The organism is Streptomyces sp. NPDC021080 (assembly GCF_044333225.1).
In the GTDB taxonomy this organism is placed as follows: domain Bacteria; phylum Actinomycetota; class Actinomycetes; order Streptomycetales; family Streptomycetaceae; genus Streptomyces.
Window position 1 is genome coordinate 1 of the sequence record NZ_JBIRQM010000022.1, and the last position, 56798, is coordinate 56798.

The following is a 56798-nucleotide window of genomic DNA, read 5'->3' on the forward strand; positions in this document are numbered from 1 at the left end:
TGTTCAGCCCCGGCGGGGGAAGGTTCGGCTCCTCGGGCGCGCTGTCGGCTGCGGGTGTGCGGTGGCTTGAGTGCGGGCGTGGTGTTCAGCCCCGGCGGGGGAAGGTTCGGCTCCTCGGGCGCGCTGTCGGCTGCGGGTGTGCGGTGGCTTGAGTGCGGGCGTGGTGTTCAGCCCCGGTGGGGGAAGGTTCGGCTCCTCCGGCGTTCGAGGAGCGGTGGCCGGGGTCAGCCGGTGGGGTCCTCGTCGAGCACCGGGAAGCGGCGCGGTGCGACGAACAGCAGGGCCAGGAAGGCGAGGGCGGCCGCGCCGGCGGCGCCCAGATAGACGGCGTGGACCGCGTCGGCGACCGCGCCGCGCAGCTCCCCGGCCGGAGCGCCCGAGTCCAGTGCGCGGGTCACCGCGTCGAGGTCCCCGGCGCCGCCGAGCCGTGCGGCCAGTACTCCGTTGGCGACGGCGCCGAACAGGGCGGCCCCGAGGGTCTGTCCGGTCTGCCGGCAGAAGAGGACGGAGGCGGTGGCCGTTCCGCGTTCGGCCCATTCGACGGTGGACTGCACGCCGATGAGCAGAGGGAGCTGGAACAGCCCGAGCGCGCCGCCCAGCAGCAGCATCAGCAGGGCGGGCTGCCACGGCTCGCCCGGCGTGGGCAGGAAGGGGAAGGCGAGCAGGAGCAGGCTCGCGATGCCGATGCCGAGCATGGCCGTGTTCCGGAAGCCGATGCGGCGGTAGACGTGCTGGCTGAGTGCCGCGGACACCGGCCAGCTCAGCGTCCAGACGGAGAGCACGAATCCGGCGGCGACCGGGGCGAGGCCGAGGACGGCCTGCGCGTAGGTGGGCAGGAAGACCGTGGGCGCGACCATGAGCAGGCCGAGGGCCCCGAGTGCCAGGTTCACCGCGGCGATCGTCCGGCGGCGCCACACCCAGCCCGGGATGATCGGTTCGGCGGCCCGTCGTTCCACGGTCACGACGACCGCGAGCAGGCACGCCCCCGTACCGAACAGGGTGACCGAGGGGGCCGAGAGCCAGTCCCAGGCGACACCGCCCTGCACCAGCGCGGTCAGCAGGACGCCGCCGCAGGCGAACACCGCGAGGGCGCCCGCCCAGTCGATCCGGGGCCGTCGGTCCGGGGCGGCCCGCTGCGGTTCGCGCAGATGACGGGCGATCAGCCACAGGGCGAGGGCGCCGACCGGCAGGTTGACCAGGAAGATCCACCGCCAGTCGGCGTACGCCGCGAGGGCTCCGCCCAGGGCGGGACCCGCCACGGCCGAGGTCGCCCACACGGTGGACAGCTTGGCCTGGATCCTGGGGCGTTCCCTGAGCGGGTACAGATCGGCGGCCAGGGTCTGCACGGTGCCCTGGAGGGCTCCGCCGCCCAGGCCCTGGACGACGCGGAAGGCGATGAGCGCGGCCATGTTCCAGGCGGTGGCGCACAGCAGCGAGCCGAGGAGGAAGAGCGCGGCGCCCGTCACGAGGACCGGTTTGCGGCCGAAGGTGTCGGAGAGCTTGCCGTAGACGGGGAGCGTGACCGTGACGGCCAGCAGGTAGCCCGAGAACAGCCAGGAGAAGACCGAGAATCCGCCGAGGTCGCCGACGATCTGCGGAACGGCGGTGGACACGACGGTGGAGTCGAGCGCGGCGAGCGCCATCGCCAGCATGAGCGCGGCGACGACGGCGCGCCGCCGCCTGGTCTCGGCCCGGCCGGCCCGGACGGCGTGCTCGCGTACGACCGGTGTCCCGGTGTCCCCCTCGCCCACGAAATTCCTTCCCCCTGCATCTATCCGCCGGTGCCAGCTTCCCACTTGAGCCTCACGCAGGGGGAGGGCGCAGGCTGTGTGGGCCCGGGGGTGGACTCGACCCCGAGGACCGCTCCACCGGAGGGTGGAGAACCCCTAGGGGGATCTCCGCACCAGGGGTCGGGGAGGGTTCGTCCCGTCGGAGGAGGAGACGGGCCGAAGGCGTTCTTAACCTGGTCTTACGTCGTCGGGAACGCGTTCGGGTCGTACGGACCGCACCCACGGGGGTGGGGTTTTCCCCCGCAGAAGACGGGGCCGTGCACCAGCGCGTACGACCCCCTCCCGACAGCAGACTTGGCGACGTGGCCGCCGCACCGCGTCGAAACGGCGTGGACCTCCGCGGCCCGTCGCACCCGCTCGCAGACTTTCGCAGCCCGGCAGGTCCCCCTGTCGGCCGACTTAGGAGACATACCGTGACATCGGCTGTAAGCATTCCCAGGCACGAGGGCACTGGAGGGCGTACGGCCGTCGCCGCGCGGGCGCGACAGGTCGTCAAGGCGTACGGGTCCGGGGAGACCCGCGTCGTCGCCCTCGACCAGGTCGACGTGGACATCGAGCGGGGCCGGTTCACCGCGATCATGGGCCCCTCGGGGTCCGGCAAGTCGACCCTGATGCACTGCCTCGCCGGGCTCGACACCGTCACCTCCGGGCAGATCTTCCTCGACGAGACCGAGATCACCGGTCTCAAGGACAAGAAGCTGACGCAGCTGCGCCGGGACCGGATCGGCTTCATCTTCCAGGCCTTCAACCTGCTGCCGACGCTGAACGCCCTGGAGAACATCACGCTCCCGATGGACATCGCGGGCCGCAAGCCCGACCGGGCCTGGCTGAACCAGGTCGTGGAGACCGTGGGACTCAAGGACCGGCTCAAGCACCGTCCGACCCAGCTCTCCGGCGGCCAGCAGCAGCGCGTCGCGGTGGCGCGGGCGCTGGCGGCCCGCCCCGAGATCATCTTCGGCGACGAGCCGACCGGAAACCTCGACTCCCGGGCCGGCGCCGAGGTGCTGGGCTTCCTGCGGCGCTCGGTGGACGACCTGGGCCAGACCATCGTGATGGTCACGCACGACCCGGTCGCCGCCTCGTACGCGGACCGGGTGCTGTACCTCGCGGACGGCAGGATCGTCGACGAGATGCACCAGCCGACGGCCGATCAGGTCCTGGACCGCATGAAGGACTTCGACTCCCGCGGGCGGACGTCATGACCGTCCTCAAGACCTCGATGCGCAACTTCTTCGCGCACAAGGGACGCATGGCCCTGTCGGCCGTCGCCGTCCTGCTGTCGGTGGCCTTCGTCTGCGGGACGCTGGTGTTCAGCGACACGATGAACACGACGTTCGACAAGCTGTTCGCGGCCACCTCCTCCGATGTGACCGTGAGCGCCAAGAGCGCCTCGGACACCGGCGAGACGACGTCCGGCAACGGCAAGCCGCCGGTCATGCCCGCCTCGGTGCTCGCCCAGGTGCGGTCGGCGCCGGGCGTGAAGTCGGCGGAGGGCGCGGTCTTCTCCAGCGCCGTGACCGTCGTCGACGCCGACAAGGACAACCTGTCGCCCTCCAGCGGCGCGCCCACCATCGTCGGCAGCTGGAACGCCAACGAGGCCCGCACGATGAAGGTCACCTCCGGCGCGGCGCCCAAGGGCTCCAGCCAGGTGATGGTCGACAAGGACACCGCCGACAAGCACCACCTGAAGCTCGGCGACGAGATCGGCGTGATCAACGCGGTCGGCACGCACACCGCGAAGATCTCCGGCATCGCCACCTTCACCGTCACCAACCCCGGCGCGGCCATCTTCTACCTGGACACGCCGACCGCCCAGAAGACGCTCGTCGGGCGGACCGGCGTCTACACCAACGTGAACGTCACCGCCGCCGCCGGAGTCAGCGACGCCCGGCTCAAGCAGGACGTGAAGGCCGCGACCGGCGGCCACTACAAGGTGCAGACCGCCAAGGAGACCGCCGACGCCAACCGCAAGGACGTGGGCAGCTTCCTGGACGTCATGAAGTACGCGATGCTCGGCTTCGCCGGGATCGCCTTCCTGGTCGGCATCTTCCTGATCATCAACACCTTCTCGATGCTCGTCGCCCAGCGCACCCGCGAGATCGGTCTGATGCGGGCCATCGGCTCCAGCCGCAAGCAGGTCAACCGCTCGGTCCTGGTCGAGGCACTGCTCCTCGGCGTGACCGGCTCGGTCCTCGGCGTCGGCGCGGGCATCGGCATCGCCGTCGGCCTGATGAAGCTCATGAGCATGACCGGCATGAACCTGTCCACCGACGACCTGACGGTGGCCTGGACGACCCCGGTGGTCGGCATGGTGCTGGGCATCGTCGTCACGGTCCTGGCGGCCTACCTGCCCGCCCGCCGCGCCGGCAAGGTCTCGCCGATGGCCGCCCTGCGCGACGCCGGCGCCCCCGCCGACGCGAAGGCGGGAGTCGTACGGGCCGTGCTCGGCCTGGTCCTCACCGGCGCCGGCGGCCTCGGCCTCTACCTCGCCGCCGAGGCGAGCAAGGCGAGCGTGGGCTCGATGTGGCTCGGGCTCGGCGTGGTGCTCAGCCTGCTCGGGTTCGTCGTGATCGGCCCGCTGCTCGCGAGCGGCGTGGTGCGTGTCCTCGGCGCGGTCCTGCTGCGGGCGTTCGGCCCGGTGGGACGCATGGCCGAGCGCAACGCCCTGCGCAACCCGCGCCGTACGGGCGCCACGGGCGCCGCCCTCATGATCGGCCTCGCGCTGGTCGCCTGCCTGTCGGTCGTCGGCTCCTCCATGGTCGCCTCCGCGTCCGACGAGCTCGACAAGAGCGTCGGCACCGACTTCATCATCCAGAACGACGGCGGTCAGCCGATCACCCCGCAGGCCGCGCAGGCCGTGAAGAAGACCCCGGGGCTGGCCCGGGTCACCGAGTACAAGGTCACCTCGGCCGACTACACGACCCCCGACGGCAAGACGCTCAAGGACACGGACATCACCGCGGCCGACCCGTCGTACGCCACCGACCTGCGGACCAAGACGGTCGCCGGCGAGCTGAAGGACGCCTACCGTCCCGACTCGATGTCCGTCCACGAGAAGTTCGCGAAGGCGCACGGCATCCACCTCGGGTCGAAGATCAAGGTCGCCTTCAAGGACGGCGCCACCGCCGAGTTGACGGTCCGGGCCATCACCAGCAGCGACGTCGTCATCGACGCGGGCTCGAAGTACATCTCCACCGCCACGCTCGCCAAGTACGTGCCGGCCGACAAGATGCCCCTCGACGCGATGGTCTTCGCCTCGGCGAAGGACGGACAGCAGGCGGCCGCCTACAAGTCGCTGAAGTCCGCCCTGCACGACTACCCGGAGTACAAGGTCCGCGACCAGACCGACTACAAGCAGGCCATGAAGGACCAGATCGGCCAGCTCCTGAACCTGATCTACGGCCTGCTGGCCCTCGCGATCATCGTCGCGGTCCTGGGCGTGGTGAACACCCTCGCCCTGTCGGTGGTCGAGCGCACCAGGGAGATCGGTCTGATGCGGGCCATCGGCCTCTCGCGCCGTCAGCTCCGCCGCATGATCCGGATGGAGTCGGTGGTCATCGCCCTCTTCGGCGCGCTGCTCGGCCTTGGCCTGGGCATGGGCTGGGGCGCCACCGCCCAGCAGCTCCTCGCCCTGCAGGGCCTGAAGGTCCTGGAGATCCCCTGGCCGACCATCACCGTGGTCTTCGTCGGATCGGCCTTCGTGGGTCTGTTCGCCGCCCTGATCCCGGCGTTCCGGGCGGGCCGGATGAACGTACTGAACGCGATCGCCACCGACTAGCCGTCCGTCGGGCGGCCGAAGGGGCCACCGTGGACGGGGGTCGCGGTGGCCCCGCAGGGCCCGGTCCGAGGAGACACGCTCTCCTCGGACCGGGCCCGCGGTGCGTCCGGGTCCGATCCGGGGCGCGCGGTGTCCTGGGGCCGGCCCGAGGAAGCGGCGTGTTCCGGGGACGGTTCGAGGAGGCGGCGTGTCCCGGGGGCGGGTTCGGCGGTACGGGTTCGGCGGTGCGGGGGCCGGGGTCGGTCCGGGGAAGGGTGTGCCCCGGGGGCGGGTCCGGCGGCGCGCGGCGTCCTGGGGCCGGACCGGCGGCGCGGCGGGTCCGGGGGTCGGTCCGAGGTGCCCGGTGGTTCACCCCGCGGGGCGGGGCCCTCGGTGGACGGTCACGCGCGGGCGGGTCCGGAGTCGTAGGCTGGATGCCCCCGGCCCGTCCCACGTGTCGGGCGTCTCGCGTTGCCCACTCCCCGGGATGGAAGCCCTTCATGAGCCTGCACGGTCTGCTCGACGCCGTCGTCAAGGACGCCGCCCTCACGGAGGCGGCGAAGGCCGCCGCCGACGGCAACCGGATGCACGTCGACCTGGTCGGCCCACCGGCGGCACGCCCCTTCGCCGTCGCCGCGCTCGCCCGGGAGACCGGCCGCACGGTGCTCGCGGTCACGGCCACCGGCCGCGAGGCCGAGGACCTGGCCGCCGCCCTGCGCTCCCTGCTCCCGCCGGACGGCGTGGCGGAGTACCCCTCGTGGGAGACGCTGCCGCACGAGCGGCTCTCGCCCCGCTCCGACACCGTCGGCCGGCGCCTCGCCGTCCTGCGGCGCCTGTCCCACCCGCGCCCCGACGACCCCGAGACCGGCCCGGTCTCCGTCGTCGTCGCTCCCATCCGCTCGGTTCTCCAGCCGCAGGTCAAGGGCCTCGGCGACCTGGAACCCGTCGTCCTGCGCACCGGTGTGAGCGCCGACCTGGGCGAGACCGTCGAGGCGCTCGCGGCAGCCGCGTACTCCCGGGTCGAACTCGTCGAGAAGCGCGGCGAGTTCGCGGTTCGCGGCGGCATCCTGGACGTCTTCCCGCCCACCGAGGAGCACCCGCTGCGGGTGGAGTTCTGGGGTGACGACGTCGAGGAGATCCGCTACTTCAAGATCGCCGACCAGCGGTCGCTGGAGGTCGCCGAGCACGGCCTGTGGGCGCCGCCCTGCCGCGAACTGCTGCTCACCGAGGACGTGCGGGCCCGGGCCGAGGCCCTCGCCGAGGCCCACCCGGAGCTCGGCGAACTCCTCGGCAAGATCGCCGAGGGCATCGCCGTGGAGGGCATGGAATCGCTCGCCCCGGTCCTCGTCGACGACATGGAACTGCTCCTCGACGTCCTGCCCGAGGGCGCGATGACGATCGTGTGCGACCCCGAGCGGGTACGGACCCGGGCCGCCGACCTGGTCGCGACCTCGCAGGAGTTCCTGCAGGCCTCCTGGGCGGCGACGGCCGGGGGCGGCGAGGCACCCATCGACGTCGGCGCGGCCTCCCTGTGGTCCATCGCGGACGTACGGGACCGGGCGCGCGAGCTGGACATGATGTGGTGGTCGGTGTCGCCGTTCGCCGCCGACGGAGACCTCACGGACGCCTTCGCCGGCGGGGTGGGGGACACCCTCAAGCTCGGCATGCACGCCCCCGAGACCTACCGCGGCGACACCGCCCGCGCGCTCGCCGACACCAAGGGCTGGCTGGCCGACGGCTGGCACACGGTCTACGTCACCGAGGCGCACGGCCCCGCCGCCCGCACCGTCGAGGTCCTCGGTGGCGAGGGCATCGCCGCCCGCCTGGACACCGACCTCACCGACATCGGCCCCTCCGTCGTGCACGTGGCGTGCGGCTCCATCGACTACGGCTTCGTCGACCCGGCGCTGCGCCTCGCCGTCCTGACGGAGACCGACCTCTCCGGCCAGAAGGCGGCCGGCAAGGACGGCGCCCGCATGCCGGCCCGCCGCCGCAAGACGATCGACCCGCTGACGCTGGAGACCGGCGACTACATCGTGCACGAACAGCACGGTGTCGGCCGCTACATCGAGATGGTGCAGCGCACGGTCCAGTCCGCGACCCGCGAGTACCTGGTCGTCGAGTACGCCCCCGCCAAGCGCGGCCAGCCCGGCGACCGCCTCTACATCCCCACCGACCAGCTGGAGCAGATCACCAAGTACGTCGGCGGCGAGGCCCCCACCCTGCACCGCCTCGGCGGCGCCGACTGGACCAAGACCAAGGCGCGCGCCAAGAAGGCGGTCAAGGAGATCGCCGCCGACCTCATCAAGCTGTACTCGGCGCGCATGGCGGCCCCCGGCCACGCCTTCGGCGCCGACACGCCCTGGCAGCGTGAGCTGGAGGACGCCTTCCCCTACGCGGAGACCCCCGACCAGCTCACGACGATCGCCGAGGTCAAGGAGGACATGGAGAAGACGGTCCCGATGGACCGGCTGATCTGCGGCGACGTCGGCTACGGCAAGACGGAGATCGCGGTCCGCGCCGCGTTCAAGGCGGTGCAGGACGGCAAGCAGGTCGCGGTCCTCGTCCCCACGACCCTGCTCGTGCAGCAGCACTTCGGCACGTTCTCCGAGCGCTACTCGCAGTTCCCGGTGAACGTCCGCGCCCTGTCCCGCTTCCAGACGGAGACCGAGGCCAAGGCGGTCCTGGAGGGGCTGCGCGAGGGCTCGGTGGACCTCGTCATCGGCACCCACCGCCTGTTCTCCGCGGAGACGAAGTTCAAGGACCTGGGTCTGGTCATCGTCGACGAGGAGCAGCGCTTCGGCGTCGAGCACAAGGAGCAGCTCAAGAAGCTGCGCGCCAACGTCGACGTCCTGACGATGTCCGCCACCCCCATCCCCCGTACGCTCGAAATGGCGGTGACGGGCATCCGGGAGATGTCCACGATCACCACCCCGCCGGAGGAGCGGCACCCGGTGCTGACCTTCGTCGGCCCGTACGAGGAGAAGCAGATCGGCGCCGCGATCCGCCGTGAACTGCTGCGCGAGGGTCAGGTCTTCTACATCCACAACCGGGTCGAGTCCATCGACCGGGCGGCGGCCCGCCTCCGCGAGATCGTCCCCGAGGCGCGGATCGCCACCGCCCACGGCCAGATGGGGGAGCAGGCGCTGGAGCAGGTGGTCGTCGACTTCTGGGAGAAGAGGTTCGACGTGCTGGTCTCCACGACGATCGTCGAGTCGGGCATCGACATCTCGAACGCCAACACGCTGATCGTGGAGCGCGGCGACAACTTCGGCCTGTCGCAGCTGCACCAGCTGCGCGGCCGGGTCGGCCGCGGCCGGGAACGCGGCTACGCCTACTTCCTGTACCCGCCGGAGAAGCCGCTGACGGAGACGGCCCACGAGCGGCTCGCGACGATCGCCCAGCACACCGAGATGGGCGCGGGCATGTACGTGGCGATGAAGGACCTGGAGATCCGCGGCGCGGGCAATCTCCTCGGCGGCGAGCAGTCGGGCCACATCGCCGGAGTCGGCTTCGACCTGTACGTCCGCATGGTGGGCGAGGCGGTCGCGGACTACCGCGCCTCGCTGGAGGGCGGTGCGGAGGAGGAGCCGCCGCTGGAGGTCAAGATCGAGCTTCCGGTCGACGCGCACGTCCCGCACGAGTACGCGCCGGGCGAGCGGCTGCGCCTGCAGGCGTACCGGTCCATCGCCTCCGCGAACACGGAGGAGGACGTCAAGGCGGTACGCGAGGAACTCGTCGACCGCTACGGCAAGTTGCCGGAGCCGGTCGAGAACCTGCTCCTGGTGGCGGGGCTGCGGATGCTCGCGCGGGCCTGCGGGGTCGGCGAGATCGTCCTCCAGGGCAACAACGTCCGCTTCGCTCCGGTGGAGTTGAGGGAGTCCCAGGAGCTGCGCCTCAAGCGCCTGTATCCGGGGACCGTCATCAAGCCGACCTCCCACCAGGTCCTCGTCCCGCGCCCGAAGACCGCGAAGGTCGGCGGAAGGCCGCTGGTCGGGCGGGAACTGCTGGGCTGGACCGGGGAGTTCCTGGCTTCGGTGCTGGGGTCCTAGGGCAGGGCAGGGCGCAGCGGGGCATCGGATCGCCGGAATGTGCGGAGGCGGTCCGGTGCCCGTGTGCGGTCCGGGCGCGGTTCGCGAACCGGTCAGGGTCGCTGGGGGTGGAACAGCATGCCCGTCAGGGCGTCGAAGACCTCGTCGGGGTCCTGCCCGCCCATCTGGCCGTCCAGGTTGTGGCTGATCAGGAGTGTCGCGAAGCCGTGGGCGAGGGACCAGGCCGCGATGCCGGCGAGGCGGGTGTCGGGGCCGCCGCCCTCCGCGGGGATCGCCGACACGGCGGCCCGCAGCCGCCCGCCGGCGAGCGTCCGGGCCGTCGTGAGCTCCAGGTCGTCCGCGCGGAGCAGTTCCGGGGCGAACATGACCTGGAAGTGGGCGGGATGCTCCCGCGCGAAGCGCACGTAGCGAACGCCCGCGTCGCGCAGGTCCTCGGCGTCGTCGAGCGCGGCCGCCAGGAGCCCGAAGCCCTCGGCCGCGATGGCCGTGAGCAGGCCGATACGGTCCTTGAAATGGTGGGCCGGGGCGGCGTGGGAGACACCCGCGCGGCGGGCCAGGTCGCGCAGGCTCACCGCGGCGGGCCCCTCGGCGGCGATGACGTCGAGAGCGGTGCCGAGGATCACGCGGGGCAGATCCCCGTGGTGATACGGGCGCGCGGGGCCGCCGGTCCTCGCGGGAGCCGGGCCGCCGGACTTCCCGGTATCCATGACAGCAGCGTACGCCGTATCTAGGCACTGCCAAGTTCTGGGCGCCGGGGCGACAGGCACAGGGGCTTCCGGCGGAACGGGGACGGGGACGCGGGACGAGACCGGCCCCACCCGGCGGGTGTGCCGTGGTGGGGCTCGGCGGGGGCGGTTCTCGAATCGCTCCGGCTACGACTGTGGGGGCCGGTCGCGGTTGCGGTCCATGCCCATCGCGCCTTCGGCCTTCTGCTGCGCGTCGTCGACCTTGTCCGCGTATTTGTCGCCGGTCTTCTTGTTGACCTGCTTCTCGGCGGCGTCGGACATGGCGCCTGCTTTGTCCTGGGCGGCCCGATTGTGCTTGAACCTGTCGAAGATGCCCATCCAGAGCTCCTTCCCGAGGTGACTCACGATCGACGATACGCCCGGCGTGCGCCTCTTGCCCATCGATGCCCGGTATGGCCGGGGAGTGCGGGCCGTTACCTTGGGCAGACGGGAATCACGTCCGATCGGGACGGACCGGGGAGGCGAAGAGGAGGACGTCGTGGCACGTCTGAGGGGTGGGGCGGCCGCCGTCATGGTGGCACTGGTCGTCATCGGTGCCGGGGCCAGCGGCTGCAAGAAGGACGCCCTGGGGTCGGCGGGAACCCAGGAGCCGACGGCCGGCGGTGGTGGCGCCGCTCTCACCGCCGTGGACTCGCTGACCGTGAAGGGGCGCGCGCCCAAGACCGGGTACAGCAGGGAGCGGTTCGGCACGGCCTGGGCCGACACCGACGCGAACCGGTGCGACACCCGTGACGACATCCTCAAGCGGGACCTGAAGGACGTGAAGTTCAGCGACGGCAGGTGCCGGGTGTCCGGCGGGGTGCTCCGGCCCGATCCGTACGGCGGCAAGGACGTCACGTTCGTCCGCGGGCGCAGTCTGGTCGACATCGACCACCTCGTCGCGCTCTCGGACGCCTGGCAGACGGGTGCCAAGTACTGGGACGCGAGCAAGCGGATAGCGCTGGCCAACGACCCGCTCAACCTGCGGGCCGTCGGCGCGAGCGCCAACCGCAGCAAGGGCGACGGCGACACCGCGACCTGGCTCCCGCCGAACAAGGCGTACCGCTGCACGTACGTCGCCGCGCAGGTCGCCGTGAAGAAGAAGTACGGGCTGTGGGTCACCGGCGCCGAGAAGGCGGCCATGAAGAAGGTGCTGGGCGGATGCCCGGGGCAGACGCTCCCCTCGGGCGGGAACCCGACCGAGGCTCCGGCGAGGTTCCACGCGAAGTGACCGTTGCCGGTCGCGGAGACGCCGGTGGTCCGCCCCGGTGTTCTTGAGGCGGAACCGGAAGGGGGCGAGCCGCGAGCTCGCCCCCTTCGGTGTCGTCAGGCCGACGGGTTGACGATCACCTCGGCCGAGTTGTTCCTGCTGTTCGGGTCGAAGGGGAAGGACGTGCCGCCGTAGCGGGGCCGGGCGATGACGTGGCCCGTCGCGTCGGGGACGACCCGGTCGATGTGCAGACGGAACGGGAAGCGAACCTTCAGGCCCGGCTCGATCCACATCGGCAGGCCACAGATGTAGTGGCCGATGGCCGGGTCGTCGCCCGAGGTCCAGGCGCTGAAGCAGGCGTCGGGTACATCCGTGGCGGTGGTGCCCTCGGGGAGGTAGAAGTCGATCACCGCGATCGGCTCGCCGGAGCTGTAGGCGGCCCAGGCCGGACCGTGGTTGACGAAGCGGAAGGCGGTGGTGACGGTGTCTCCGGCCGCGCCGCTCGCCTCGGCGCCGCGCACCGCGAAGTCGGCGGTGTTGTCGGCGTCGATACGCCAGGAGCGGCTGTTGTCCGATTCATCGAGGTCGGTGGCGCCCCCGTCGGGCTCGATCGCGTAGTCGAACCGGTCGTACAGCGCGTGGTGCGTGACGGCGAGCCGCAGCGGCTTCGGCAGCCTCACGGTGGCGCCGGGGGCCACGGCGGTGTCGAAGGAGCACGTCACATAGGTCACGGGCAGGTACGGGCCGCTGTCGTCCGGCCCGGTGTAGGTGCACTGCGGGTAGCGGGTGACGACGTCGAGGCCGTACGTCGCCCACATCTGCACGCTGAAACCGTGGGCGGTCTCGTTGCCGGTGTTGGTGACGGAGAACGGCACGGTCAGGCGGCTGCCGGGCGCGACGCCGGTGACGTCTCGCGGGGCGCCGAGGCCGAGGTCCGGGCCGGAGCCGACGGTGACGAGCGTCTTGAAGGAGTTCGCGGCGGAGACGAGCGTGCCGTCGGGTCCGCCGGTGGCCTCGGCGGAGTACTCGATCGCACCCTGTGCTCCCACGGCGGCGCCGGCAGTGGCGCGCACCTTCAGCTGCACCTGTGCCGTGTACTCGGTCGGTACGTCCCCGGTGTCGCACACGGCGACGGTGCCCGTGCCGTTCGGCGTGCAGTTGTCGGGCCAGACCACTTCGGCGACCCCGGTGAGCCCGGAGACGTCGACGGTCAGCCGCCCGTCGGTCACGGTGAAGTTGTCGTTGCTGTGGTAGAGGCCGAGCGCCAGCGACCGGTACGGCGCCGCACCGCCGTCCGGAGCGACGACGACCGTCTGCTCGTACGGCACCTGGATCCACAGCTGATCGCTCTGCGCCGGGTCGTCGGCGAAGGCGACCCCCCTCCCGAGACCGGCGACCACCAGCGCCCCCACGGCTCCGGCACATGCTCCGTGACGCAGTAATCGACCGACGGAGACAGAACTCATGGCATCCCCCAGACGGGACAGAGTTCCCGGCAAGTAGGCATCGCCGGTTGAGAGTTGGACGACCCGCCGGGGCGGAAGGTTGTAGGGGGTGGGGTGCGCCGGGGTCCGCGCCGGGCACCTGGGAGGCTTGCGCCCGGCTGGCAAGCACACTTTTTTGGAGGTCTTGGATGACGGTCAAGGGGCTCGAGGTGCAGTTCGAATCCGAGCACGGTCGTACGGTCGAAGTTCTCCGCAGCGCGGACGACGTGGATTCGTTCATCGATTCTTTGCTGAACGGGCCGTATGACCAGAACTGTGCCGTGGTCTATTCGCTCGATCGCCCCACGCTGCCGTCGGGATACCGAGATCACGAGCTGGCGGTCGGGACCGGCAAGGTCGCCCGGATGGGCGCACTGGCCTTCACGGAAGATGACGGCTTCGCGTCGAAAGGCTCGATTGACCGCGGAATACTCGAATACATGCTGCTCGGCCACGTGAGGGAGTTCGTGCCCGGCTCGGAAATCCCCGTCGAACTCGTCCGTCGGGCGGTGAAGGAATTCCTTGAAAACGGCGGACGGCTTCCGGCGTGCATCGAATGGAAAGACGGGGAGTTCTAGGTCTCCGGGCCTGGATCGACAGAGAAGGCGGCGTACGGTGACTTCGCGGGAAGTGCTTTCGGTGGCGATTCGTACCGGGGTTGCCCCAGGGCTGCGGAAGCTCGGGTTCGTCGGCTCTGGGCAGGTGTTCGAGCTTTCCGATCCGGATACGTGGCTCCTGTTGGGCATTCAAAAATCGCGCTGGTCGAGTGCGGCTCAGTTGCGTTTCACGGTCAATATCGCCGCCGTTTCCAAGGAGAAGTGGCAAGACATTTTGAGTTCGGGCGCGAAGTATCCGTCTCGGCCAAGTCCCAACATGGTCTATGGGAAGGGGGCCTGGTGGGGCAGGATCGGTCAGCTGATGCCCGGCGGGCAGGATTTCTGGTGGACCGTCACGAGTGACAGCGATCCGGATGAGATCGGGCGCGAGGTTCTGTCGGCGTGCGAGGAGTATGCGGTACCCGCGCTCCTGGAGCGGCGACGACTGAAGACGGACTGATGCGGCGCGATTCGTGGAGCTCGACCCGGAGCGCGTTCCGCCGTGGTCGGAGCTCGAGGCCGATGGCGGTCTGCATGTCGAAGAGACGTCCGCGGACTTCTTCGAACGGCGTTGGAAGGACGGGCTCAAGGGCTTCATCGGGGGCGGACCGTCTCGGTGATCCGGCCCTTCACACGGCTCCGAGTACCCTCCGGCCATGAGCGATGCCTTGGTGATTCCGGAGTACTACGAGGACGTCGAGCTGGTCGCCGGTGAGCGGCTCGCGGGCGATCCGGCCTTCTGGCTCGCCCACGTCCTGCTGACCATGGGGGACCAGGGAGAGCAGCCGGAGCGCTACGGCGTGGAGTCCTCGGCGTACGACGCCATGGAGGACCGCCTCGGGGACACCGGGCAGCCGTGGCCGGTCCTGCGCGTCCCCTTCGACGGCGGACACACGGCCTACGTCGTGTACGCCAACTCCGAGGACATGAGCGACATCGAGTTCTTCGTCCGCCATCCCGCGTGGGGGCGGCTCGGCTTCCTCGGGGACTGCGGCGGCGACCACGCGGGTCCCGGGCTGTCCTGGAACGAGCTCACCACCCTCGCCGACGCGAGCACACCGGACGACGGCGAGGGTCTGGCCGACCCCTCCCAGCGGCTGCTGCTCCTGCTTCCGATGCTCGGTGACGCCGACATGCCCGAGGAGGCGACCGACGTGGTGGCTCGGGCACTGGTCCACTGCGGGATGCGTGCCGACACGGCCCACGAGCTGGCCTCCGCCCTGCTGCCCGATCCCGCTCACGAGCCCCGGTGGACCGTCACCGACGACAGCCCGATCGCCGTGTGCTCGTCGCCCCACAGCGCCCGCCGAGTACCGATCGCCCTGGGTATCGGTGCCGAGCAGGCTCAGTGCCTGGCCGACGCCCTCGGGGCGGCAGGTCTCCTGACAGTCTGAGGAGATGCGCTCCGTCGTCCTCGGCAGCGTCAGCCCATCGCGAGCAACAACCGGGACAGCGTGCGGAGTTCGTCGTCCGCGTGGTTCTGGCCCGAGACGGGGGAGTCGGCCATGAGGCGCTTCGGGGAAGAGGCGTAGGAACGCAGGGTGGGGTGGAGGTCCTTCGGGGACCGGCCCGTCGTGGCGAGTGTCCTGAGGGCGCTCAGGCCGACCGGGGTGGGGCCCACCAGGGCCGCGAGGACGGGGACCGCGCGGTCCGGGGACCCGGTGATCCAGAGGTGTGCCTTGGCGGCGGCCTCGCGGGTCCAGTCGCCGCCGGCCTCCAGCAGGGGCTCGATGCGCGGGAGCAGCGGGGCGGCGGCGGGGCCCATCGGCTCCAGTCCGCTCAGGTACCAGCTGCTCCGACCCCCGGACGACAGCAGCGCCTCGTAGGTGCGCAGTGCCGTGTCGGGGTCACCTGTCACCCGGTAGTGGGCCACGGCCGCCGACGCCCTCAGCGAGGCGTCGCTGTTCCGCGTGGCTTCGAGCAGGAGGTCGGTGATCTCCGGTGTGCCCGTGCCGTCGGCGCCGAGTTGGCGGGCGGCGACGATGGCCGCGCGGCGGGTCCTGAGACAGTCGACCAGTTCCGGCTGGGCCGCGCGGGCCGCCGTGCCGAACGGGGCCAGGGCCTGGACCAGGGCGATGCCGTCGTTGCCGGTGGCGCCCGCGGCCAGCTCGCGGCGGATCGCCGGTATCAGCCGGTCGGCCGCCTCCGGGAAGCACCGCGCCGCCGCCGCGAGCAGCCGGGCGGAGGGGCGGTCGAGCACCAACTCCAGGGCACGGGGGTCGTGCGCGTGCACCAGGGCGAGGAGTGCCGGTCCGGCCGTCTCGTCGTCGGCTTCGGCGTACCGGTGGAGTTCTTCCCGCAGGGCGGCGTCCGGGTCGGGCACGCGCTCGATCCAGTAGCCGATCGTACGGAGCAGGGAGGTGGGTCTGGCGTGGTGAGGCAGCGCGGCCAGCGACAGGTCCAGGACCTCGTGTCCGCGGTCGCGCCACGTCTCGGCGATCCTTTCGGCCAGCCAGGAACCGCGCGAGCCGATGTCCCCGGCCTCGATCCAGCGGGCGGCCACGGTGAGGGCGGCACCAGGGTCCCGGGTGAGGAGGCCGGTCAGCCGCTGCTCCTCGGTGACGTTGTCCGACCACGGGTAGTCGTCGTCCCCGGGGTCGGGTTCGGCGCCGTCCTCGGCGAAGACCTCCACGAGTTCGGGTGCGTACGGCGGACCCGACCGTTCGGCGACCAGCTGGGCCGCGGCGAGCCGCACCTCGGGCAGCGGGCTGTCCAGGGGTTCCAGCGCCCGGCCGAACCGGTTCAGGACGACCACCGCGTCCGCCCGTACCACCGGGACGGGATCGTCGGCGTAGAGCGCTTCGACCTGCTTCACAGCCAGGGCCCGCAGGTCGGGCGACAGCCGGTCGGCCACCGCCGCGACCGTCCGCAGCGCCGCCCGGCGCACCCCGCGCTCGGGGTCCCCGAGGCACGGCAGCAACTCGGGGAGCACCGCGCAGAGTTCCGCGCAGACCGCGGCGACATCACTGCGGGGCCAGTGCGGCGATTCGGCGAACGCGGGGTCGTGGTCGGCGAGGACGGCGAGCAGCATCAGCAGTTCGTCGCGCTTGCGCGGCGCGTGCAGCACGGCGTGGGCGAGGAAGGGGACCGCCGGTGCCGAGGCCTCGTAGATCGTGCCCTGGTGGTAGATGGTGCCGTAGAGCTCGTGGATCGCCTCGCTCGCGGCTTCCTCGTCGTCCTCGTAGAGCGCGCCGATCAGCTCGGGTACGTCCTCGGCGGGGCCGTAGGCATGGTCCAGGTCGGACCAGCGGACGTCGTCCAGCTCGGCCGGAGGTCTCATGCGCGCGCTCCTCGACTGATCGGATGCGCCGACCATATCGACCGCCTCCGACACCGGGCGCGACGCTACCGGCGGGGCCTTCGCAGGGCGGTTATCAGGGCGCCCAGTTGGCGTGGCCCGGTGGCGAGGACGGTCTCCGGTTCGTCGCTCTCGCGGAGGAGGATCGTTCCGGTGGGGGTGGTGGCCACGTAGACGCAGTCCGAACCATCCGGGCTGAACGTGGACTTCTGCCAGGTGTATGGGGTTATGGCGGGCACCGCTCACAGGCTCCGGATGATGTTGTTGACGAGGTCGCGCGTGGGCGCGGGCTTGAGCGCGACGGTTTCCATGCGGTCGAGGATAGTTCGGTACTTCGCCAACTGGGCTTGTGCGTCGAGGAAGTCACAGCCGTGGTGGGTGTCGAGTTGCACGGTGTCGAGGTGAGGATCGGTGCCGTGCACGTAGTTGATCGACTGCCCGTTTCCGGGGAAGCCGCCGCAGGCGTAGGGGATCACCCGGAGCGTGATGTGGTCCTCCTCGCTGAGAGCGAGGAGATGAGTCAACTGGCCTCGGGCGGTGGCCGGTCCGCCGTACTGGATGTGCAGGGCCGACTCATGGAGCAGCGCGGTGTACGGCGGGGGATCAGCGCGGTGCAGGACGGTCTGGCGCTTGATGCGGTGCGAGAGTCGGTGCTCGATCTCGTAAGCGCGGAAGGCGGGAACGGCCTCCCGCAGCATGGCCCGGGTGTGGTCAGGGGTCTGTAGCAGGGCCGGGATGTGGATGGCCAGGGAGACCCTCAACTCTGAGGAGTGGTGCTCAAGTTCGGCGAGGTCGACCAGGTCGGGAGGCAGGTGGTCGCGGTACTCGTCCCACCAGCCGCGGGTGCGCCGCCCGGTCATCGCCGTGAGGGCGTCCAGCAGGGATTCGTCCACGCAGTCGTAGGTGCGCGCGATGGCGCGTACGCGGTCCGCGCTCACCGGGTAGCGGCCGGCCTCGATCATGCTGAGCCGCGCCTGCTGCAGGCCCAGGCTGCCCGCGGCGTCGGTGGAGGTGAGTCCGGCGTGCTCGCGGAGTTTGCGCAGTTCGATGCCGAGACGTCGTTGCCGCAGGGTCGGTGTGTTGGTGGGCGGCACTGCCGTTCCTCTCGCCGGACGACGGATCGGCTGCGGTCCCTCACATGAGTGAATCCGCCGGGATTATCACGGTGAAGGTAGCAGGGCTATCACTTTTGGCTCTACGGTCGTGGAGTCCAAGTCGCTCAACTCCCCCCGCCCGTAAGCCGGAAGCGCACCGCGCCCCCGCACGCCACCACCTGCGTGCCGACGTACCCGCGCGACATGCCACCGCCCGGCCGGACCAGCAGAGCGAACCCGAATACCCCCGCCGCAGGAGGCGTTCATGGTCACCGTATCCCCGGAGAAGTCCGATGCGTCCCCCTCTTGGGCGTACGCCCTCCAGCTTCCGCATGATCCGCTCGCGCCCCGCGTCGCCCGGGTCACCCTCAGGGCGGTTCTCGGCGGGCACGGGATGGCCGGTGTCGCCGACGCGGCCGAACTGCTCGCCTCGGAACTCGTCACCAACGCCTACCGGCACTCCGGCGGACCCTCGACGCTCCGGCTCCGGGCTCTCGACGGAGGCCGGTTGCGGATCAGCGTCTGGGACGCCGACCCGCACATCCCGCCCCCGTTCGACAAGCGGCACGGCGTGCTCGGCCCCGTGCCGGCCGAAGTGGACGGCGGGAGGGGGCTCTTCCTCGTGTGCCATTACGCGGACGCCTGGGGCGGGCACCCGCTCGGCGACGACCTGTTCGGCCGGAACGGCAAGGTGCTGTGGTGCGAAGTGGGGCCGCCGTGGGCGGCGGCCCCGGCGCGCGTCAGCGCGTGACCGGCAGCGTTCCCGCGAACACGTGGCCGTCCGCGCGGGTGTGGTCAGTGCAGATAGGGGTTGCCTGCGCCCTGGCCCGGCCAGGGGGCGGGCGCCGCGCCGGCCATGGCGTTCCGCGGAGTGGGCTTGTCGAACAGCGGGCCCAGCAGCAGCCACACGGCCAGGCCGAAGGTGGTGAGGGCGACCAGGCCCAAGGCCGAGTTCCCCTTGTCCGCCGGGACGTTCGCCAACGACACCGACCCCACCTCGTACAGCGCGAACGCGACGAAGGCGCCCCAGTCGGACCCCCGCCCCCGGCGGATCGCCACGTACAGGAACGGCACCCACACCAGCAGGCCGACCGACCCGACCGCCAGAACCGACCACGCCAGCCGCTGGAACCAGCCGGCTTCCAAGCGCTTGTCCATCACACCCCCGAAGAACCCACGAACCCCGAGAGGATTCCCGGGCCCCGAGAACCGCTCGGGGGCGCCATGTTCCCATCCCGCGAGTCACGCGTGCGCGTGTTCGCCCTTCAGAGAGGTCACGATCCGAGCGGTCAGCTTCTTCGCCGTGGCCGCGCCGTTGTCGTGTCCGTCCGTGGACATCACCGTGACGACGTCCGTTCCGGACTGCGCGGCGATCAGGGTCGAGCCGTTCTGCCAGGCGCTGTTGGTCAGTGTGATCGTGTAGGCGGCGTCACCGAGACCCGCGGTGTCGGCGCCGGTGATCTTCACCTTGGTGTGCGTGTCCGAGTCGGTGTAGCCCGGGCAGGCGGCGACGGCCTTCTTCAGATCCGCCAGCACCGTCGCCGCGGTCGTGCCGCGATAGGTGTCGATCTCCTGGGCGATGTCCTCGGACGTGTCCTTGTTGACGTAGTCGTTCTGGGCGAAGGAGACCCCCTCGTCGCCGGTGATCGCTATCCAGCTGGTGCCGCCGAGAAGGGTGCAGTCGGGCTTCGCGGCGGGGGAGGAGCTCGGCGCGGTGTACGTGGTGCCGGAGTCCCGCGCGGCCTTCGGGTCGACCGCGAAACCGGTGGCGAAGAAGGAGGCGGGTGCCAGCGCCTTCTTGAGCTGCGCGCCGGTCAGCAGGCCGGCGTCGGGGTCCTTGGACGGCTTGGTCGCGGTGGCGGAGGAGGACGAGGTGCCGGTCGCGGAGGCGCAGGCCGTCAGGGCGAGCGGGAGGGCGGCGGCGACGAGCAGCGCCTTGGTCGCGCGGGAGGGATGACGCATCGGGATCTGTCCTTCGAGAGTGAGGCCGGAACGGGCCGAGTGTCCGTTCGGGCGGGGCTTTCGGCTGCGGGACTCCGGACGCACAACAGGCCGGGCGGAGTCGAAGCGGTGCAATGCGGTGCGGTGCATGCAATGCGGTGCATGCAATGCGGTGCGGTGCATGCGGTGCAGTGGGTATGGCGGGTGTGACGGGCGAGGGGTGCGGCGGCCGGTCAGCGAGTCTTCTTCCGGTCCCCGGTCGAACCGGTGTGCTGCTGGGCACCGGGCTGCGGAGTCGTGGACACCGAGCCTTTGTCGGCGCCGCCGCCCGGGTGGCCGAGGCCGTGGCCATGGCTGCCGGCGTTCGCCGAGACGACACCGATGACCACGAGGCCCACGGTGGCGCTCAGTGCGGCTCTGCCCTTCATGCCCACGACTGTTCCCTCCCCCTGCGGACGCCTCGACAGCGGCCGCTCGTTCGCTGGGTCAATAAGAGCAGAGCCTGTGAATCGAGTCAACACGCATAACGAAAACTCTTGCGTGCACAGTGTGAACGGGTAGATCTTGTCTGCGCCGGTATGCTCGGCACCACACAGGGACGAGTCGGGACGAGAGGAGCGGAGCGGGTGCAGGACAACGCCACCGAAGTGACCGCCGCCGGAATCGCACGGCTGGCCGGCGTCGGCCGCGCGGCCGTGAGCAACTGGCGCCGTCGCCACGCCGACTTCCCCAAGCCCGTCGGCGGAACGGAGACCAGCCCGTCGTTCGCGCTCGCCGAGGTCGAGGCCTGGCTGCGTCACCAGGGGAAACTCGCCGAAGTGCCGTTGCGGGAACGCGTGTGGCAACACCTCGCCGGCCACCCCGAAAACCCGGCCACCGCGCTCGCCCACGCCGGCTGGGTGCTGCTGCTCATCCATGACCGGCCGACGGTCTGGCTGGAGATGAGCGCGGGGTCCGACGAGCGCCTCGCCGCGCTGCTGCCGGCCGCGCTGGAGCAGGTGGCCGCACCGCGCTTCGGCCGGGCGCAAGGTGAAGGTGGTGTTCACACCGACGCGGGCGAGGAGGTGCCGCCGACTGTGAACCGATCGGTAGCCGTGAACACTCCGGACGCCGCTTCAGAAGGGCCGCCCGCCCCGTCCGCCCCAGCCGTCCCTGCCGCCACCCCTGCCGCCCCCGCCGCCCCCGGGATGCCCTTCCCCACCGGCCCCCAGCTGTTCCCCTCCACCCCTCTCCTGCGCGGCGTGGCCGAGCTCGCCGCCGAGCTGGGCGCCCGCCAGACCTTCGAGTTCCTGCTCGGGCGGTACCTCGACGCCAACCCGCGCCAGTACACGCCCACCCCCACCGAGCTCGCCCGCCTCATGGCCGACCTCGCCGGCCCCGCCCGCACCGTCCTCGACCCGGCCTGCGGCACCGGCGCCCTGCTGCGCGCCCTCGACGCCCGCCCCGGCCAGGAGCTCCACGCCCAGGACAGCGCTCCCGAACTCGCCGTGCTCACCGCTCTCAGGCTCGCCCTGCACGGGCGGGCCACCGTGCGGGCGGCCGTCGGCGACAGCCTGCGCGCCGACGCGTTCCCGTGGCTGCGCGCCGACACCGTCCTGTGCCACCCCCCGTTCAACGAACGCAACTGGGGTCATGACGAACTGGCCTACGACCCGCGCTGGGAGTACGGCTTCCCGGCCCGCGCCGAGTCCGAGCTGGCCTGGGTGCAGCACGCGCTGGCCCGGCTGCGGGACGGCGGCACCGCCGTGCTGCTCATGCCGCCCGCCACGGCCTCCCGCCGCTCCGGCCGCCGGATCCGGGCCGACCTGCTGCGCCGTGGCGCGCTGCGGGCCGTCGTCGCCCTGCCGGTCGGCGCGGCGGCCCCGTACAACATCCCCCTGCACCTGTGGGTGCTGCGCCGGCCCGAGAAGGCGCCCGGCCGACCCGAGGTGCTGCTCGCCGACGCCGGGCAGTTCGCCGGCGAGGGGCGGGGCGGTCCCGACTGGCAGGCCGTCAGAGACGTCGTGCTCGACGCCTGGCAGGCCCACGACCGGGACGGCACCCTCCCGGAGCGGCCCGGTCTGGCGCGTTCGGTTCCCGTCATCGAACTCCTCGACGACGACGTCGACCTCGCCCCGGCCCGTCATCTCCCTCCCCCGGCGGCGGCCGACGGCGCCGAGCAGCTCGCGGCCGTGCGCGAGTGCCTCGACGCGACACTGCGCCTGACCACCGGTCTCACCCCGTCCCCCGCCGCGACGGCGCCGCCCGCCCGCTGGCCGCTCACCACCGTCGGTGAACTCGCCCGCGGGAGCGCCCTGGTGATGCGTACGGGCGGGAACGGCGGTCACGCGCGCGTGCCCGTCCTCACCGACCACGACGTGCTCGCCGGCACCGGCCCCTCGGGAACGCTGCCCGAGAGCGACGAGGAAGCCGTGCTGACGGAGGCCGGCGACGTGGTCGTGCCGGTGCTCGGCGGCGGCTCGGTGGTCCGGGTGGTCGACCCCGCGACGGCGGGCGCCGTCCTGGGGCGCAACCTCGTGCTCCTGCACCCCGATCCCGCGGCGCTCGACCCGTGGTTCCTCGCCGGGTTCCTGCGGGGCACCGCCAACAACCGCCAGGCCAGCAGTTACGCGTCCACCGCCACCCGGCTCGACGTGCGCCGGCTGCAGCTGCCCAGGCTCCCGCTGGACGAACAGCGGCGCTACGGCGCGCGGTTCCGCGCGCTCGACGAGTTCGAGCGGGCGCTCAGGCACGCGGGCCGGCTGGGGGACCAGCTCGTACGCGGCATGTACGACGGGCTGACGGACGGGACCGTACCCCCGGGCTGAGGCCCCGCGCGCTCCGCCCGCGCCCCGGGCCGCCGCGGGTCCTTCCCCGGCGTCACCTGCGGCGTCGTGCGAAGTGATCGGCGTGACAACGGTTCCGTACAACCCGGGACCGGTCCTCCGTGTCGGCCTATACGCTCGAACTCCGACATCGGACCCAGGCCCGGGAGCAGTCATGTACGGCCACGACGGGGCGCCACCCACCCGCAGTGCGGGAACCGTCATCACCTTGCGCGTGCTGTTCGCCGCCGCCGGGATCCTGTCGTGCGGTCTGCTCGCCTGCGTTCCGCTGTTCCGGGTCGCGCTCCAGCGCGGACGGTGGTTCGACTGGGCGGCGGCCTGGGTGTCGCTGCCGGTGTCCATCGGCGCGCTCGTGATCGTCGGCACGGTGCCGGAGAGCGACACCAGGGGTGATGTCGCGCTGGCCGTGGCGCTGATCCTCGGCGCCGGCAGCGTCGCGTACTACCTGGTCAGCGACATCCGTTTCCACACCGCGGGGCAGCGGTTCACGGGCTATGCCTCGCCCCACGCGCAGACCGTCCGCGAGCCGTACGGCCATCCGCAGCCCGGGCCGACCGCCCCGCCGTACACGGTCCCGCCCGTACAGCGGCCGCATCCGTCCCCGCCTCCCGTACCGGGGGCGTACGTGCCGAACACGCCGCCGCCCCGGCCCTCGGCGCCCCGGCCCCCGTCGCCGCGAGCCGCGCCCGCCCGTATCGATCAGGTGCGCGCCGAGCTCGACGAACTCAGCGACTATCTGCGCAAGAACGAGGGCCAGGGGCACGGCGGACACGAGGGCGGCCGGTGACCGCGGCGGCCGGGCGCGTCGTCGCGGGCCGGTACGAACTGGCCACGCTCATCGGCCAGGGAGGCATGGGCCAGGTCTGGACGGCCTACGACCAACGGCTCGACCGGCGCGTCGCGGTGAAGCTGCTGCGCCCCGACAGGGTCGTCGGCCAGGAGGCCGACGAACTGCGCCGCCGCTTCGTGCGCGAGTGCCGGGTGACCGCCCAGGTCGACCATCCCGGCCTGGTCACCGTGCACGACGCGGGCAGCGAGGGCGAGGAGCTGTTCCTCGTCATGCAGTACGTCGACGGCGCCGACCTCGCCGATCACCTCGCCGAGCACGACCCCTACCCGTGGCAGTGGGCGGTCGCGGTCGCCGCGCAGCTGTGTGCCGTACTGAGCGCCGTGCACGCCGTGCCGATCGTCCACCGTGACCTCAAGCCGCGCAATGTGATGGTGAAGCAGGACGGCACGGTGACCGTCCTCGACCTCGGCGTCGCCTCCGTCATGGACACCGACACCACCCGCCTCACGCACACCGGCTCCCCCATCGGCTCGCCCGCCTACATGGCGCCCGAGCAGGCGATGGGCGGCGCGGTCGGCCCGTACACCGACCTGTACGCGCTCGGTGTGCTGGTACACGAACTCCTCAGCGGCGAAGTGCCGTTCACGGGCTCGACGGCGCTCGGTGTGCTGCACCGCCACCTGTACGAGCCGCCGCTGCCCGTACGCCGGCTGCGCCCCGAGGTCCCGGAGGCGCTGGAGGGCCTGGTTCTGCGCCTGCTCGCGAAGGACCCGCAGCACCGGCCGGCCTCGGCACAGGAGGTGTACGAGCAGCTGGCACCGCTCCTGCCCCCGCGCGGAACCCCCACCGGGGCCCCGCTCGACCCCACGCGCCCGTTCCTGCGCCCGCACGCCCCCTGGCCGGACCGGGCGCGCACGCCCGCGCCCCGGCCCGCCCCCGTCGTACGGGACGCCGGCACACCGGATGTCGCCGACGCCGTCGACGAGGTGAAGCGCCTTCTGGGCGAGGGCCGCATCACCCAGGCCGTCGACATCCTCGGCGCGATCCTGCCCACCGCCGCACAGCAGCACGGCGAGCGCTCCCCGGTCGTACGGACCCTGCGCAAGCAGTACGCGGCCACGCTCATGGACGACGGCCAGTACCGGCGCGCGCTGCCCGAACTGCGCCGCCTCGCCGAGGAACGCGCCGCCGAGGCCGGCCTGGCCGACCCTCAGTCCCTGCGCCATCGCTACGAATCCGCCCAGTGCCTGGAGCAGTTGGGCGAACCGGCGGAGGCGCTCGCCGAGTACCGCGCGCTGCTGCCGTACTACGAGAACCGGTACGCGGCCGACGACCCGGAACTCGCCTTCGACGTCCGGCGCCGCATCGGGCACCTGCTGCTGGCGCTCGGCGACCGCGACGCCGCAGGCGACACCCTGGCCCGGCTGCTGCACGACGTGGAGCGGACGCACGGCCCCGGACACCCGCTCGCGGAGGAGATCCGCCGGACACTGCAATGGCTGGGGCAGGTGCGCGGCTAGATTTTGCCGTGCCCTGGGAGGATCTTGTGATTCTCCAGGGGCTTTCGTTTCCGAACGGGCATGCGCGGCCCGTTAAGTTGACCTGTTTCGTGCCGTGGGCGCCTCCTCGTGCGCTGTGCGCGCTGTCATCGCGCGACCGGCCGGTAGCACCGAACAACCACAGGGGTAGGTTCAGTTGTCCGAGCATCGTCAGTCGCGGAAACGCCGGTACATCGCGTGGGGGGTGGCCGGGGCCGCCGTCGTCGCCGGCGCCGGTGTCGCCGCGCAGACCTCCATGGCGGCCACGACCTGGCCCGCACAGAAGACCTACACGGGCCGTGCCTTCGACACCTGCACCGCGCCCTCGCTCAGCGCGATGACGGCCTGGCACACCGGTTTCTACGGAGCCGCGGCCGTGTACATCGGCGGCAAGAACCGCGGGTGCAACCAGCCCAACCTCACCCCGTCCTGGGTGAAGTCGGTCAGCGCGCTCGGCTGGAAGCTCATCCCGCTCTACGTCGGCGCCCAGCCGTCCTGCCAGACCGGGAGCAGTCCCGAGAAGCTCACCGCCTCGACCGCCGCGTCCATGGGCGCGTCCGACGGAGCGGACGCGGTCGCCAAGGCCGCCGCCCTCGGCATGAAGGCCGGCAGCCCGGTCTACCTCGACATGGAGTCGTACGACCTCACGAACAAGGCCTGCAACGACGCCGTGCTCACCTATGTGCGCGCCTTCGACAAGGCCCTGCGCGCCAAGACGTACCGCTCCGGGTACTACGGCTTCACCAGCTCCAGCGCCAAGGCCGTCGCGACCGCGGCCGACAAGACGGACCTGCCGGGCAACCTCTGGTACGCGCTGTGGGACAAGACGAACACCACGACCACCGACTGGCCTTGGGGCGCCACCCAGTTCACCGGCCACAGCCGTGCCCACCAGTACATGGTCAACAGCAAGGAGACCATCGGCGGCGTCACGATCACCGTGGACCGCGACGCCTGGGACGCGCCGGTCGCCATCACCGGCTGACGCGCGGACGCCCGCGCCGGGGACGGCCACGGCGGGTCGATCGGACGACCGGCCGGCCGTGGTCACCCGTACGGGCGGACCGCGGCCGTTCCGCGAGGCGAGGCTCGCCCGGTGGTGCCTGAAGTCGTCGTGAATCGTTGGTCGAATGGCTGGCCGAGAGGCGGGCCACTGCCTACCATCGATCACCGCAAGACTTTGTGCACCGTCGCACAATCTCCTCGGGAGGCTTCCTTGCACCGCCGCCGTCGCACCGCGCTCGTCCTCTCCGCCGCGATCGTCGCCGCGGCCCCCTTGCTCACCGGCTGCGGCAGCGATGCCCATCCGGGCGCGGCGGCCGTCGTCGGCGGCAGCCGGATCACCGTTTCGCAGCTCGAGAGCCGGGTGGACGAGGTGCGCTCGGCACAGCGGGCCGCCAGCAAGGACGACGCCCAGTACGCGCAGGTGGTCGCGAGCACCGGCACCCTCACCCGTGACACCCTGCACGGCCTGGTCCTGGACCGGGTCCTGGACCGGGCGGCCGGGAACGCAGGCGTGACCGTCACCCGCAAGGACACCCAGCAGATGCGCTCGGCCCTCGAACAGCAGGCCGGCGGTTCGAAGGCGCTGGAGACGGCCTGGCTGTCGAACTACGGCGTGGCGCCCAAGCGTCTCGACGACAGCCTGCGCACCGAGATCGAGGCCCGCAAGCTCGCCGTCGCGCTCGGCATCGACATGAACACCACCGACGGCAAGGCCGCCTTCTGGAAGGCGATGTCCGCCGCGTCCAAGGAACTCCACGTCGACCTGAACCCGCGCTACGGCACCTGGGACGTCCAGAGGAGCAGCCGCGTCGACGCGAAGACGCCCTGGCTGCGCGAGGTCTCCGCGGCGGCGAGCCAGCAGCCCGCCTAGCCCGCCTAGCCCGTCGGCGCGCGGCGGCGAAACGGCGGGGCGGCTGCTTCCCCGGGGTCTGTGGACAACTCCGGGGGTGTCGGCGGCGTGGGTTACGTTCGAGGGGTGAACGCAACCAGTGAACCGACGGGGGCCGCTCAGGGCAGTGAGCGGACCGCAGCCGATGTGACCGCCGAAGGCGATGCCGCTGCCGAGCCGGGCGCCGTCGGCGCGACCGCGGGCGGCGTGAGCGACGCCGACGTGAGTGACACCGGCTCCGGCCGTATCGTCCTGCTCACCACCAGCCACCGTGTCGCGCCCGGCCTGCTGTCCTGGCAGGCCTGGCAGGCGCTGCACGGCGCCGACCGGGTGCTGTGCTCGGACGGCGCGCACCCGCAGGTGCCGTATCTGCGCGAGGCCGGCATCAGGGTCCACGAGGAGTCCCCGGCCGCACGGGAACTGGTGGACGCCTGCGCCGGCGGCCGCACGGTGGTCGTCGTCGCCACCGGCGAGGGCGATGCCCGGCTCACCGACGGTCTGGCCCGCCTGGCGGGCTCCGGCCGCATACGGATGCCGGACCTGGAGCTGCTGCCCGCCTCGTACGACCTGCCGGGCGCCCGTCTGCTCGACCTCGTGCAGGTGATGGACCGCATCCGCGCCGAGTGCCCCTGGTCGTCCCGGCAGACGCACGAGGGCCTGGCGAAGTACGGCCTGGAGGAGGCGTACGAACTCGTCGAGGCCATCGAGGAAGGCGACCGGGACGAGTTGCGCGAGGAGCTCGGTGACGTCCTGCTCCAGGTCGTGTTCCACTCCCGGATCGCCGAGGACGACCCGGAGGCTCCGTTCTCCGTCGACGACGTGGCCGGTGGGATCGTCGCCAAGCTGATCCACCGGCACCCCCATGTCTTCGGCGACGAGACGGCCACCACGCCCGAGGAGGTCAAGGAGCACTGGCTGCGCACCAAGGCCGAGGAGAAGCGGCGCAGCTCCGTCACCGAGGGCGTCCCGCTCGGCCAGCCGGGCCTCGCCCTGGCGGCCAAGCTCTCGTCCCGGGCGCGCACAGCGGGACTTGACGTTCCGCTGCCCGCGGGGGAGGGAGTGGGGTACGAACTGCTGGCGATGGCCGTCCGTGCCGAGGCCGAGGGCGTCGACCCCGAGGCGGCACTGCGGGCGGCGGCGCGCACGTACCGCGACGCGATCCGCGGGGCGGAGGGCGTCGCGGAGCCCCACGGGGACGTCGAGGGCCACGGACACGCCGACGAGGAGGACACCCTCCAGGACGAGGACGAGGACGAGAACGAGGACGACGCCTAGGGAGGGGACGAGGGCGAGCCCGGCGACGAAGCCGACAACGACGCCCAGGGCCGGGACGAAGACGAGCCCGGCGACGAGCCCGGCGACGAGGACGGCAGGACGCCGGGCGGTCCGAGCGGTCGGGGTGTCGGCTCCTGCGGACACCGCGACAGGGAGGGCAGCGCGTCCTGCGGGCGTCGTGGCCCGGAGGGCGCCGCCCTCTGCGGTCCGGGAGCCGCTGCCCGCTGCCTGCGCCTCGACGCCCGCGCCCCACTGCCCGCGCCCCGCTGCCTGCGCCTCGACGCCCGCGCCCTGCCGCCCGCGCCTCTCTGCGGGCCGGAAGCGGCAGACCCCCGCGCCCCTGCGGCCAAGAGGCCGTCACCCCCTGCGGATACCGTCGAGGAGTGACCGAGCACGAGACCTCCTCCAGCGCCGCCCCCGAACTCTTCACCTGGGAGTTCGCCACCGATCCCTACCCGGCCTACGCCTGGCTCAGGGAGAACGCGCCCGTGCACCGCACACGGCTGCCCAGCGGGGTGGAGGCCTGGCTCGTCACGCGGTACGCCGACGCCAAGCAGACGCTCGCCGACCAGAGGCTGTCCAAGAACCCCGCGCATCACGACGAGCCCGAGCACGCGAAGGGCCGGACCGGGATTCCCGGGGAGCGCAAGGCCGAGCTGATGACGCACCTGCTGAACATCGATCCGCCGGACCACACCCGGCTGCGGCGGCTCGTCAGCAAGGCGTTCACACCCCGGCGCGTGGCCGAATTCGCGCCGCGGGTGCAGGAGCTGACGGATCAGCTCATCGACGGGTTCGCGGCCCGGGGTTCCGCCGACCTCATCCACGAGTTCGCCTTCCCGCTCCCCATCTACGCCATCTGCGACCTGCTCGGCGTCCCGCGCGAGGACCAGGACGACTTCCGGGACTGGGCGGGCATGATGATCCGGCACGGCGGCGGGCCGCGGGGCGGGGTCGCCCGGTCCGTGAAGAAGATGCGCGGATATCTCGCCGAACTGATCCACCGCAAGCGCGAGGCGCTGACCGCGGAGCCCGAGCCCGGCGAGGACCTCATCTCCGGGCTCATCCGCGCCTCCGACCACGGCGAGCACCTCACCGAGAACGAGGCCGCGGCGATGGCCTTCATCCTGCTCTTCGCCGGGTTCGAGACCACGGTCAATCTCATCGGGAACGGGATGCACGCCCTGCTCACCCACCCCGGGCAGCGGGAGCGGCTCCAGGCCTCCCTCGCGGCCGGGGAGAGCGGGCTGCTGGAGACGGGGGTCGAGGAACTCCTGCGCTACGACGGGCCCGTGGAACTGGCCACCTGGCGGTTCGCGACCGAGGACGTACGGATCGGCGGGCAGGACATCGCGGCCGGCGACCCCGTGCTGGTGGTCCTCGCCGCCGCGGACCGGGACCCCGAACGCTTCCAGGATCCGGACACGCTCGATCTCTCGCGACGTGACCTTCAGCACTTGGGTTACGGCCACGGCATCCACTACTGCCTGGGTGCGCCGCTCGCCCGGCTGGAGGGGCAGACCGCGCTCGCTACGCTCCTGGGCCGCCTTCCCGACATCCAACTCGCCGGAGAATCGGCCGATTTGCGCTGGCGCGGGGGCCTCATTATGCGTGGATTGCGCACACTTCCGGTGGAGTTCACCCCGGTCAAATAGGCCTTGATCGGCTCATCGCCGACCCTTCGCCGCCCCGGCCGAATTGATCCTTCCGCATACCGGAAACAGCGCTCCCACGGCTACCGGAACGTGACGGTCCATCAAATCTGTGATCTTCGCGTGATCTGTACTGCATCGACTTGTAACCAGCGTTCGACTGCGGCTACGTTCACCCATCAACGCGGCACCTGCACTTCCCACTTAGCAGGAGTCACGTGCTCCCCGCTGTCGCTCGAAAGGCTTTCGCATGCTCTCCGGGAACGGCCGTCACCGTCGCCCTCGTCAGGCCCCGGCGCTCATCGTCGCCGCAGGAGTGACCGGATCGGCGATCGCCATCCCGTTGCTCGCCGCGGCGAGCGCGAGCGCGGCCGACGGGTCCACCTGGGACCGCGTGGCACAGTGCGAGAGCGGTGGCGCCTGGAGCGCCAACCAGGGCAACGGCTACTACGGCGGCCTTCAGCTCGACCAGGAGAACTGGGAGGCGCACGGCGGCCTCGAGTACGCCCCGAGTGCCGACCAGGCCAGCCGCTCGCAGCAGATAGCCGTCGCCGAGAAGGTGCTCGCCGACCAGGGCCTCAAGGCCTGGCCGACCTGCGGGCCGCTCTCCGGGCTCAGCAAGGGCTCGGGCGAGATCAGTGTCGACACGGGCGTGGCCGGCGACTCGTCGGACACCGCGGACGACTCCAGTTCCTACGTTTCATCCGGTTTGGCGACTTCGCCCAGTGCGTCGGCTTCAGCCGATTCGTCTGGTTCGACCTCTTCGAGTGACTCCTCGGGCGCGGCCGGCAGCAGTGCGACCCCCAGCGCCTCGCAGGGTTCGGACGACTCGGGCGCGAAGGGCGACAAGAGCGACAAATCGGCCAAGTCCGGCCAGGAAGATGCCTCTTCGGGCGCCTCCGCCGCGCCGAGCAGCGGCACCGGGCGGCACCGCGGCGGGGAAGCCGCCGAGAACGCGACCGGTGGTGGCACCGACAACTCCGCCGGGCGGCATGCCGCGAGCGCCCCGAGCGCGACCGTCGACGACTCGTACGCCGCGAAGGTCCTCGGCAGCATCTGGGACGCCTCCGGCACCCTCGACAACGTGTGGGACGACGTGCCCACCGCGGACACGGCCGCGGCCGACAGTGGTCCGGGCCTCGTCGTCCCTGGTCGGAGCATTGCGGTCGTCGCCGAAGAGGCCCAGTAGCAGCGGGAGTTCGCGTCATGGTTCGCTGTGGAATGTCCCATTTGGCGCAAGTGAGAGATGGGTCTCAGAAGCCCTGATCGTCTTTGAATTTCCGCGGATCGACTGCTTACGGTCGTGACCGCTCGCCACAGCGGGCCCCGACGGTCGCAACGCCGAATCCTGCCAACGGCCGTACGGGAACAGTCGTCGCGTCATGCGCCGTCGGCAGGAGCGGGGGACCCAAGGTAAGCGCCGGGCCCGGGAGTCGAGAGACATCCGGGAACGGCTTGGGGTGAAGCCGCGCACCGGGCGTCCTGGAGACAGGACCGAAGGCGCGTGGCCGGGCAACTCAACCGGCCCGAACCCGACAGCTCACCTCGCAGGCGTCGGTGAGGGGATCACTCCATGCTGTTTTCCGGCAAGGGCAAGCACCGCCGTCCGAACAAGGCCACCCGTGTCGCCACGCTCGCCGGTGTCACCGGTGTCGCCATCGCCGCGCCGCTGATGGCGGCCGGCAGCGCCTCCGCCGCCACCGCCTCCGAGTGGGACGCGGTCGCCCAGTGCGAGTCCGGCGGCAACTGGTCGATCAACACCGGCAACGGCTACTACGGCGGCCTGCAGTTCTCGTCCTCCACCTGGGCCGCGTACGGCGGCACCGCCTACGCCTCGAGTGCCGACCAGGCCTCGAAGTCGCAGCAGATCGCCATCGGCGAGAAGGTCCTCGCCGCGCAGGGCAAGGGTGCCTGGCCGACCTGCGGCGTCGGCCTGTCGAGCACCCCGTACGCCGGCGGCTCGGCCCCCGCGGCCCCGTCGACGTCCTCCTCGCCGAGCGCCTCGCAGAGCGCCCCCGCCACCCGTACGACGGAGCAGCACGCCGCCCGTTCCGCGGAGCGTCCCGCCGTCCAGAAGACCGTCACCACGCCGACCGGCAAGAAGGTCAAGAAGGGCGACGGCGAGTACAAGGTCGTCAAGGGCGACACCCTCAGCTCGATCGCCGAGAAGAAGCACGTCAAGGGTAGCTGGCAGCACCTGTTCAAGCTGAACCACGGCATCGTCGCCGACGCCGACTTCATCTACCCGGGCCAGCAGCTGCACCTGCGCTGAGCGGTGCGGCACGCCGGTCGGCCCGGCCACCTTCGGCGGAAGGTGGCCGTGATCCCGGCACCGTGCCGCGTCACCCGGCCGGAAGACAGCTCCCTCGCGCGGCCTCCGTCACCGGAAGCCCGCCGAGGTTCCCCGTCCCCACGGGCTCCCCGCTCCGGCGCGTGTTCCCCCGCACGTGCCGGAGCGGGGTTTTTTATTTCTTTTTTTGTTCCGTTCAGGAACAATATGTAGGCTCAGTCCGTTCGAGGGGCGGTCGATCGCTGGCCGATCCCCGTGAGCCGGTTAGGCTCATCCCGCGGGGCTGCCGAGCCCCGCGTACCGCGTCACATCCCATAAGGAGATGCTCGTGCCGTCCATCGACGTCGTCGTAGCCCGGGAAATCCTGGACTCCCGAGGCAACCCCACGGTCGAGGTCGAGGTCGGCCTCGACGACGGCAGCACGGGTCGTGCCGCCGTTCCGTCCGGTGCCTCCACCGGAGCCTTCGAGGCCATCGAGCTCCGCGACGGTGACCCCAACCGCTACCAGGGCAAGGGTGTCGAGAAGGCCGTCCTCGCCGTCATCGAGCAGATCGGCCCGGAGCTCGTCGGCTACGACGCCACCGAGCAGCGCCTGATCGACCAGGCGATGTTCGACCTGGACGCCACCGACAACAAGGGCTCGCTCGGCGCCAACGCCATCCTCGGCGTCTCGCTCGCCGTCGCGCACGCCGCCTCCGAGGCGTCCGACCTGCCGCTCTTCCGCTACCTGGGCGGACCGAACGCGCACCTGCTGCCCGTTCCGATGATGAACATCCTGAACGGCGGCTCGCACGCCGACTCCAACGTGGACATCCAGGAGTTCATGATCGCCCCGATCGGCGCGGAGTCCTTCTCCGAGGCGCTGCGCTGGGGCGCCGAGGTCTACCACACCCTCAAGAAGGTGCTGAAGACCAAGGGCCTGTCGACCGGCCTCGGCGACGAGGGCGGCTTCGCCCCGAACCTGGAGTCCAACCGCGCCGCCCTCGACCTCATCGTCGAGGCCATCAAGCAGGCCGGTTACGTCCCCGGCGAGCAGATCGCGCTCGCCCTCGACGTCGCCGCGTCCGAGTTCTACAAGGACGGCAAGTACGAGTTCGAGGGCAAGTCCCGCTCGGCCGCCGAGATGACCGAGTACTACGAGGAGCTCGTCTCCGCGTACCCGCTCGTCTCCATCGAGGACCCGCTGTACGAGGACGACTGGGCCGGCTGGAAGGTCATCACCGACAAGCTGGGCGACAAGGTCCAGATCGTCGGCGACGACCTCTTCGTCACCAACCCGGAGCGTCTGGCCCGCGGCATCGAGGAGGGCTCCGCCAACGCCCTGCTCGTCAAGGTCAACCAGATCGGTTCGCTGACCGAGACCCTGGACGCCGTCGAGCTGGCCCAGCGCAACGGCTTCAAGTGCATGATGTCCCACCGCTCCGGCGAGACCGAGGACGTCACCATCGCCGACCTCGCGGTCGCCGTGAACTGCGGCCAGATCAAGACCGGCGCCCCGGCCCGCTCGGACCGCGTCGCCAAGTACAACCAGCTGCTGCGCATCGAGGAGATCCTCGACGACGCCGCGGTCTACGCCGGCCGCTCGGCGTTCCCCCGCTTCAAGGGCTGACCCGTACGGCTCAGGAAGCGTCCTTTCGTACGTCCCCGTACCCGGTCCCGTACCGTGTGCGGGGACGTACGCACGTGACGGGCCCGTACGACGGGCCAGTACTGGGGAGGCGGGACTCATGGCCGTGAAGGACCGGGACCGGTTCTCCACCTCGACCCGGCTGAAGCTGCTCGGCGAGCAGACGGCGGCCCGGGTCTACCGCTCCCAGACCAAGCGGCAGGCGCGCCGCTCCCGGCTGACCGGCCGGGCCGCGCTGCTCGCCATGGTCCTGTGCTCCCTGATCGTCGCCCTCGCGTACCCGATGCGGCAGTACGTCTCCCAGCGCGCCCAGATCGGCGACCTGGAGCGGCAGCGGGACCAGGCCCGGCAGCGGGTCGAGCAGCTGCGCGACCTCAAGGCGCGCTGGCAGGACGACGCGTACGCGAAGCAGCAGATCCGGCAGCGGCTGCACTACGTGATGCCGGGCGAGACCGGCTATGTCGTGATCGACCCGGACGCCGCGAAGCAGGCCCGTGCCGAACGGGGCGCCGCCGACCGCCCCTGGTACACCGACGTCTGGGACGGCGTGGACAGATCCGACGCCGCCGACCAGTGACGACCCATGAACTGACCAGAAAGACACGTGACTCACGGCATGGAAACGCCACCGCCCACCACCCCGCGCACCGAGCCCACCGACGCCGACGTCGAGGCCTTCAAGCAGCAGCTCGGCCGGCCGCCGCGCGGACTGCGCGCGATCGTGCACCGCTGCCCCTGCGGCCAGCCGGACGTGGTGGAGACGGCGCCCCGCCTCCCCGACGGCACGCCGTTCCCGACCACGTACTACCTGACGTGCCCGCGGGCCGCGTCCGCGATCGGGACGCTGGAGGCCAACGGGGTCATGAAGGAGATGACCGAGCGGCTGGCCACCGACCCCGAACTGGCCGCGGCCTACCGCGCCGCCCACGAGGACTACATCGCGCGCCGTGACGCCATCGAGGTCCTGGAGGGCTTCCCGAGCGCGGGCGGCATGCCGGACCGGGTGAAGTGCCTGCACGTCCTGGTGGCCCACTCGCTGGCCGCGGGACCGGGCGTCAACCCGCTCGGCGACGAGGCCATCGCGATGCTGCCCGAGTGGTGGCGCAAGGGCGCCTGCGTCACCCAGGCCGGACCGCCGTCCGGCGACGGGTGGCAGGTGGAGACGACCGGAGAGGGCGCCGACGCCGGCCACTTCGCCTTCAAGCCTGCCGAGTCCGCCGAGTCCGCCGAGTCCGCCGAGTCCACCGAACCCGGCGAGTCCTCCGAGTCCGGTGAGGACGGCCGGTGACCCGCGTCGCCGCCGTCGACTGCGGTACGAACTCCATCCGGCTCCTGGTGGCCGACGCGGACCCGCGCACGGGTGAACTCACCGACCTGGACCGGCGGATGACCATCGTCCGGCTCGGCCAGGGAGTCGACCGCACCGGCCGGCTCGCCCCCGAGGCGCTGGAGCGGACCTTCGCCGCCTGCCACGCGTACGCCGAGGCCATCGAGGAGCACGGCGCGGAGCGGCTGCGCTTCGTCGCCACCTCCGCCTCCCGGGACGCCGAGAACCGGGACGAGTTCGTGCGCGGGGTGTTCGACATCCTGGGCGTCGAACCGGAGGTCATCACCGGGGACCAGGAGGCCGAGTTCTCCTTCACCGGCGCGACCAGGGAGCTGGCCGGGCGCGACGACCTCGCCACGCCCTACCTGGTCGTGGACATCGGCGGCGGTTCGACCGAGTTCGTCGTCGGCACCGACCGGGTGAGCGCGGCCCGCTCCGTGGACATCGGCTGCGTACGGATGACGGAACGCCACCTCGTCCGCGACGGCGTCGTGACCGACCCGCCCACCGCGGAGCAGGTCGCGGCCATGCGCGCCGACATCGAGTCGGCCCTGGACCTCGCCGAGGAGACCGTCCCGCTGCGCGAGGCGCGCACCCTGGTGGGGCTGGCCGGTTCGGTCACCACGATCGCGGCGATCGCGCTGGACCTGAAGGAGTACGACTCCGAGCGGATCCACCACTCCCGGGTCCCCCTCGCGCGCGTCCGCGAGATCACCGAGTGGCTGCTGCGCTCCACCCACGCCGAGCGGGCCGCGATCGGCTCGATGCACCCGGGCCGGGTGGACGTGATCGGGGCCGGCGCCCTCGTGCTGCTCTCGATCATGGAGCGGACCGGGGCCGAGGAGGTCGTGGTCAGCGAGCACGACATCCTCGACGGGATCGCCTTCAAGGTGGCCGAGGAAGCCGAGGCCGCCCGGCAGGGCGACTGAAGCGCCGAAGCGGACGGGCGCGGGGTGCCGGCATGCGACGGCGCCCCGCCCGGCAGGACGGCCGGTGCCCGCGCCGACGCGTCGGGAACGGGCGCGAGAAGGCCCCGGTCCCCCTTTCCGGGGGGCCGGGGCCTTCTCGCCCTCCGGCGGCCGGACAGGGCTTCCGGCGACCGCTCCGGGGGTGTTCCGGGGGCGCCGCGCGAGCGTGGCACTGGTCTCGTTCACTACCGATCGGTAGCCTCGGCTGAGCGGAATGGATAACGTATGAGCGTGCCGGACGGGGGCGTGGAACCCCTCCGGCGAGGCCCTGCCGAGAAACTTCGTGAAGTTCTTCACAAGGAAAAAGCCCCTGCTGAGCGACGAAGGGGCCACTTGGGCCCTTCCGTGGGGCCCGGACGGTCCGGCAGCATGCTCGGTGAAGCGTTGCGACGGCGTTTCGGAGCGATGAAACACAGGTGCGGTCCGCTGGGCCGAACGGGTTGGGCCGCAGCTCACACGGTGTTGACAACGGTACGAACCGTACGGCGGTCCACCCCTGCCGCCATGGCCCCGATCGCGAGGGCGGCGGAGTGTAGCAGAGCCCCTGCCCGAGCTTGTGAAGGGGCGCACGAGCGACCCCCCTGAAGCAGGTGGATACTCGATGGCATGAGCACCACGGAGCGTCCCAGGATCCTCGTAGTAGGCGGTGGGTACGTAGGCCTGTACGCAGCTCGGCGCATCCTCAAGCAGATGCGCTACGGAGAGGCGACCGTCACGGTCGTCGACCCCCGGTCGTACATGACCTACCAGCCCTTCCTCCCCGAAGCAGCCGCCGGCAGCATCTCCCCGCGGCACGTCGTCGTCCCGCTGCGGCGTGTACTTCCCAAGGCGGAGGTCCTCACCGGCCGGGTCACCACCATCGACCAGGACCGCAAGGTCGCCACGGTCGCCCCCCTCGTGGGCGAGGCGTACGAGCTGCCTTTCGACTACCTCGTCATCGCGATGGGCGCGGTCTCCCGCACCTTCCCGATCCCCGGCCTCGCCGAGCAGGGCATCGGCATGAAGGGCATCGAGGAGGCCATCGGCCTGCGCAACCACGTTCTCGAGCAGCTCGACAAGGCCGACTCCACCACGGACGAGGACGTCCGCCGCAAGGCGTTGACCTTCGTCTTCGTGGGTGGCGGCTTCGCCGGCGCCGAGACGATCGGTGAAGTCGAGGACATGGCCCGCGACGCGGCCAAGTACTACAGCAGCGTGTCCCGCGAGGACATGCGCTTCATCCTCGTCGACGCCGCGGACAAGATCCTTCCCGAGGTCGGTCCCAAGCTCGGCCAGTACGGCAAGGAGCACCTGGAGAGCCGCGGTGTGGAGATCTACCTCTCCACCTCCATGGACTCCTGCGTCGACGGCCACGTCGTGCTGAAGAACGGCCTCGAGGTCGACTCCAACACGATCGTCTGGACGGCCGGCGTCAAGCCGAACCCCGTTCTCTCCCGCTTCGGTCTGCCGCTCGGCCCGCGTGGCCACGTGGACACCCAGACCACCCTCCAGGTGCAGGGCACGGACTACATCTGGGCCGCGGGCGACAACGCCCAGGTGCCGGACGTCGCCGCCCGCAAGGCCGGGGTCGAGAACGCCTGGTGCCCGCCGAACGCGCAGCACGCGCTGCGTCAGGCCAAGATCCTCGGCGACAACGTGATCTCCGGCATGCGGGGCTTCCCGCAGAAGGAGTACTCGCACGCCAACAAGGGCGCCGTGGCCGGTCTCGGTCTGCACAAGGGCGTCGCGATGATCGTCATGGGCAAGATGAAGATCAAGCTCAAGGGCCGTCTCGCCTGGTACATGCACCGCGGCTACCACGGTCTGGCCATGCCGACCTGGAACCGCAAGATCCGCATCTTCGCGGACTGGACGCTCGGGATGTTCCTCAAGCGCGAGGTCGTCTCCCTGGGTGCCATGGAGACTCCGCGCGAGGAGTTCTACGAGGCCGCCAAGCCGGCTCCGGCCGCCCCGGCGCCCGCCGTGAAGACCGAGGAGAAGGCCAAGGCCTCCTGACCCTCCGTCACCGAACGCCCCGAAGGGGCCGCCCGCCATCCGTGGTGCGGGCGGCCCCTTCGGCGTTTCCCGTCACGCGTCCGGACGCGTGACGGCACGTCGTTCAAAGCATGGCGCATACACATGTTTTACGAATCTGTGTCGCGGAAGCGGGACTGCGCGCTGAGCGGGTAGATGTTTACCGGGTGTCGGAGCGTTCGGGAGTGCTGTCTCGGAGGTGTACGCCATGCAGGACGCCGCGCCGCGGCTCAAAGGCCTTGTCGAACAGTTGCTGGGAGCCCCGCTCCCCTTGCGCGTCCGCGCCTGGGACGGTTCACAAGCGGGCCCGCCCGCGGCTCCGGTGCTCGTCGTCCGCAACCGGCGGGCCGTGCGCCGTCTGCTGTGGAAACCGGGCGAGTTGGGACTCGCCCGCGCCTGGGTCGCCGGGGACCTGGGCATCGAGGGCGACCTGTACACCGCCCTGGACCTGCTGTCCGGACTCGTCTGGGAGCGCGGGCAGGACGCGCGCGGACTCCGGGCGGCGCTGCGCGACCCCGAGGTGCGCGCCGCCGTCCGGGGGCTGGTGAGGATGGCCGGGCCACTGCCGCCCGCCCCGCCCGCCGAGGAGGTGCGCCGCCGCCACCACCTGCACACCCGGCACACCGACCGGAGGGCCATCAGCCACCACTACGACGTCGGCAACGACTTCTACGAGCTCGTCCTCGGCCCGTCCATGGTCTACTCGTGCGCCTACTGGGAGGAGGGCGGCACCCTGGAGGAGGCACAGCGCGACAAGCTCGAACTCGTCTGCCGGAAGCTGGCGCTGAAGCCCGGTCAGCGGCTCCTGGACGTCGGCTGCGGCTGGGGCTCGATGGCCGTGCACGCCGCCCGCGACCACGGCGCGAACGTGGTCGGGGTGACGCTGTCGCAGGAACAGGCCACGTACGCCCGTAAAAGGGTCGCGGACGAGGGGCTGACCGACCGGGTGGAGATCAGGGTGCAGGACTACCGGGACGTCGCCGACGGGCCCTACGACGCGATCTCCTCCATCGGGATGGCCGAACACGTCGGCGCCGAGCGCTACCTGGAGTACGCCGAGGTGCTCGGCCGCCTCCTCCGCCCCGGCGGGCGGCTGCTCAACCACCAGATCGCGCGGCGGCCGGAGCGCGACGAATCCTCGTACTCCGTCGACGAGTTCATCGACGCCTATGTGTTCCCCGACGGCGAACTCGCGCCCGTCGGGACGACCGTGGCGCAGCTGGAGCGGGCCGGGTTCGAGGTGCGTGACGTCGAGGCCCTGCGCGAGCACTACGCGCTCACCCTGCGCCGCTGGGTCGCCAATCTGGAGGCCGGATGGTCGCGTGCCGTCCGGCTCACCGGTGCGGGCCGGGCGCGCGTCTGGCGCCTGTACATGGCGGCCAGCGCGGTCGCCTTCGAACGCAACCAGATCGGCGTCAACCAGGTCCTGGCGGTGAAGACCGCGGCCGGGAGCGGCGCGTCCGGGATGCCGCTGCGGGCGAGGACCTGGAACTGACGCGCGGAGCGGCGGCGCGGCGCACGGGGAAGGGGCCCGCTCCGGACGGAGCGGGCCCCTTGTGTCTCCGGGCCGCCGGCGGTCCCTCGCCGGCCGCCTCCTCGTGTCCGGCTACTCGGACTTGATCGCCGTCAGCATGTTCATACGGGCCGCCCGGCGGGCTGGCCAGAGCGCCGCCAGGATGCCGACCGTCGCCGCGAGCAGCAGGAAGAGCGCCATCCGGCCCCAGGGCAGCACCAGTTCGTACGTCGACATCCTGCTGCCCAGCAGTTCGCCGGCCGCCCAGCCGAAGAACACGCCGAGACCGATGCCGAGGACGCCGCCGAAGAGCGAGATCACCAGGGACTCCAGGCGGACCATCCGCTTGATGCCCTTGCGGTCCAGGCCGATCGCGCGGAGCATCCCGATCTCCTGCGAGCGCTCGAAGACCGACATCGCCAGGGTGTTGACGACCCCGAGGACGGCGACGATCACCGCCATCCCGAGCAGGCCGTAGAGCATGTTCAGCATCAGCGTGAACATCTGCGCGATGCTGTCGGAGAAGTCCTGCTTGTCCTGGACCTTGACGGCCGGATTGTCGCCGAGGGCCTTCTCCAGCCGGTCCTTGGTCGCGTCCGAGGCGCCGCCCGCCGTCTTCACCATGACCTGCATGTCGGAGGCGTCCCGCTGGTGCGGGGCGAGGGTGGCGTCGTCGAGCATGATGCCCCGCATCACCTCGTTGGCCTCGTACACCCCGGCGACGGTCAGGTTCTCCTTCGCGCCGTCCTCGTAGGAGACCCGGAAGTCCGAACCGGCCTTCCAGCCATGGGACTTCGCCGTGTCCGAGTCGACCACGACCCTCTTGCCGCCGACCGTGAAGGAGCCGTCGGTGACGGAGAGGTCGGTGAGCTTGCCGATGGCCGCGCCGTTGACGCCGGTCAGGAACTCCGTCTGCTTGTCGATGCGGGAGGGGGCGTTGCGCAGCGGGCTGGTGTCGGTGACCCCGTCGACGGCGGCGAGCTTCTTCTCGACGTCCGGGGAGAGGGAGTTGCCGTTCGCCATCGACACGACGTAGTCCGCCCTGATCGCCGAGGTGGCCATCTTGTCGATCGACTTCTGCAGGCTCCCCGCCATCACCGTCATGCCGGTGATCAGCGTGAGACCGATCATCAGAGCCGAGGCGGTGGCGGCGGTGCGGCGCGGATTGCGCACCGAGTTCTGCCGGGCGAGCTTGCCGGAGATCCCGAAGACCCGCAGGACGGGGGCCGCCGCGGCGATCAGCGGGCGGGACAGCAGCGGGGTGAGGACGAAGACGCCGAGGATGAGCAGCACCGCGCCCAGTCCCATCGGGGCCTGGCCGTCCGAGCCGTCCATCGTCGTGGCGTAGAGGACCACGGCGACACCCGCGGCCGCGAACACGGCGCCGATCGTGTTCCGCAGGACCAGGGACTTCGTCGTCGCCTTCGCGTGGACGCTGCTCATCGCGGCGACCGGCGGGATCTTCGCGGCCCGGCGGCCCGGCAGCCACGCGGCCAGCATCGTGACGAGGACGCCGACGAGCAGCGCCGTGGCGACGGTGCCGGGCGAGACGACCAGCGGGCCGTCCGGCACCGTGGCGCCGAGCGTGCCCATCAGGGAGCGCATCGCGGCGCCGATGCCGACGCCCGCGGCGAGCCCGCCGACGGCCGCGACCGCGCCGACCACGAACGCCTCGATCAGCACCGACCGGGTGACCTGGCGGCGGGAGGCGCCGACGGCGCGCAGCAGGGCGAGTTCCTTGGTGCGCTGGGCGACCAGCATGGTGAAGGTGTTGGCGATGATGAACGTGCCGACGAACAGCGCGATCCCGGCGAAGACCAGCAGGCCCGTCTTCATCCCGCTCATCGCCGCGGAGATCTGCTCGGCCTGGTCGTCGGCGAGCTTTTGGCCGGTGGTGGTGGAGGCGGTGTCCTTCGGCACGACGGCGTCGATCGCAGCGCGCAGCGCGCTCTGGCTGGTCCCCGGCGCTGCCTTCACGTCGATCTCGTCGTAGGAGCCGGCCGAGTGGAACAGCCGCTGCGCGGTCGCCGTGTCGAACAGGGCGAGGCTGCCGCCCGCGGCCACGTTGCCGTCGTCGGTGCGGAAGATGCCGGCGACGACCGGCTTCAGGACGGGGCCGTCGACCGACAGGCGGACGGTGTCGCCGACCTCGTAGCCGGCCCGCCTCGCGGTCTCGGTGTCGATCGCGATCTCACCGGCGCCGTGCGGCGCGTGCCCGGCCGTCAGGGGATAGCGGGGGTCCTTGTCGCCCCAGTAGTTGCCGCCCTGCGACTGGAAGCCGCCGCCGATGAGCTTGCCGTGCTTGTCGGCGATGGCGGTGAAGCCGTTCACGACACCGATCGCGGAGGCGGCCCCGGGCACACCGGCCGCCTTGTCGAGCAGGGGCCGGGTCAGCTTGTGCCTCTTGCCGACGGTGTCGCCCGTGTCCGCCGTGCTCTCGGGGCGGATGGCGACGTCGACCTGGTCGAAGCCCTTGGCGGAGCTCTTCTGGTAGGCGTCCGAGATGGTGTTGGTGAAGACCAGGGTCCCCGAGACGAACGCGACGCCGAGCAGGACGGCGAGCACGGTCATCAGGAGCCTGGCCTTGTGCGCGAAGACGTTGCGCAAGGCGGTACGGAACATGGGTCTTCTCAGTCCAGGAGTTCGCGGGAGGGCGTGGGAGGGCGCGGGGTTCGCGGGAGGGCCGAAGGAAGGCCGGGGGAGGCGCGGGCGGCCGGGGCCTCGGACGCGGCGGCCGTGCACGGTGGTTCGGGAGGCCGTGCGCGAAGGTGCGGGAGGGGCCGGTGGCGAAGCGGGCCGGGCGGGCGCGCCGGGGCGCGGTGGAAGGGAGCCGGAGAGGGCGGCCGGAGCGCCGGGCCGGTCGGTGCGGCGCTGTGGCGTCGCAGCGCTGTGGCGGTCCGGCGGGGTGTCAGCTGGTGCGGCCCTTGCCGTCGAACTGCTTCATGAGGTCCAGGACGGAGTCGGCGGTCGGCTCGTGCACCTCGTCGACGATCCGTCCGTCGGCGAGGAAGACGACCCGGTCCGCGTAGGCGGCGGCCACCGGGTCGTGCGTCACCATCACCACGGTCTGGCCCAGCTCCCGCACGGAGTTGCGCAGGAACCCGAGGACCTCCGCGCCCGAGCGTGAGTCGAGGTTTCCGGTGGGCTCGTCGCCGAAGACGATGTCGGGGCGCGAGGCGAGGGCGCGGGCGACGGCGACGCGCTGCTGCTGACCGCCGGAGAGCTGGGAGGGGCGGTGGCTCAGCCGGTCCGCGAGACCGATCATCTTGATGACACGGTCCAGCCACTCCTTGTCGGGCTTGCGGCCCGCGATGTCCATCGGGAGGGTGATGTTCTCCAGGGCGTTGAGCGTCGGCAGCAGGTTGAACGCCTGGAAGATGAAACCGATCTTGTCCCGGCGCAGCTTGGTGAGCTGCTTGTCCTTCAGGGAGCCCAGTTCCGTGTCGCCGATGCGCACCGAGCCGGAGGAGAAGGTGTCCAGTCCCGCCACGCAGTGCATCAGCGTGGACTTGCCCGACCCCGAGGGGCCCATGATCGCGGTGAACTCGGCCTGCCGGAAGTCGACGGTGACCCGGTCGAGCGCGACCACCTGGGTCTCGCCCTGCCCGTAGACCTTCGACAGTTCCGTGGCGCGGGCTGCGACCGCGGTGCTTGTGCCGGCGAGGTGAGTGGTGGTCACGGGAGGGTGCTCCTGTCGGGACGACGACGGTGATGGGGACGTGTTCCATCGTCCGTGCCGGTCGGCGGCATGTCGTCACCCGCTGTTCCGGTTCCGGGGGCAGCCTCGGGTCGGACGGGGAGCGGCCGTGTCATACCTGGGGATGACGGAACTCCCTGAGAGCCGTCCGGGTCGGGTGCCGCGAACGAGCGCCCGAGGACCCGCCGACGGACCCTCCGTGAGCGTCCCGGGGGAGCGCGCCGCGCGGCCGCGCTCCCGGAAGTGCGTCCGGCACCGGTGCGAGGCTCGCCGTGATCGCGTTCGGACGGTGAAATTCCGTCAATCCGCGTACATGGGCCCAGCGCGTCCGAGAGGCTGTTGGCGCAAGTGCTGACGGCCTGTGCGGCGTGCTGATGCATCCTCAGACGTCAATAAAATAAGACAACATCGGTCCGCACGCCCGCTGTTCGGGGGACGCGCCCCGATAGGCTCGGAACCTCGATGCGGAGCCCATGGTCTGCCCGGATGGTGGAATGCAGACACGGCGAGCTTAAACCTCGCTGCCCCTCGCGGGCGTACCGGTTCAAGTCCGGTTCCGGGCACTTCCCGCCCCTGCGGCGCAGGGTGCGGGCCACAGCCGGAACACTCCCGGTGTGGCCCGCCGGCCGCATCCCCGGTCGTCACCACCCCCTTCATGCCCCCGTGCCCCTTTCGCGGCCTCCCGTCGGCGTCGGCCTGGTGAAGGAAAATTCACGGAGCGAACGGGCCGGGCGGGGGCCGACGGGTAGCGCCGTGGGGATCGCGGGGGCCGGACCCACCGGGTTGCCGCCGGCCCGGCTGCCGCACCGCGCCGGGATCGAGTTCGCGGTCCGGTCGGGAACAGCCGGGGATCGAGGGGGGCTTGAGGGGGCGTGCGGGTGTGGTGACGTCGATTTCCCGCGCGCCGGTGTCACGGCTTAGTACCAGTGCGGGCGTGGCCGGAGACACACGCGTACGGTGGCACAACAAGGGAAAGATCCTCCTCAAGCACTAGGGTCATTCCTTTGCCTACCTATTACTCTTGAGCCCAAGGCCGCGCGAGGTGGCCATGGAGGAGTGAAATGAGGAGCAGTAACCCGGTCTTCTCGCGACGGGGGTTCAGCCGCGACAACGGCTACGCGGGCTTCAACGCGGCGCCGCAGGCCGGGGGACCCGCTGTCGGCACGCAGGGGAACCCGTACGCACAGCAGGGCGGCAACCCCTACGCGCAGAACCCGTACGCGCAGCAGGGCCTTCAGCACGGCGCTCCGCCGCAGGCCCCGGTCACCACCGGCCGTATGACGATGGACGACGTCGTCGTGCGCTCGGCCATGACGCTCGGCACCGTCGTCGTGGGCGCCGTCCTGGCCTGGACGCTGCTGCCGGTCTCCAGCACGAGCTACAACCTGGCCATCGGCTCCGGGCTGATCGCCATGGTGCTCGCGCTCGTGCAGTCCTTCAAGCGCACCGCCACGCCCGCGCTGATCATCGCGTACGCCGCCTTCGAGGGCATCTTCCTCGGCGTCATCAGCGAGATGTACAACGCGGTGTGGCACGGCGCGCCCTTCCAGGCCGTGCTCGGCACGATGGCGGTCGCCGGTGCCACCCTGCTCGTCTACAAGGCGGGCTGGATCCGGGTGACCGCGCGGTACGCGCGCATCGGCATCACCATCGCCATCGCCTTCGTCGCCGTCATGGCGGTGAACCTGCTGCTGGTGGTCTTCGGTGTCGCCCCGGACGGCGGACTGCGCAGCAGCGGCCCGCTCGGCGCGATCGTCGGCATCCTGGCGATCCTGATCGGCGCGTTCTTCCTGACCCTCGACTTCAAGCAGATCGAGGACGGCATCACCTACGGTGCGCCCAAGGAAGAGGCCTGGCTGGCCGCGTTCGGCCTGACCATGACCCTTGTGTGGATCTACGTCGAGATGCTGCGGCTGGTCGCCATCTTCAGCGGCAGGGACTAGTCGGCGCCGGCGGCCGCACGGGCCGCCGGGTGAGCTGAAAGAAGGGCCCGCGAACCACCAGTTCGCGGGCCCTTCGTCATGGGGTGCCGGTCGGCACGTGCGTGTCGTCGGGTACCTGTCGTCGGACACCTGTCGTCTCGGTGGTGCGCGCTCACAGCAGTTTGCGCGCGGCCCTCCTCAGGTCGTACTCGTGAATGATCGCTTTGGCGTGTCCGTACGCGAGGTCGTGTTCGGAGCGGAGCCAGCTGACCTTCTCCTCGAAGCGGAAGAGGGCAGGTCCTTCGTCGACGGTGCGAAGCCAGTCGGAGATCTCACGACCGGTGCAGCGGGGGATGCGGGCGAGCAGGTTGCGATGGGTCTCCTCGGAGAAGACTTGGGACATCGGCGCCTCCGAACGCAAAGGGGATGTAAGCCGGTCCTTCACGCCACCGTGCCTGAGGGTTGGGTTGTTGGCAACAGTCCCGCCGCTGCGCGTAGTCTCGCGGCGTGCTGGATACGACGCCGTTGACCCGAGCCGTGGACCACTTCGCCGACCGGTTGCGGGCCGCCCCGCAGAGCCGTCTGCAACGCAGCGCCGCGGCCGAGGCACTGGGGCTGGCCAGGGAGTTCGCGCTGCGCGCCCAGCGGGTCGAGGACCCGTCGGGCGAGCCCCGGGAGATGCCCGACGCCGGGATGTTCGCCGCCGCCGACCAAATCACGGTCGCCGCGCACGACTTGGCCCTCGTACTGAAGAACGAGGAGGAACTGGCCGAAGCAGTCACCCTCGTGGCCGAGGCACAGAAACGCGCCGGGGTCTGACCCTCTCGGTCGACTCCGGCGCGCGGGGTGTCGTCGCCCCTGGGGGGCGGACGCTACAAGGACGCTATGACGCGGTCCGCCAGGATGTAGATGCTCTCCTCGCCGAAGGCGAAGGTCAGCGCGTACGCGCCCGAGACGCCGGAGCCGCCGAGCAGGACCGGGGTCTCACCCGCCGTCAGGGCGGCGGCGAGCCGCTGCGCGGTCTCGCGGTGGCCGGGGGTCATGCACAGCGTCGTGCCGTCGGCGAAGACATAGACGTCGAGGGTGCCGAGCGGGCCGGGGCGCACGTCCGTCAGTTCCGTGCCGGACTCGGCGAGCTCCTCCAGGCGGGCCACCGTGCGTTCGTGGTCGTTCACCACGGGTGACTGGACGGGGACGAAGTCCGGGTGCGAGGGATGACGGCGGCGGGCCGCGGCGAGTTCGGGGGAATCACCGGCGGTACCGGTCTGGAGGAACTCCTCCAGGTCGGTGTTGGTCTCGGCCACCGGCTCCAGGTGGTCCAGGCCCACGAAGTCGGAGTGGCGCGGCAGGAACAGCTCGCTGTCCGGCAGTCCGAGCAGCGAGGGCGCGTCGGAGGCGTCACGGGCCTCCTGGGCGGCCCAGAAGGCCCGCGCCTCGGCGAGCTCCCGCTCCCGCTCCTCGGCCAGCGCCTCGGCCACGGCCGTGCGTATCTCGTCCGCGTCGGCGGATCCGCGCGCCGCGGGCACGAGAGCCCGCGCCGTACTGGCACGGCTCGCGACGAGTTCGCTGTGCAGGGCTGCGACCTGCCGGCGCACCCCCCGCAGGGTGTGCAGAACGGCGACGCCCACGGCCGCGCTTGCGGCGGTGGTGAGCAGCAGAGCAATCGGCATGGCGCTCACTGACGTACTCCCGGTTCAAAGTCGGCCCCCGACTTCCTACATCAGCTTGAAGGGCGAACCATCAAACTGTCAGTGCGTAACGTCACGAACAGGACAGGACTTTGTGCCCCAGGTTTAGTCGTGCACGCATCTGACCTGCGGAAATACCCATCCGAGGGGACATAGGTCACATCTTGGAAGGGATTGGATCACAAATCGGCCCAGAGGCCCGGTGGTTCCGGGCTTCTGGGCCGATTCGTTCACGCTGGGTTCAAAACCCGTCACGGGAACGGGTATGCGTGCTCAGCTGAGGCGCTCGATGACCATCGCCATGCCCTGGCCGCCGCCGACGCACATGGTCTCCAGGCCGAACTGCTTGTCGTGGAACTGGAGGCTGTTGATGAGCGTGCCGGTGATGCGGGCGCCGGTCATGCCGAAGGGGTGGCCGATGGCGATGGCGCCGCCGTTCACGTTCAGCTTGTCCAGCGGGATGTTCAGGTCGCGGGCGCTCGGGATCACCTGGGCGGCGAAGGCCTCGTTGATCTCGAACAGGTCGATGTCGTCGACGGTGAGGCCGGCGCGGCTGAGCGCCTGCTTGCTGGCCTCCACCGGGCCGAGGCCCATGATCTCCGGGGAGAGGCCGGTGACGCCGGTCGAGACGATGCGGGCGAGCGGGGTCAGACCGAGCTCGCGGGCCTTCGTGTCGGACATGATCACGAGGGCCGCGGCGCCGTCGTTGAGCGGGCAGCAGTTGCCCGCGGTGACCAGGCCGTCGGGGCGGAAGACCGGCTTGAGGCCCTGGACGGCCTCCAGCGTCACGCCCGCGCGCGGGCCGTCGTCCTTGCTGACGACCGTTCCGTCCGGGGTCGTGATCGGGGTGATCTCGCGCTCCCAGAAGCCGTTCTTGATGGCTTCCTCGGCGAGGTTCTGCGAGCGGACGCCGAACTCGTCCATGTCCTGGCGGGTGACGCCCTTGAGGCGGGCCAGGTTCTCGGCGGTCTGGCCCATCCCGATGTACGCGTCCGGGATCCGGTCGTCCTCGCGCGGGTCGTGCCAGGTCGAACCCTCCGACTGCGCGACCTCGACCGTACGGGCCTCGGCGTCGGCGAAGAGGGGGTTGTGGGTGTCCGGCATCCCGTCGGAGGTGCCCTTGACGGACCGCGACACCATCTCGACGCCCGCCGAGATGAAGACGTCGCCCTCGCCGGCCTTGATGGCGTGCAGGGCCATGCGGGAGGTCTGGAGCGAGGAGGAACAGTAACGGGTGATGGTGCAGCCCGGGAGGTGGTCCATGCCCATCTGCACGGCCACGATGCGGCCGAGATTGTGGCCCTGCTCGCCGCCGGGGAGGCCGCAGCCGAGCATCAGGTCGTCGATGAGCTTCGGGTCCAGCTCGGGGACCTTGGCGAGGGCGGCCTGGATGATCGTGGCGGTCAGGTCGTCGGGGCGCACGTCCTTCAGAGAGCCCTTGAAGGCGCGGCCGATCGGGGAGCGGGCGGCTGAGACGATCACGGCTTCGGGCATCACGGCTCCATTGGCGTACGGGAAGTGTGCGGGGCTGCTTGGGAAGTTACCCGTACGTACCGTCGAGGTCACCGGTGCGGGGGTGTGACACCGGCCGCACTTTTCTAAGCGCTTGCTTTTTTCGGGCGGGGGCGCCTTTTGGGGGTGTTTTCCCCCGCCGGGGCTGTCCGGAACCCTCTGTCGGGCCACCCCCCACGGGGCTCCGCCCCGGACCCCGCTCCTCAAACGCCGGAGGGGCTGAATTTTCCCGGGGCCTGCCTGATTCCGCCGGGTCGGGTGAGGAACCCAGGGGCGCGGGGAACTGCGCGACCGGCCCCTGCGGAGCCGCGGCCGGGTACGGGCCTGCCCGGACCGGGGCTGGCCGGACCGGGGCTGGCCGCTCGGCGCCGGGTCGGGGTGATGGGGTCAGGGGCGCGGGGAACTGCGCGGCCGGCCCCCGCGGGCCCGCGGGCGGGGACGGGCCTGGGCCCCCAGAGGTCCCCTGGTGACCCCGGAGGAGTCAGTTCGAGGGGGTCGGAGCCGGGTCCGTCGCCGGGAGGCGTTGGCGGCGGCGGCGCTTCAGCAGGGCCCACGGCCCGCGCGGTCCGGTCGGCATCGCGGCCGTGACCTCCGTACCCGGCTCGGACGCCGCCTCCGCCGCCGCACGCGCGACCGGCAGGAACCCCTCGTGACGCGAGACGTCCGGACGCTCCTCGTCGGCCGGCCACAGACCGAGCGCCGCGCAGACCGTGGGAAGGATCGCCATGGCCGCGGTGGCGTACCCCTCGGCCGAGGGGTGGTAGTGGTCCGGCCCGAACAGCTCACGGGGATTCGCGGCGAACTCCGGACCCAGCAGGTCGCCCAGCGACACCGTGCGGCCGCCCTGCTCGACCGTCCCGATCGTCTGGGCGGCGGCCAGCTGGCGGGACGCGCGCCGCGCCAGCCAGCGCAGCGGCTGCTGGACCTGCTCGACGGTGCCCAGGTCGGGACAGGTGCCGACGACCACCTCCGCACCGGCCGTGCGCAGCCTGCGTACCGCCGCGGACAGATGGCGCACGGAGCGGGTGGGCGGCATCCGGTGCGTCACGTCGTTCGCCCCGATCATGATCACGCAGACGTCGGGGAGTCGGGAGGTGTCGGTGAGGGCGAGCGCGACCTGGCGGTCCAGGTCGTCCGACTGGGCGCCGGGCAGCGCCACATTGCACAGCTCCACCGGCCGCTCGGCCACCGCCGCCAGCCCGGAGGACAGCAGCGCCCCCGGAGTCTGGCGGGCCCTGCGCACGCCCTGGCCGGCGGCCGTCGAGTCGCCGAGCATCGTCAGCCGCAGCGGGGGTTCGCCGTCGGGGGCGCCGGTGTAGTCGTACCCGTAGAGACCGTCGGCGCGCGGGGCGTAGGGAGCGTGTCCGTTGCCCACATGCCGCTTCGCCAGCTGAACCTCGGCCAGCACCAGACCGACGGCCGCCGCCCCCACCAGACCGACGCCGCCCCCGCCGTACGCCGCACCCGCGGCGATCCGCCGGGCCACCCTCGCCCTCGACATGCTCGACATCCGTCGCCGCCACCTCCTGTAGCCGTACAACCACTGCTTGCCCCGAAGAGCGGGTGGGCCAATCTCAACCGCGGGTGAACGGCTGCTCAGGGCCGTAGGCTGGCGAGACCATTCCTGTTGAAAACGCAGCTCCGGAGACAACGGTGCAATTCCACGACTCGATGATCAGTCTCGTCGGCAACACCCCGCTGGTGAGACTCAACAGCGTGACCGCGGGCATCCAGGCGACCGTCCTCGCGAAGGTCGAGTACTTCAACCCCGGCGGATCCGTGAAGGACCGCATCGCCCTGCGCATGATCGAGGCCGCGGAGGAGAGCGGCGCGCTCAAGCCCGGCGGCACGATCGTCGAGCCGACGAGCGGCAACACCGGCGTGGGCCTCGCCATCGTGGCGCAGCAGAAGGGGTACAAGTGCATCTTCGTGTGCCCCGACAAGGTCTCCACCGACAAGATCAACGTGATGCGCGCGTACGGGGCCGACGTCGTGGTCTGCCCCACCGCGGTCGACCCGGAGCACCCGGACTCGTACTACAACGTCTCCGACCGGCTGGTGCGGGAGACCCCGGGTGCCTGGAAGCCCGACCAGTACTCCAACCCGAACAACCCCCTCTCGCACTATCACTCCACCGGCCCCGAGCTGTGGGAGCAGACCGAGGGGAAGATCACGCACTTCGTCGCGGGCGTGGGCACCGGCGGCACGATCTCCGGCACCGGCCGGTACCTGAAGGACGCCAGCGACGGCAAGGTGCAGGTCGTGGGCGCCGACCCCGAGGGCTCCGTGTACTCCGGCGGCTCCGGCCGGCCCTACCTCGTCGAGGGCGTCGGTGAGGACTTCTGGCCGACCGCCTACGACCGTACGGTCGCCGACGAGATCGTCGCGGTGTCCGACAAGGACTCCTTCCAGATGACGCGCCGGCTGGCCAAGGAGGAGGGGCTGCTCGTCGGCGGCTCCTGCGGCATGGCCGTCGTGGCCGCGCTGCGGGTCGCCGAGCGCCTCGGCCCCGACGACGTCGTGGTCGTGCTGCTCCCCGACAGCGGGCGCGGCTACCTCAGCAAGATCTTCAACGACGAGTGGATGGCCGACTACGGCTTCCTGGAGGACACCGGCCCGAGCGCCCGTGTCGCCGACGTGCTGAACGACAAGGCGGGCGCCTCGATCCCCTCGCTCGTCCACATGCACCCGGAGGAGACCGTCGGCGAGGCCATCGAGGTGCTGCGCGAGTACGGCGTCTCGCAGATGCCGATCGTCAAGCCGGGCGCCGGTCACCCGGACGTGATGGCCGCCGAGGTCATCGGGTCGGTCGTGGAGCGCGAGCTCCTGGACGCGCTGTTCACCAAGCGGGCCTCCCTGGAGGACCCGCTGGAGAAGCACATGTCCTCTCCGCTGCCGCAGGTCGGCTCCGGCGAGCCGGTCGGCGACCTGATGGCCGTGCTCGGCGGCGCCGACGCGGCGATCGTCCTCGTCGAGGGCAAGCCCACCGGGGTCGTCAGCCGGCAGGACCTGCTGTCCTTCCTGGCCAAGGGCGGCGCCAAGGCCTGACCGCCCGGGCCCCCGGGAGATCACCGGGGGCCATGGGCACCGGTCGGGCCCGGTCGCAGGCCGGCGGGCGGGGGTCGGTGGTCCGGCCCGGTCGCCGGGCGGATGACCAGGGCGTACGGGTGGCGCTCCGGGTGGCATCGGGCGCACATCGTGCGGTCGTCCGGGGCCGGCGCGGGATTTTCTGGCCGAAGTGCCGGATCCGTGTGGATCTTCCGGCTCCGGCCGGGGCGAACTTCGCGGAAGTGGTACGAGCGCGTCACGTCCGCGCAGCACCCGCTTAACACGGGTCCGGCACATTAGTGGGTGTCGGCAGGGCGGGAGCGGCTCCCCGCCCAGGCCGGCGTCATACGGCGCCAAGGACCTCCGGAGCGGCTCCCGGACCTCCATGGACGCCTAGGACGCGCCAGCCCGGTCCTGACCCGGCCCGCGTCCCCCGCGGGGACCGCCGTCGTCCCGCCCCCCTTCACCGGGGGTGCGGCGGTCCCCGCGCAATACGCCGAAGGGCCCGGCACTCGTCACGAGTGCCGGGCCCTTTCGTATGCGGTACGGGCCCCCGCGCGGCCCGTTTCCCGTCCGGCGACGTCCGCTTCCCGGCATGCCTTCCCGCTCTCCCCGCTCACCGGCGTCCCCCTCCGGCGCCTACTCCTCCCAGTCCGACTCCGGCCGGGACCTGCGGCGGCCGAAGAAACCGGGGGACAGGCGCGCCGCCTGGACCACGTTCACCCCGACGATGCCGCCCCAGGCGACCAGCAGTCCGGGCAGGTCCGCGTTCGCCACGCCGATCGCGGACAGCGGGATCGCGAGGACGAGCGAGACGATCCCGAAACCGAAGCGTTCACCCCAGGAGTCGGCCGACTGGGGCGAACGCGCGTCGCGCGCCACCACCATCTGCTGCTCGGCGAGCCGGCGACGCACCCGACGGTCGACGGCACTGTCGAGGCGCTGTTCGACCTTCTCCAGGAAGGAGTCGACCAGCGCGGACTCGTACTCTTCGCCGAGTTCCCTGCGCGCGTGCAGGGTGGCGTCGAGTTCCTTCTTCAGCTCCGCGTCGTCATGGCGGGCGTTCATACCGGTCATGTTCATCACGTTAGGCAGCCGAGGCGCGCGTGGCACTGGGGACAGCCCCCCTGTTGCGGCTGGGCCGAGCCCCCGGAAGGCGCCCCTTGCCCGGTCTGCATATCGTCATGCAGAGTTGGCGATACCTGAATAGCAGGAGGTGCGTCCGATGTCCCGGTCGTCGACGCACCCGGCCCGTCCGGCCACGCTGTACTCTCCCGGGGCGTCGGGGAACAGGCGGCCTTCGCCTCGCTCGCCGCGCGGGGCAGCGACAGGTCCGAGGACGGCGGCGAGGGCGGCGCCGACGAGGGCGGGGTCGGCAAGGTGACGGGGGTCGGCAGGGCGATGGGGGTCCGCAACGTGATGGGTGACAGCGGCGTGGAGAGCGACACGAGTGTGAGCGACAGCCCCGCCGGACGGCTCCAGACCCTCTTCGAGGGACGCCGGCTCACCCCGACCCAGCGGCGCATCGCGCACAGCATGGTGCGCAGCGCCACCGACGTGCCGTTCCTGTCCAGCGTCGAACTCGCCGAACTCGCCGGAGTCAGCCAGCCCTCCGTCACCCGCTTCGCGGTCGCGCTCGGCTTCGACGGCTATCCCGCGCTGCGCAAGCACCTGCGCGAGGTCACGCCCGCCGAACCCGCCGCCGACACCGCCTCGTACAACGAGTACCAGCAGGCCGTCGAGGCCGAGATCGAGAACCTGCGCCACCTCGCCGCCGTGCTCGCCGATCCGCGTCCGGTCGCGCGGGCGGGACGCCTGCTGGCCGCGTCCCGCCCGCTGCCCGTCCTCGGGCTGCGCGCCGCCGCCTCCCAGGCCTACGGCTTCGCCTACTTCGCCGCCAAGGTGCACCCCGACGTCCGGCTGCTGCACGAGGGCGGCACGATGCTCCAGGACCGCATCGACGCGGCCGTCCGCGCCGGGGCCACGGCCCTGCTGTGCTTCGCGCTGCCCCGGCACCCGCGCGAGGTCGTCGACGCCCTCGGCTACGCGAAGGAGGCCGGGCTGACGGTCGTCACGGTCGCCGACTCGGCGTTCGCGCCCGTGGCGAAGGTGTCCGACCTGCTGCTCCCCGCCGCCGTCGGCACCGGCCTCGCGTTCGACACGGCGTGCGCGCCGATGCTGCTCGGCCGCGTTCTGCTGGAGGCCATGTGCGACGACCTGCCGGACGCCCAGGCGCGCCTGGAGCAGTTCGACGCGCGGGCTGCCTCACGCGGGCTGTTCGTGGAGTAGAGCGGCCCGTTCGCGAAGGAGAGCGGGTTGTTCGTGAAGTCGAGGCGTTCTCCCGGGCGCCCGGCGGCGATCCGGACGTTTCTCAGACGCGTCTCACCTTCCGTGGCTAGCCTGCCCGCCGAGGGCATACGGGCGTGACGGCCGTCGTCGGCGCGCCTGTGGACGTGCAGGCGCATGGACGGGAGGCGGATCGTGGTGCGCGGAGGACAGGGGCTGGCCCGGGTGGCCGTCGTGGTGCGGGCGGGAGCCGCACCGCTGTGGTGGTGCGGAGTGATGGCCGCCGGGATCGGAGCGCTGCTCCCCGGACTGACCGGGCGCAGGATCGGCCTCATGGCGGGGGCCGCGCTGTTCCTCGTCACGGCGCCCGTGGTGGCGTACTGGCGCAAGGGCCGGTACGGCTCCCTGGTGCGCGCCGCCGCCCGTGCCGGCAAGCACGATGTGCTCCAGGACCGTGCCGTGACCCTGCGCAACTGGCGCCGGGGACACCGCTGGTGGCTGCTGCTCGCTTTCGCCGCGGCGCTGGGCAGCTCGTTCGCCGTGCCCGCCGCGGGCGGCATGCTGCTCGCCGGCGCGGGCGTCGGACTGTGGTGGAAGGCCGCCGGGCTCGGGCGTCTGGAGCGTGCCGAGCAGGCGCTGATCTGGGTGCGCGTCGACTGGCTGGGCCCGCGCGCCGGTGCCCCCGTGGGCAAGCCGGTCCGGGCCGTCCGGGCCACCGGAGTGGCGGCGGGTGACGCCGCGCCCGGTGGGGCACGGCGTCACTGACCGGAACGGAACCGGACCCGGTGGCTGGAACTAGATCTCCAGATCGGCTTCGATCCTCTTCAACTGGTGCCGGGCCATCGCCAGGTTGGCGCGCTTCTGGTCGAGCACCAGGTACAGGAAGAGGCCGTTTCCGCCCCGGCCCTTCATCAGCCGGATCAGGTGGTACTGGTCGGAGAGGGTGATCAGGATGTCCTCGATGTCACCCTTCAGCCCCAGGTGTTCCATGGTGCGGAGTTTGGCGCGGACGACGTCGGTGTTGCCGGCCGCCGCGACCGTGAGGTCGAAGCTCTTGCTGCCACCGATCGTGCCCAGTGCCATTCCGCTGGTGTAGTCGACGAGGGCCGCTCCGGTCGCGCCCTCGATGGACGCCAGTGCCTCTTTGAGCGCGGTCTCGGTGTTCGTCATGATGGGGTGCTCCTTCAACTCTCTGATGTTCTCGGGTGGTTGGTGGCAGGAGTGGATGTGGACCGCGGGGTTGTGCCGCGGGGGGTGCGCGTGCGCAGCGGGGTCTTGGCGGAAGGCTTGGCGGAGGGCTTGGCCGGTTCGGCGGCCGGTTCGCCGCGAGCCGTGGCGGCGTCGACGAGTTCACCGATGCGGGTGCCGGAGCGCCGCCCCTCCAGGTGCAACCGGCCGACGTTGACCCGGTCCTGGGCGAGCAGCGTCAGCACGGCGGAGTTGCCCGCCGCGTACGTCGCGACATAGCCGTGCACGCCGCGCACCAGCAGCTCGCGCAGGTCGCCGTGGCCGGTGGACTCGGTCATGCGTATGGCGACCCCCAGGGCGGCCGCGGTGAGCGCGGCCAGGCCGTCCGGCTCCACGCCGGGTGTGTCGTGGGCGAGGACGAGACCGTCGGCGCTGGCCGCGAGGGCTCCGGTCAGCTGGGGCACCCGGGCCCGGAGCCGATGGAGTTCGTCCAGGACTTCGGCCTCCGCCGCCATCAGCAGTCTCCTCTCGGCACGCTGTCGTAGCGCGCGGATCACAAGGCCTCCCGCGGGGTTGGGACTCACAAGGCCTCCAGCGCGTCTCTGAGCCGTCGCAGCAACGCGACGTCGGGATCGGCGGAGGTCTGTGTGAGCACGCTGGGCGGGGGGAGCGGCTGCGGTACGGGCGCTGCCGTCACGAGTCCGGCGGCGGCGAGCCGACGCAGGTCGACGAGCGTGTGGAAGGCGGGCCGCCCCAGCGCGAGGGACACGTCCGCCGCCGTGCGGACGCCGTCCACCCGGCCGAGGACGGCTTCCTGGCGCAGCGGCACCGTCGGCCCCGCGGCGAGGGGGGCGCGCCGCAGCGGCGCGGTGTCGGTCGCCGGGTCGGGCCAGATCCGGTGCAGGAGTTCACGCCGGCGCACCGTCTCGCGCTCCACCGCGGCGACCGGGACGGGGCGCAGCGGGCCGAACCAGTGCGCGGCGCCGTACCGGAAGCGGCTCGGGGTGCTGCTCGGCCCGAGGACGAAGTAGGCGGCGTCGTACAGGGAGCCGAGGTGGCACAGCTCCAGCGCGCCCTCCGCGATCCGCCCGCTGTCGATCAGGAACCGGCCGACCCGGCGGCGCGCGCCTGCGGTGGCGACGGCCTCCCGCCACACCTCGGGCGCCAGCACCCCGGGGACGGAGAACAGGACGTCGAGCCCGGGTGTGGCCGGGCTCTCGGCGTGGACCACCTCGCCGTCGGCGAGATAGAGGGTGCCGCGCTCGCGGATGAGGACGCCGGTGGCCCGCTCGTCGGCGAGCCGGCTGAGCATCGGCGAGACGCCGCCGGCGGCGCCCGGTGCCGTGTCCCGTATCGGGAGCCGGGGCGGGGGAGGTGTCCTGACGGTCGTCATACGAGCACCAGCCGTCCGGCCATCTCGCCCAGCCGGATGCGGGCCAGGGCGAGATTGCCGTCCGAGCGGGCCAGCCACAGGTGCAGGAACACGCTGCTGTCGAAGGCGGTCCGGACGAACCGCAGGACGTGGTAACTGTCGCGGTTGCTGATGATCAGGTCTTCGATCGGGGTCTCCTGGTCGGACCACTCGGACCAGTCGGAGCCGCCCTTGGGGGCGAACGATCGGTTCTCCGCGGCGAGCCGGGCCAGCTCGGCGGCCTCCGCCGCGGTCGTCTCGTGGTCGTCGCCCGGAGCGTCGCCGACCGTGCCCAGGGCCAGGCCGCTGGTCCAGTCGACCACCGAGGCGCCCCGGGCCCCGGGCAGTGTCATGGCCTCCAGCAGGCACTCGTCGATACCGGGCACC

Annotated in this window: 49 protein-coding genes, 1 tRNA gene and 1 riboswitch; of the genes, 29 read left to right on the plus strand and 21 right to left on the minus strand. The window is 71.5% G+C overall.

From position 1 onward, the window contains the following. Positions 1–224 precede the first annotated feature (224 nt). Complete coding sequence (locus tag ACH4S8_RS38665) at positions 225–1751, minus strand: MFS transporter (RefSeq protein WP_398402829.1); 1527 nt, start codon at positions 1749–1751, stop codon at positions 225–227. Between the two features lie 452 nt (positions 1752–2203). Here ACH4S8_RS38665 and ACH4S8_RS38670 point away from each other — a divergent pair, with 452 nt between their 5' ends. The 3 genes from ACH4S8_RS38670 to mfd all read left to right on the plus strand — a co-directional run bounded on the left by ACH4S8_RS38670 (position 2204) and on the right by mfd (position 9599). Continuing rightward, complete coding sequence (locus ACH4S8_RS38670; RefSeq protein WP_398402831.1) at positions 2204–2992, plus strand: ABC transporter ATP-binding protein; 789 nt, start codon at positions 2204–2206, stop codon at positions 2990–2992. Further along, the gene (locus ACH4S8_RS38675) at positions 2989–5568 is read left to right on the plus strand and encodes an ABC transporter permease (protein WP_398402833.1); all 2580 of its coding nucleotides are present in this window, start codon (positions 2989–2991) and stop codon (positions 5566–5568) included. The genes ACH4S8_RS38670 and ACH4S8_RS38675 overlap by 4 nt, the downstream gene beginning before the upstream one ends. 479 nt (positions 5569–6047) lie before the next feature. After that, a complete protein-coding gene (gene mfd, locus ACH4S8_RS38680) occupies positions 6048–9599 on the plus strand; it encodes a transcription-repair coupling factor (RefSeq protein WP_398402835.1) in 3552 nt (1183 codons plus the stop codon). A gap of 92 nt (positions 9600–9691) precedes the next feature. Here mfd and ACH4S8_RS38685 read toward each other — a convergent pair whose 3' ends face one another. Together ACH4S8_RS38685 and ACH4S8_RS38690 are read right to left on the minus strand one after the other, a co-directional pair. Beyond that, on the minus strand, positions 9692–10306 hold the full coding sequence (locus ACH4S8_RS38685) for a TetR/AcrR family transcriptional regulator (protein ID WP_398402837.1): 615 nt from the start codon (positions 10304–10306) through the stop codon (positions 9692–9694). 165 nt (positions 10307–10471) lie between these two features. Then, on the minus strand, positions 10472–10663 hold the full coding sequence (locus ACH4S8_RS38690; RefSeq protein WP_398402839.1) for an antitoxin: 192 nt from the start codon (positions 10661–10663) through the stop codon (positions 10472–10474). Between the two features lie 160 nt (positions 10664–10823). On the opposite strand from ACH4S8_RS38690, the gene ACH4S8_RS38695 reads away from it, so the two are divergent. After that, entirely contained in the window at positions 10824–11555 is a 732-nt protein-coding gene (locus ACH4S8_RS38695; RefSeq protein ID WP_398402841.1) for an HNH endonuclease family protein, read from the plus strand. Between the two features lie 95 nt (positions 11556–11650). Here the strand turns inward: ACH4S8_RS38695 and ACH4S8_RS38700 are convergent, their stop codons facing one another. Beyond that, complete coding sequence (locus ACH4S8_RS38700) at positions 11651–13000, minus strand: hypothetical protein (RefSeq protein WP_398402843.1); 1350 nt, start codon at positions 12998–13000, stop codon at positions 11651–11653. A gap of 167 nt (positions 13001–13167) precedes the next feature. Between ACH4S8_RS38700 and ACH4S8_RS38705 the strand changes: the two genes are divergently transcribed. The 3 genes from ACH4S8_RS38705 (at position 13168) to ACH4S8_RS38715 (ending at position 15008) form a co-directional block, all read left to right on the plus strand. Then, on the plus strand, positions 13168–13596 hold the full coding sequence (locus tag ACH4S8_RS38705; protein WP_398402846.1) for an Imm1 family immunity protein: 429 nt from the start codon (positions 13168–13170) through the stop codon (positions 13594–13596). A 61-nt stretch (positions 13597–13657) separates the two neighbouring features. Then, positions 13658–14074: a DUF4304 domain-containing protein gene (locus ACH4S8_RS38710; RefSeq protein WP_398402848.1), complete on the plus strand. Its 417-nt coding sequence runs from the start codon at positions 13658–13660 to the stop codon at positions 14072–14074. 196 nt (positions 14075–14270) lie between these two features. Beyond that, positions 14271–15008, plus strand: a complete 738-nt coding sequence (locus ACH4S8_RS38715; protein WP_398402850.1) for a hypothetical protein — start codon at positions 14271–14273, stop codon at positions 15006–15008. A gap of 29 nt (positions 15009–15037) precedes the next feature. On the opposite strand, the gene ACH4S8_RS38720 is transcribed toward ACH4S8_RS38715, so the two are convergent. The 3 genes from ACH4S8_RS38720 to ACH4S8_RS38730 all read right to left on the minus strand — a co-directional run bounded on the left by ACH4S8_RS38720 (position 15038) and on the right by ACH4S8_RS38730 (position 18006). Continuing rightward, complete coding sequence (locus ACH4S8_RS38720) at positions 15038–16894, minus strand: hypothetical protein (protein ID WP_398402851.1); 1857 nt, start codon at positions 16892–16894, stop codon at positions 15038–15040. A gap of 65 nt (positions 16895–16959) precedes the next feature. Further along, positions 16960–17151, minus strand: coding sequence for a DUF397 domain-containing protein (locus tag ACH4S8_RS38725; protein ID WP_398402852.1), 192 nt, complete (start codon positions 17149–17151; stop codon positions 16960–16962). 3 nt (positions 17152–17154) lie between these two features. Then, entirely contained in the window at positions 17155–18006 is an 852-nt protein-coding gene (locus ACH4S8_RS38730) for a helix-turn-helix domain-containing protein (RefSeq protein ID WP_398402854.1), read from the minus strand. 265 nt (positions 18007–18271) lie between these two features. On the opposite strand from ACH4S8_RS38730, the gene ACH4S8_RS38735 reads away from it, so the two are divergent. Continuing rightward, positions 18272–18757 (plus strand): ATP-binding protein, encoded by a 486-nt coding sequence (locus ACH4S8_RS38735; RefSeq protein ID WP_398402856.1) that lies wholly within the window; start codon positions 18272–18274, stop codon positions 18755–18757. 44 nt (positions 18758–18801) lie between these two features. Here ACH4S8_RS38735 and ACH4S8_RS38740 read toward each other — a convergent pair whose 3' ends face one another. The 3 genes from ACH4S8_RS38740 to ACH4S8_RS38750 all read right to left on the minus strand — a co-directional run bounded on the left by ACH4S8_RS38740 (position 18802) and on the right by ACH4S8_RS38750 (position 20375). Next, positions 18802–19164 carry a hypothetical protein gene (locus ACH4S8_RS38740; RefSeq protein WP_398402858.1) on the minus strand — a complete coding sequence of 121 codons (363 nt, stop codon included), beginning with the start codon at positions 19162–19164 and terminating at the stop codon, positions 18802–18804. Positions 19165–19248: 84 nt separating this feature from the next. Continuing rightward, a complete protein-coding gene (locus ACH4S8_RS38745; RefSeq protein WP_398402860.1) occupies positions 19249–19968 on the minus strand; it encodes a hypothetical protein in 720 nt (239 codons plus the stop codon). Between the two features lie 212 nt (positions 19969–20180). Then, positions 20181–20375: a hypothetical protein gene (locus ACH4S8_RS38750; RefSeq protein ID WP_398402862.1), complete on the minus strand. Its 195-nt coding sequence runs from the start codon at positions 20373–20375 to the stop codon at positions 20181–20183. A 198-nt stretch (positions 20376–20573) separates the two neighbouring features. Between ACH4S8_RS38750 and ACH4S8_RS38755 the strand changes: the two genes are divergently transcribed. From ACH4S8_RS38755 to ACH4S8_RS38825, 15 genes are all read left to right on the plus strand, one after another. Further along, on the plus strand, positions 20574–22754 hold the full coding sequence (locus ACH4S8_RS38755; protein ID WP_398402864.1) for an N-6 DNA methylase: 2181 nt from the start codon (positions 20574–20576) through the stop codon (positions 22752–22754). A gap of 172 nt (positions 22755–22926) precedes the next feature. Further along, positions 22927–23559 (plus strand): hypothetical protein, encoded by a 633-nt coding sequence (locus ACH4S8_RS38760; protein ID WP_398402866.1) that lies wholly within the window; start codon positions 22927–22929, stop codon positions 23557–23559. A gap of 38 nt (positions 23560–23597) precedes the next feature. Continuing rightward, on the plus strand, positions 23598–25082 hold the full coding sequence (locus ACH4S8_RS38765) for a protein kinase (RefSeq protein WP_398403015.1): 1485 nt from the start codon (positions 23598–23600) through the stop codon (positions 25080–25082). Between the two features lie 175 nt (positions 25083–25257). After that, positions 25258–26085 (plus strand): glycoside hydrolase domain-containing protein, encoded by an 828-nt coding sequence (locus ACH4S8_RS38770; protein WP_398402868.1) that lies wholly within the window; start codon positions 25258–25260, stop codon positions 26083–26085. Between the two features lie 231 nt (positions 26086–26316). Continuing rightward, positions 26317–26976: a SurA N-terminal domain-containing protein gene (locus ACH4S8_RS38775; RefSeq protein ID WP_398402871.1), complete on the plus strand. Its 660-nt coding sequence runs from the start codon at positions 26317–26319 to the stop codon at positions 26974–26976. 225 nt (positions 26977–27201) lie between these two features. Further along, the gene (locus ACH4S8_RS38780; RefSeq protein ID WP_398403017.1) at positions 27202–28269 is read left to right on the plus strand and encodes a nucleoside triphosphate pyrophosphohydrolase; all 1068 of its coding nucleotides are present in this window, start codon (positions 27202–27204) and stop codon (positions 28267–28269) included. Between the two features lie 383 nt (positions 28270–28652). Next, on the plus strand, positions 28653–29924 hold the full coding sequence (locus ACH4S8_RS38785) for a cytochrome P450 (RefSeq protein WP_398402873.1): 1272 nt from the start codon (positions 28653–28655) through the stop codon (positions 29922–29924). 247 nt (positions 29925–30171) lie between these two features. Then, positions 30172–31110: a transglycosylase family protein gene (locus tag ACH4S8_RS38790; RefSeq protein WP_398402875.1), complete on the plus strand. Its 939-nt coding sequence runs from the start codon at positions 30172–30174 to the stop codon at positions 31108–31110. Positions 31111–31296: 186 nt separating this feature from the next. Further along, a riboswitch (cyclic di-AMP (ydaO/yuaA leader) is annotated at positions 31297–31490 on the plus strand. A gap of 4 nt (positions 31491–31494) precedes the next feature. Next, a complete protein-coding gene (locus ACH4S8_RS38795; protein WP_398402877.1) occupies positions 31495–32193 on the plus strand; it encodes a transglycosylase family protein in 699 nt (232 codons plus the stop codon). A gap of 340 nt (positions 32194–32533) precedes the next feature. Next, positions 32534–33820 carry a phosphopyruvate hydratase gene (gene eno / locus ACH4S8_RS38800; protein ID WP_037628200.1) on the plus strand — a complete coding sequence of 429 codons (1287 nt, stop codon included), beginning with the start codon at positions 32534–32536 and terminating at the stop codon, positions 33818–33820. A gap of 118 nt (positions 33821–33938) precedes the next feature. After that, positions 33939–34415, plus strand: a complete 477-nt coding sequence (locus ACH4S8_RS38805) for a septum formation initiator family protein (protein WP_398402880.1) — start codon at positions 33939–33941, stop codon at positions 34413–34415. A gap of 39 nt (positions 34416–34454) precedes the next feature. Continuing rightward, the gene (locus tag ACH4S8_RS38810) at positions 34455–35126 is read left to right on the plus strand and encodes a DUF501 domain-containing protein (RefSeq protein ID WP_398402882.1); all 672 of its coding nucleotides are present in this window, start codon (positions 34455–34457) and stop codon (positions 35124–35126) included. After that, positions 35123–36094: an exopolyphosphatase gene (locus ACH4S8_RS38815; RefSeq protein ID WP_398402884.1), complete on the plus strand. Its 972-nt coding sequence runs from the start codon at positions 35123–35125 to the stop codon at positions 36092–36094. Before ACH4S8_RS38810 ends, ACH4S8_RS38815 begins: the two co-directional genes overlap by 4 nt. A gap of 645 nt (positions 36095–36739) precedes the next feature. Further along, entirely contained in the window at positions 36740–38128 is a 1389-nt protein-coding gene (locus ACH4S8_RS38820) for an NAD(P)/FAD-dependent oxidoreductase (RefSeq protein ID WP_398402886.1), read from the plus strand. A gap of 226 nt (positions 38129–38354) precedes the next feature. Further along, complete coding sequence (locus ACH4S8_RS38825; protein ID WP_398402888.1) at positions 38355–39641, plus strand: class I SAM-dependent methyltransferase; 1287 nt, start codon at positions 38355–38357, stop codon at positions 39639–39641. Between the two features lie 111 nt (positions 39642–39752). Here the strand turns inward: ACH4S8_RS38825 and ACH4S8_RS38830 are convergent, their stop codons facing one another. Together ACH4S8_RS38830 and ACH4S8_RS38835 are read right to left on the minus strand one after the other, a co-directional pair. Then, positions 39753–42281 (minus strand): ABC transporter permease, encoded by a 2529-nt coding sequence (locus ACH4S8_RS38830; protein ID WP_398402890.1) that lies wholly within the window; start codon positions 42279–42281, stop codon positions 39753–39755. A 286-nt stretch (positions 42282–42567) separates the two neighbouring features. Beyond that, entirely contained in the window at positions 42568–43338 is a 771-nt protein-coding gene (locus tag ACH4S8_RS38835) for an ABC transporter ATP-binding protein (RefSeq protein WP_398402892.1), read from the minus strand. 498 nt (positions 43339–43836) lie between these two features. Here ACH4S8_RS38835 and ACH4S8_RS38840 point away from each other — a divergent pair. Continuing rightward, a tRNA-Leu gene (locus tag ACH4S8_RS38840) sits at positions 43837–43919 on the plus strand. Positions 43920–44417: 498 nt separating this feature from the next. Continuing rightward, positions 44418–45299, plus strand: a complete 882-nt coding sequence (locus ACH4S8_RS38845; protein ID WP_398402894.1) for a Bax inhibitor-1/YccA family protein — start codon at positions 44418–44420, stop codon at positions 45297–45299. A gap of 151 nt (positions 45300–45450) precedes the next feature. On the opposite strand, the gene ACH4S8_RS38850 is transcribed toward ACH4S8_RS38845, so the two are convergent. Next, positions 45451–45681, minus strand: a complete 231-nt coding sequence (locus tag ACH4S8_RS38850; RefSeq protein WP_398402896.1) for a DUF4287 domain-containing protein — start codon at positions 45679–45681, stop codon at positions 45451–45453. A gap of 104 nt (positions 45682–45785) precedes the next feature. On the opposite strand from ACH4S8_RS38850, the gene ACH4S8_RS38855 reads away from it, so the two are divergent. After that, positions 45786–46097 (plus strand): hypothetical protein, encoded by a 312-nt coding sequence (locus tag ACH4S8_RS38855; RefSeq protein ID WP_326787337.1) that lies wholly within the window; start codon positions 45786–45788, stop codon positions 46095–46097. Positions 46098–46150: 53 nt separating this feature from the next. Here the strand turns inward: ACH4S8_RS38855 and ACH4S8_RS38860 are convergent, their stop codons facing one another. The 3 genes from ACH4S8_RS38860 to ACH4S8_RS38870 form a co-directional block, all read right to left on the minus strand. Beyond that, complete coding sequence (locus ACH4S8_RS38860) at positions 46151–46957, minus strand: hypothetical protein (protein ID WP_398402899.1); 807 nt, start codon at positions 46955–46957, stop codon at positions 46151–46153. Between the two features lie 282 nt (positions 46958–47239). Continuing rightward, positions 47240–48460: an acetyl-CoA C-acetyltransferase gene (locus ACH4S8_RS38865; protein ID WP_398402901.1), complete on the minus strand. Its 1221-nt coding sequence runs from the start codon at positions 48458–48460 to the stop codon at positions 47240–47242. 499 nt (positions 48461–48959) lie between these two features. Next, positions 48960–49988, minus strand: a complete 1029-nt coding sequence (locus ACH4S8_RS38870) for an SGNH/GDSL hydrolase family protein (RefSeq protein WP_398402903.1) — start codon at positions 49986–49988, stop codon at positions 48960–48962. Between the two features lie 143 nt (positions 49989–50131). Here ACH4S8_RS38870 and ACH4S8_RS38875 point away from each other — a divergent pair, with 143 nt between their 5' ends. Next, complete coding sequence (locus ACH4S8_RS38875; protein ID WP_398402905.1) at positions 50132–51526, plus strand: cystathionine beta-synthase; 1395 nt, start codon at positions 50132–50134, stop codon at positions 51524–51526. A gap of 639 nt (positions 51527–52165) precedes the next feature. On the opposite strand, the gene ACH4S8_RS38880 is transcribed toward ACH4S8_RS38875, so the two are convergent. After that, a complete protein-coding gene (locus ACH4S8_RS38880; protein ID WP_398402907.1) occupies positions 52166–52603 on the minus strand; it encodes a hypothetical protein in 438 nt (145 codons plus the stop codon). A 342-nt stretch (positions 52604–52945) separates the two neighbouring features. Here ACH4S8_RS38880 and ACH4S8_RS38885 point away from each other — a divergent pair, with 342 nt between their 5' ends. Then, positions 52946–53815: a MurR/RpiR family transcriptional regulator gene (locus ACH4S8_RS38885; RefSeq protein WP_398403019.1), complete on the plus strand. Its 870-nt coding sequence runs from the start codon at positions 52946–52948 to the stop codon at positions 53813–53815. Positions 53816–53989: 174 nt separating this feature from the next. Next, positions 53990–54577, plus strand: coding sequence for a hypothetical protein (locus ACH4S8_RS38890; RefSeq protein ID WP_398402912.1), 588 nt, complete (start codon positions 53990–53992; stop codon positions 54575–54577). A 30-nt stretch (positions 54578–54607) separates the two neighbouring features. Here ACH4S8_RS38890 and ACH4S8_RS38895 read toward each other — a convergent pair whose 3' ends face one another. The 4 genes from ACH4S8_RS38895 to ACH4S8_RS38910 all read right to left on the minus strand — a co-directional run bounded on the left by ACH4S8_RS38895 (position 54608) and on the right by ACH4S8_RS38910 (position 56797). Continuing rightward, positions 54608–54982 carry a hypothetical protein gene (locus ACH4S8_RS38895; protein WP_355763800.1) on the minus strand — a complete coding sequence of 125 codons (375 nt, stop codon included), beginning with the start codon at positions 54980–54982 and terminating at the stop codon, positions 54608–54610. A 14-nt stretch (positions 54983–54996) separates the two neighbouring features. Continuing rightward, positions 54997–55515, minus strand: coding sequence for a roadblock/LC7 domain-containing protein (locus ACH4S8_RS38900; protein WP_398402915.1), 519 nt, complete (start codon positions 55513–55515; stop codon positions 54997–54999). A gap of 65 nt (positions 55516–55580) precedes the next feature. Beyond that, the gene (locus ACH4S8_RS38905) at positions 55581–56393 is read right to left on the minus strand and encodes a transcriptional regulator (protein ID WP_398402917.1); all 813 of its coding nucleotides are present in this window, start codon (positions 56391–56393) and stop codon (positions 55581–55583) included. Continuing rightward, positions 56390–56797: a hypothetical protein gene (locus tag ACH4S8_RS38910; protein ID WP_037628227.1), complete on the minus strand. Its 408-nt coding sequence runs from the start codon at positions 56795–56797 to the stop codon at positions 56390–56392. The genes ACH4S8_RS38905 and ACH4S8_RS38910 overlap by 4 nt, the downstream gene beginning before the upstream one ends. Between the last annotated feature and the right edge of the window lies 1 nt (position 56798).

Coding starts and splice junctions, on each gene's coding strand:
- ACH4S8_RS38740 (WP_398402858.1), bottom strand. CDS start 19,164: ATGGACAAGCGCTTGGAAGCCGGCTGGTTCCAGCGGCTGGCGTGGTCG.
- ACH4S8_RS38825 (WP_398402888.1), top strand. CDS start 38,355: ATGCAGGACGCCGCGCCGCGGCTCAAAGGCCTTGTCGAACAGTTGCTG.
- ACH4S8_RS38795 (WP_398402877.1), top strand. CDS start 31,495: ATGCTGTTTTCCGGCAAGGGCAAGCACCGCCGTCCGAACAAGGCCACC.
- ACH4S8_RS38870 (WP_398402903.1), bottom strand. CDS start 49,988: ATGTCGAGCATGTCGAGGGCGAGGGTGGCCCGGCGGATCGCCGCGGGT.
- ACH4S8_RS38890 (WP_398402912.1), top strand. CDS start 53,990: ATGGACGGGAGGCGGATCGTGGTGCGCGGAGGACAGGGGCTGGCCCGG.
- ACH4S8_RS38820 (WP_398402886.1), top strand. CDS start 36,740: ATGAGCACCACGGAGCGTCCCAGGATCCTCGTAGTAGGCGGTGGGTAC.
- ACH4S8_RS38880 (WP_398402907.1), bottom strand. CDS start 52,603: ATGACCGGTATGAACGCCCGCCATGACGACGCGGAGCTGAAGAAGGAA.
- ACH4S8_RS38905 (WP_398402917.1), bottom strand. CDS start 56,393: ATGACGACCGTCAGGACACCTCCCCCGCCCCGGCTCCCGATACGGGAC.
- ACH4S8_RS38700 (WP_398402843.1), bottom strand. CDS start 13,000: ATGAGTTCTGTCTCCGTCGGTCGATTACTGCGTCACGGAGCATGTGCC.
- ACH4S8_RS38895 (WP_355763800.1), bottom strand. CDS start 54,982: ATGACGAACACCGAGACCGCGCTCAAAGAGGCACTGGCGTCCATCGAG.
- ACH4S8_RS38790 (WP_398402875.1), top strand. CDS start 30,172: ATGCTCTCCGGGAACGGCCGTCACCGTCGCCCTCGTCAGGCCCCGGCG.
- ACH4S8_RS38750 (WP_398402862.1), bottom strand. CDS start 20,375: ATGAAGGGCAGAGCCGCACTGAGCGCCACCGTGGGCCTCGTGGTCATC.
- eno (WP_037628200.1), top strand. CDS start 32,534: ATGCTCGTGCCGTCCATCGACGTCGTCGTAGCCCGGGAAATCCTGGAC.
- ACH4S8_RS38760 (WP_398402866.1), top strand. CDS start 22,927: ATGTACGGCCACGACGGGGCGCCACCCACCCGCAGTGCGGGAACCGTC.
- ACH4S8_RS38720 (WP_398402851.1), bottom strand. CDS start 16,894: ATGAGACCTCCGGCCGAGCTGGACGACGTCCGCTGGTCCGACCTGGAC.
- ACH4S8_RS38900 (WP_398402915.1), bottom strand. CDS start 55,515: ATGGCGGCGGAGGCCGAAGTCCTGGACGAACTCCATCGGCTCCGGGCC.
- ACH4S8_RS38810 (WP_398402882.1), top strand. CDS start 34,455: ATGGAAACGCCACCGCCCACCACCCCGCGCACCGAGCCCACCGACGCC.
- ACH4S8_RS38865 (WP_398402901.1), bottom strand. CDS start 48,460: ATGCCCGAAGCCGTGATCGTCTCAGCCGCCCGCTCCCCGATCGGCCGC.
- ACH4S8_RS38745 (WP_398402860.1), bottom strand. CDS start 19,968: ATGCGTCATCCCTCCCGCGCGACCAAGGCGCTGCTCGTCGCCGCCGCC.
- ACH4S8_RS38675 (WP_398402833.1), top strand. CDS start 2,989: ATGACCGTCCTCAAGACCTCGATGCGCAACTTCTTCGCGCACAAGGGA.
- ACH4S8_RS38690 (WP_398402839.1), bottom strand. CDS start 10,663: ATGGGCATCTTCGACAGGTTCAAGCACAATCGGGCCGCCCAGGACAAA.
- ACH4S8_RS38705 (WP_398402846.1), top strand. CDS start 13,168: ATGACGGTCAAGGGGCTCGAGGTGCAGTTCGAATCCGAGCACGGTCGT.
- ACH4S8_RS38845 (WP_398402894.1), top strand. CDS start 44,418: ATGAGGAGCAGTAACCCGGTCTTCTCGCGACGGGGGTTCAGCCGCGAC.
- mfd (WP_398402835.1), top strand. CDS start 6,048: ATGAGCCTGCACGGTCTGCTCGACGCCGTCGTCAAGGACGCCGCCCTC.
- ACH4S8_RS38735 (WP_398402856.1), top strand. CDS start 18,272: ATGGTCACCGTATCCCCGGAGAAGTCCGATGCGTCCCCCTCTTGGGCG.
- ACH4S8_RS38850 (WP_398402896.1), bottom strand. CDS start 45,681: ATGTCCCAAGTCTTCTCCGAGGAGACCCATCGCAACCTGCTCGCCCGC.
- ACH4S8_RS38805 (WP_398402880.1), top strand. CDS start 33,939: ATGGCCGTGAAGGACCGGGACCGGTTCTCCACCTCGACCCGGCTGAAG.
- ACH4S8_RS38685 (WP_398402837.1), bottom strand. CDS start 10,306: ATGGATACCGGGAAGTCCGGCGGCCCGGCTCCCGCGAGGACCGGCGGC.
- ACH4S8_RS38830 (WP_398402890.1), bottom strand. CDS start 42,281: ATGTTCCGTACCGCCTTGCGCAACGTCTTCGCGCACAAGGCCAGGCTC.
- ACH4S8_RS38885 (WP_398403019.1), top strand. CDS start 52,946: ATGGGTGACAGCGGCGTGGAGAGCGACACGAGTGTGAGCGACAGCCCC.
- ACH4S8_RS38715 (WP_398402850.1), top strand. CDS start 14,271: ATGAGCGATGCCTTGGTGATTCCGGAGTACTACGAGGACGTCGAGCTG.